General features: G+C 72.8%; 43 protein-coding genes. 26 read left to right on the top strand and 17 right to left on the bottom strand.

Going from position 1 to position 56,715, the window contains the following annotated elements:
• Window positions 1-63: 63 nt before the first annotated feature.
• From ACWGI6_RS33300 to ACWGI6_RS33285, 4 genes are all read right to left on the bottom strand, one after another.
• On the bottom strand, window positions 64-1,515 hold the full coding sequence (locus ACWGI6_RS33300; RefSeq protein ID WP_453270964.1) for an amino acid permease: 1,452 nt from the start codon (window positions 1,513-1,515) through the stop codon (window positions 64-66).
• Between the two features lie 125 nt (window positions 1,516-1,640).
• Window positions 1,641-1,856 (bottom strand): dodecin, encoded by a 216-nt coding sequence (locus ACWGI6_RS33295; RefSeq protein ID WP_393905408.1) that lies wholly within the window; start codon window positions 1,854-1,856, stop codon window positions 1,641-1,643.
• Window positions 1,857-1,950: 94 nt separating this feature from the next.
• On the bottom strand, window positions 1,951-2,412 hold the full coding sequence (locus ACWGI6_RS33290; protein ID WP_453270963.1) for a universal stress protein: 462 nt from the start codon (window positions 2,410-2,412) through the stop codon (window positions 1,951-1,953).
• Window positions 2,413-2,491: 79 nt separating this feature from the next.
• Window positions 2,492-3,199 carry a PAS domain-containing protein gene (locus ACWGI6_RS33285; protein WP_453270962.1) on the bottom strand — a complete coding sequence of 236 codons (708 nt, stop codon included), beginning with the start codon at window positions 3,197-3,199 and terminating at the stop codon, window positions 2,492-2,494.
• Window positions 3,200-3,304: 105 nt separating this feature from the next.
• Here ACWGI6_RS33285 and ACWGI6_RS33280 point away from each other — a divergent pair, with 105 nt between their 5' ends.
• Window positions 3,305-6,481, top strand: coding sequence for a bifunctional cytochrome P450/NADPH--P450 reductase (locus tag ACWGI6_RS33280; protein ID WP_453270961.1), 3,177 nt, complete (start codon window positions 3,305-3,307; stop codon window positions 6,479-6,481).
• A gap of 119 nt (window positions 6,482-6,600) precedes the next feature.
• On the opposite strand, the gene ACWGI6_RS33275 is transcribed toward ACWGI6_RS33280, so the two are convergent.
• The gene (locus ACWGI6_RS33275) at window positions 6,601-7,140 is read right to left on the bottom strand and encodes a DUF2165 domain-containing protein (protein WP_453270960.1); all 540 of its coding nucleotides are present in this window, start codon (window positions 7,138-7,140) and stop codon (window positions 6,601-6,603) included.
• Window positions 7,141-7,316: 176 nt separating this feature from the next.
• Between ACWGI6_RS33275 and ACWGI6_RS33270 the strand changes: the two genes are divergently transcribed.
• Window positions 7,317-8,351: a phosphatidylinositol-specific phospholipase C domain-containing protein gene (locus ACWGI6_RS33270; protein ID WP_453270959.1), complete on the top strand. Its 1,035-nt coding sequence runs from the start codon at window positions 7,317-7,319 to the stop codon at window positions 8,349-8,351.
• Here ACWGI6_RS33270 and ACWGI6_RS33265 read toward each other — a convergent pair.
• From ACWGI6_RS33265 to ACWGI6_RS33235, 7 genes are all read right to left on the bottom strand, one after another.
• A complete protein-coding gene (locus ACWGI6_RS33265) occupies window positions 8,323-9,447 on the bottom strand; it encodes a trypsin-like serine peptidase (protein WP_453270958.1) in 1,125 nt (374 codons plus the stop codon). The two genes, ACWGI6_RS33270 and ACWGI6_RS33265, sit on opposite strands and share 29 nt — an antisense overlap.
• A 340-nt stretch (window positions 9,448-9,787) precedes the next feature.
• Window positions 9,788-10,717, bottom strand: coding sequence for a phosphatidylinositol-specific phospholipase C (locus ACWGI6_RS33260; protein ID WP_453270957.1), 930 nt, complete (start codon window positions 10,715-10,717; stop codon window positions 9,788-9,790).
• Between the two features lie 147 nt (window positions 10,718-10,864).
• Window positions 10,865-11,827 carry an L-histidine N(alpha)-methyltransferase gene (gene egtD, locus ACWGI6_RS33255; RefSeq protein WP_453270956.1) on the bottom strand — a complete coding sequence of 321 codons (963 nt, stop codon included), beginning with the start codon at window positions 11,825-11,827 and terminating at the stop codon, window positions 10,865-10,867.
• Window positions 11,824-12,579 carry an ergothioneine biosynthesis protein EgtC gene (gene egtC, locus ACWGI6_RS33250; RefSeq protein ID WP_393905399.1) on the bottom strand — a complete coding sequence of 252 codons (756 nt, stop codon included), beginning with the start codon at window positions 12,577-12,579 and terminating at the stop codon, window positions 11,824-11,826. The genes egtD and egtC overlap by 4 nt, the downstream gene beginning before the upstream one ends.
• Before the next feature lie 37 nt (window positions 12,580-12,616).
• Window positions 12,617-13,936 carry an ergothioneine biosynthesis protein EgtB gene (gene egtB / locus ACWGI6_RS33245; protein WP_453270955.1) on the bottom strand — a complete coding sequence of 440 codons (1,320 nt, stop codon included), beginning with the start codon at window positions 13,934-13,936 and terminating at the stop codon, window positions 12,617-12,619.
• Window positions 13,933-15,210, bottom strand: a complete 1,278-nt coding sequence (egtA, locus tag ACWGI6_RS33240; protein WP_453270954.1) for an ergothioneine biosynthesis glutamate--cysteine ligase EgtA — start codon at window positions 15,208-15,210, stop codon at window positions 13,933-13,935. The genes egtB and egtA overlap by 4 nt, the downstream gene beginning before the upstream one ends.
• 322 nt (window positions 15,211-15,532) lie before the next feature.
• A complete protein-coding gene (locus tag ACWGI6_RS33235; RefSeq protein ID WP_453270953.1) occupies window positions 15,533-16,744 on the bottom strand; it encodes a pyridoxal phosphate-dependent aminotransferase in 1,212 nt (403 codons plus the stop codon).
• Between the two features lie 113 nt (window positions 16,745-16,857).
• Here ACWGI6_RS33235 and ACWGI6_RS33230 point away from each other — a divergent pair, with 113 nt between their 5' ends.
• Both ACWGI6_RS33230 and ACWGI6_RS33225 read left to right on the top strand, forming a co-directional pair.
• The gene (locus tag ACWGI6_RS33230) at window positions 16,858-17,547 is read left to right on the top strand and encodes a winged helix-turn-helix transcriptional regulator (RefSeq protein WP_453270952.1); all 690 of its coding nucleotides are present in this window, start codon (window positions 16,858-16,860) and stop codon (window positions 17,545-17,547) included.
• A gap of 189 nt (window positions 17,548-17,736) precedes the next feature.
• Window positions 17,737-18,807, top strand: coding sequence for a glycosyl hydrolase family 18 protein (locus tag ACWGI6_RS33225; protein ID WP_453270951.1), 1,071 nt, complete (start codon window positions 17,737-17,739; stop codon window positions 18,805-18,807).
• On the opposite strand, the gene ACWGI6_RS33220 is transcribed toward ACWGI6_RS33225, so the two are convergent.
• A complete protein-coding gene (locus ACWGI6_RS33220; RefSeq protein ID WP_453270950.1) occupies window positions 18,751-19,647 on the bottom strand; it encodes a helix-turn-helix transcriptional regulator in 897 nt (298 codons plus the stop codon). The two genes, ACWGI6_RS33225 and ACWGI6_RS33220, sit on opposite strands and share 57 nt — an antisense overlap.
• A gap of 208 nt (window positions 19,648-19,855) precedes the next feature.
• Between ACWGI6_RS33220 and ACWGI6_RS33215 the strand changes: the two genes are divergently transcribed.
• Genes ACWGI6_RS33215 through ACWGI6_RS33205 form a run of 3 tightly spaced genes read left to right on the top strand, consistent with a single transcriptional unit; the run spans window position 19,856 to window position 23,219 of the window.
• Window positions 19,856-20,854 carry an NADPH:quinone oxidoreductase family protein gene (locus ACWGI6_RS33215; RefSeq protein ID WP_453270949.1) on the top strand — a complete coding sequence of 333 codons (999 nt, stop codon included), beginning with the start codon at window positions 19,856-19,858 and terminating at the stop codon, window positions 20,852-20,854.
• Window positions 20,851-22,062, top strand: a complete 1,212-nt coding sequence (locus tag ACWGI6_RS33210; protein ID WP_453270948.1) for an acyl-CoA dehydrogenase family protein — start codon at window positions 20,851-20,853, stop codon at window positions 22,060-22,062. The genes ACWGI6_RS33215 and ACWGI6_RS33210 overlap by 4 nt, the downstream gene beginning before the upstream one ends.
• The gene (locus ACWGI6_RS33205; RefSeq protein WP_453270947.1) at window positions 22,059-23,219 is read left to right on the top strand and encodes an acyl-CoA dehydrogenase family protein; all 1,161 of its coding nucleotides are present in this window, start codon (window positions 22,059-22,061) and stop codon (window positions 23,217-23,219) included. Before ACWGI6_RS33210 ends, ACWGI6_RS33205 begins: the two co-directional genes overlap by 4 nt.
• Window positions 23,220-23,246: 27 nt before the next feature.
• On the opposite strand, the gene ACWGI6_RS33200 is transcribed toward ACWGI6_RS33205, so the two are convergent.
• Window positions 23,247-23,807: a hypothetical protein gene (locus tag ACWGI6_RS33200; RefSeq protein WP_453270946.1), complete on the bottom strand. Its 561-nt coding sequence runs from the start codon at window positions 23,805-23,807 to the stop codon at window positions 23,247-23,249.
• 203 nt (window positions 23,808-24,010) lie between these two features.
• Between ACWGI6_RS33200 and ACWGI6_RS33195 the strand changes: the two genes are divergently transcribed.
• Window positions 24,011-25,375, top strand: coding sequence for a hypothetical protein (locus ACWGI6_RS33195; protein WP_453270945.1), 1,365 nt, complete (start codon window positions 24,011-24,013; stop codon window positions 25,373-25,375).
• Window positions 25,376-25,476: 101 nt separating this feature from the next.
• On the opposite strand, the gene ACWGI6_RS33190 is transcribed toward ACWGI6_RS33195, so the two are convergent.
• On the bottom strand, window positions 25,477-26,019 hold the full coding sequence (locus tag ACWGI6_RS33190; RefSeq protein WP_453270944.1) for a cell wall hydrolase: 543 nt from the start codon (window positions 26,017-26,019) through the stop codon (window positions 25,477-25,479).
• 103 nt (window positions 26,020-26,122) lie between these two features.
• On the opposite strand from ACWGI6_RS33190, the gene ACWGI6_RS33185 reads away from it, so the two are divergent.
• From ACWGI6_RS33185 to ACWGI6_RS33135, 11 genes are all read left to right on the top strand, one after another.
• Entirely contained in the window at window positions 26,123-27,352 is a 1,230-nt protein-coding gene (locus tag ACWGI6_RS33185; protein WP_453270943.1) for a S1 family peptidase, read from the top strand.
• Window positions 27,353-27,463: 111 nt separating this feature from the next.
• Window positions 27,464-27,940, top strand: a complete 477-nt coding sequence (locus ACWGI6_RS33180) for an acyl-CoA thioesterase (RefSeq protein WP_453270942.1) — start codon at window positions 27,464-27,466, stop codon at window positions 27,938-27,940.
• 69 nt (window positions 27,941-28,009) lie between these two features.
• Window positions 28,010-28,915, top strand: coding sequence for a LysR family transcriptional regulator (locus tag ACWGI6_RS33175; protein WP_453270965.1), 906 nt, complete (start codon window positions 28,010-28,012; stop codon window positions 28,913-28,915).
• 145 nt (window positions 28,916-29,060) lie between these two features.
• Window positions 29,061-30,230, top strand: a complete 1,170-nt coding sequence (locus ACWGI6_RS33170) for a CaiB/BaiF CoA transferase family protein (protein WP_453270941.1) — start codon at window positions 29,061-29,063, stop codon at window positions 30,228-30,230.
• Between the two features lie 59 nt (window positions 30,231-30,289).
• A complete protein-coding gene (locus ACWGI6_RS33165) occupies window positions 30,290-31,102 on the top strand; it encodes a crotonase/enoyl-CoA hydratase family protein (RefSeq protein ID WP_453270940.1) in 813 nt (270 codons plus the stop codon).
• A 12-nt stretch (window positions 31,103-31,114) separates the two neighbouring features.
• Entirely contained in the window at window positions 31,115-31,852 is a 738-nt protein-coding gene (locus ACWGI6_RS33160) for an acetoacetate decarboxylase (protein WP_453270939.1), read from the top strand.
• Between the two features lie 26 nt (window positions 31,853-31,878).
• The gene (locus tag ACWGI6_RS33155; protein ID WP_453270938.1) at window positions 31,879-32,844 is read left to right on the top strand and encodes a 3-hydroxyacyl-CoA dehydrogenase NAD-binding domain-containing protein; all 966 of its coding nucleotides are present in this window, start codon (window positions 31,879-31,881) and stop codon (window positions 32,842-32,844) included.
• The gene (locus ACWGI6_RS33150; protein ID WP_393905380.1) at window positions 32,841-34,049 is read left to right on the top strand and encodes an acyl-CoA dehydrogenase family protein; all 1,209 of its coding nucleotides are present in this window, start codon (window positions 32,841-32,843) and stop codon (window positions 34,047-34,049) included. The genes ACWGI6_RS33155 and ACWGI6_RS33150 overlap by 4 nt, the downstream gene beginning before the upstream one ends.
• Before the next feature lie 284 nt (window positions 34,050-34,333).
• Window positions 34,334-36,355, top strand: coding sequence for a LodA/GoxA family CTQ-dependent oxidase (locus ACWGI6_RS33145; RefSeq protein ID WP_453270937.1), 2,022 nt, complete (start codon window positions 34,334-34,336; stop codon window positions 36,353-36,355).
• Entirely contained in the window at window positions 36,352-37,500 is a 1,149-nt protein-coding gene (locus tag ACWGI6_RS33140) for an NAD(P)/FAD-dependent oxidoreductase (protein WP_453270936.1), read from the top strand. Before ACWGI6_RS33145 ends, ACWGI6_RS33140 begins: the two co-directional genes overlap by 4 nt.
• Window positions 37,497-38,216 carry a hypothetical protein gene (locus ACWGI6_RS33135; RefSeq protein ID WP_453270935.1) on the top strand — a complete coding sequence of 240 codons (720 nt, stop codon included), beginning with the start codon at window positions 37,497-37,499 and terminating at the stop codon, window positions 38,214-38,216. The genes ACWGI6_RS33140 and ACWGI6_RS33135 overlap by 4 nt, the downstream gene beginning before the upstream one ends.
• A gap of 90 nt (window positions 38,217-38,306) precedes the next feature.
• On the opposite strand, the gene ACWGI6_RS33130 is transcribed toward ACWGI6_RS33135, so the two are convergent.
• Both ACWGI6_RS33130 and ACWGI6_RS33125 read right to left on the bottom strand, forming a co-directional pair.
• Window positions 38,307-39,071, bottom strand: a complete 765-nt coding sequence (locus tag ACWGI6_RS33130; RefSeq protein ID WP_453270934.1) for a YqjF family protein — start codon at window positions 39,069-39,071, stop codon at window positions 38,307-38,309.
• A 71-nt stretch (window positions 39,072-39,142) separates the two neighbouring features.
• Complete coding sequence (locus tag ACWGI6_RS33125) at window positions 39,143-39,925, bottom strand: DeoR/GlpR family DNA-binding transcription regulator (protein ID WP_393905370.1); 783 nt, start codon at window positions 39,923-39,925, stop codon at window positions 39,143-39,145.
• 274 nt (window positions 39,926-40,199) lie between these two features.
• Here ACWGI6_RS33125 and ACWGI6_RS33120 point away from each other — a divergent pair, with 274 nt between their 5' ends.
• The 7 genes from ACWGI6_RS33120 to ACWGI6_RS33090 form a co-directional block, all read left to right on the top strand.
• Entirely contained in the window at window positions 40,200-41,525 is a 1,326-nt protein-coding gene (locus tag ACWGI6_RS33120; RefSeq protein ID WP_453270933.1) for an MFS transporter, read from the top strand.
• Window positions 41,526-41,538: 13 nt separating this feature from the next.
• On the top strand, window positions 41,539-43,113 hold the full coding sequence (locus tag ACWGI6_RS33115; protein WP_453270932.1) for an FGGY family carbohydrate kinase: 1,575 nt from the start codon (window positions 41,539-41,541) through the stop codon (window positions 43,111-43,113).
• Complete coding sequence (locus tag ACWGI6_RS33110; RefSeq protein WP_453270931.1) at window positions 43,106-44,620, top strand: FGGY-family carbohydrate kinase; 1,515 nt, start codon at window positions 43,106-43,108, stop codon at window positions 44,618-44,620. The genes ACWGI6_RS33115 and ACWGI6_RS33110 overlap by 8 nt, the downstream gene beginning before the upstream one ends.
• Window positions 44,617-45,243 carry a histidine phosphatase family protein gene (locus ACWGI6_RS33105; protein ID WP_453270930.1) on the top strand — a complete coding sequence of 209 codons (627 nt, stop codon included), beginning with the start codon at window positions 44,617-44,619 and terminating at the stop codon, window positions 45,241-45,243. The genes ACWGI6_RS33110 and ACWGI6_RS33105 overlap by 4 nt, the downstream gene beginning before the upstream one ends.
• Window positions 45,244-45,320: 77 nt before the next feature.
• The gene (locus ACWGI6_RS33100) at window positions 45,321-46,364 is read left to right on the top strand and encodes a 2-hydroxyacid dehydrogenase (RefSeq protein WP_453270929.1); all 1,044 of its coding nucleotides are present in this window, start codon (window positions 45,321-45,323) and stop codon (window positions 46,362-46,364) included.
• A 226-nt stretch (window positions 46,365-46,590) separates the two neighbouring features.
• The gene (locus ACWGI6_RS33095) at window positions 46,591-53,832 is read left to right on the top strand and encodes an SDR family NAD(P)-dependent oxidoreductase (RefSeq protein ID WP_453270928.1); all 7,242 of its coding nucleotides are present in this window, start codon (window positions 46,591-46,593) and stop codon (window positions 53,830-53,832) included.
• On the top strand, window positions 53,825-56,715 hold a 2,891-nt coding region (locus tag ACWGI6_RS33090), incomplete at its 3' end, for a beta-ketoacyl synthase N-terminal-like domain-containing protein (RefSeq protein WP_453270927.1). The genes ACWGI6_RS33095 and ACWGI6_RS33090, both read left to right, overlap by 8 nt.

Raw genomic sequence — 56,715 nt, 5'->3', positions numbered from 1 at the left:
GGACCGGCGGGCCTTCGTCCGCCGGTCCCCGCCTGCCCCGCCGCGCGGTTCAGCGACCGCGGCTCACGGCCGCGTCCCGCCGCTCTCGCCACCGGCGTTCTCCCGTTCCGCCCGTGCCAGGTTCGAGCGGCGGTAGGAGTACGCGAAGTAGATGACCATGCCGACCAGGAACCACACCACGAACCGCACCCAGGTCTGCCAGGACAGGAACGTGATCAGCCAGATCGAGAAGCACACCCCGATCGCCGGGACCACCGGCATCCCCGGCGTGCGGAACGTCCGCGGCAGGTCGGGACGCTTGTAGCGGAGCACGATCACCGCGACGCAGACCACCACGAACGCCAGCAGGATGCCGATGTTGGTCAGTTCGGCGGCCTCACCGATCGGCAGGAAGCCCGCGATGACCGCGGAGGCGAAGCCGACGATCCAGGTCACCCGGGTCGGCACGTGGTGCTTGGGACTGGTCTTGGCGAACCACTTCGGCAGCAGCCCGTCCCGGCTCATCGAGAACCACACCCGGGTCACCCCGAGCATGAAGGTGAACATGACGGTCAGAATGCCGATGATCGCGCCGACCGCGATGACATCCGCCAGGCTGCTCAGGCCCACCGACTTGAACGCCGAGGAGAAACCGCTCTCCGGGTCGATGGACTTGTAGTTCTGCATACCCGTCAGCACCAGGCAGGCCAGGATGTACAGCACCATCGAGATCGCCAGCGAATACATGATCGCCTTCGGCATATGGCGCTGGGCGTCCTTGGACTCCTCGGCCGCCGTGCTCATCGCGTCATAGCCGAAGACCGCGAAGAAGACGGTGGCCGCCCCGGTGAAAGCGCCGCTCGCCCCGAACGGGAAGAACGGCGTGTAGTTCGAGGTCTTGATGTGGAAGAAGCCGACCGCGATCACCACGATCACCACGATCACCTTCAGGGCCACCACGACCGTCTCGAAACGCGCGGCGTTCTTGATGCCCAGCGTCAGCAGATAGGCGATCAGCAGGCACAGCACCGCGGCGAAGAGGTCCACCCGGTGTCCGGGACCGGTCCCCGGCGCGCCCATCATCCAGGCCGGCAGATCGACGCCGAGGTCAGTGAGCAGAAAACCCAGATAGCCGGAGATGCCGATCGCGACCACCGCCACGATCGCGGTGTACTCCAGCAGCAGATCCCAGCCGATGAACCAGCCCGCCACTTCACCGAGGACCGCATAGCCATAGGTGTAGGCCGATCCCGCCTTCGGGATCAGCCCGGCGAATTCGGCGTACGAGAAGGCGGCCGCGGCGCTCGCGATGCCCGCGATGAGGAAGGAGATCAGGACCGCCGGCCCGGCCTTCCCGTTGGCGACGGTGCCGGCCAGCGTGAAGATCCCCGCGCCGATGATGCCGCCGACGCCGATGGCCGTCAGCTGCCACAGGCCGAGTGCCCGGGTCAGCTGCTGGCTCGCGGTCCCTTCCGTCTCTTCGATGTGCTCGATCGGTTTACGGCGCAATACGCCCTGTCCAGCGCGCAGCCCCATGCGTCATCCCTCCGTACGCTCCATCGTGGTCCGACGGCGGATCATCATGGACCCTCAGGAGCGACTAAGGAAGGCGACTCCCTAATACTGCCGGGACTCGCCGGGAGACGTACACGGGAGAGGCGTCAATCGGCGTCCTCAAGCCGGAAACCGACTTTCAGGCCGACCTGGTAGTGGTCGATTTCGCCCTCGACGATATGCCCGCGGACCTGGGAGATCTCGAACCAGTCGAGATTGCGCAGGGTCCGCGAGGCGCGCTTGATGCCATTTCTGATCGCGTCGTCCACGCTCTGCTGGGACGTACCGACGATCTCGGTCACGCGATACGTGCGGTCGGTCACGGTGGTCTCCCTCGCCGGGGCGGCGCTCCGCCCGTCCACTGTCCACCGTGCCCCAGGGCGGCCCACCCCACCAGCGGGAGCGTCCGGACACGCGCTAGGGGACGACGGTGACCGGCCAGCGCCCGGCCTTGACCAGGCGCACCGCGACCGAGCCCATGATGCGGTGCCCGGCCGATTCCGAGGCACCGACCACCACCGCGTCGGCCTTGAGCTCGTCGGCCATCTGCACCATGCCGTTGTACGGGTCACCACGCAGGGTGTGGAACTCCCAGTGCAGGCTGTATATCCCCGCAAGCCGCTCGGTCGCCCGGCGGATCTCGGCCATCAGCTCCTCGGCGACCTCGTTGGTCGTATCCGCCACCGGGGCACCCATCGCCGCCCCGGCCGGCAGCACCGGCTGGACGTAGACCAGCACGAGCTTCGAGGACTGGCGCCTGGCCAGCCCCGCCGCATACGAGCCGGCACGCCACGACGAGTCGGAGCCGTCGATGCCGACGACGATGACCTTGGGGCCGTCCGTTCCGCGCTCGAACTGCGCGGCTGCGTTCTCCTCCACACCAGGGAGGTTATCCGCACAGGTGTGCTGCCGGCATGGCGGGCCGTACCGCCGGGCCCCGCGGAGGTGTCCGTCCTGCTCAGGCGGGGGCCGGCGGCCAGCTGTCCGGGGACAGCACGCCCAGTACGTACGCCCTGGCGACCAGCGCGGTACGGCCCTGCACCCGCCAGCGGCGGGCCAGTCGGGTGAGGTGGTAGTTCACCCCGTCGACCGTCAGCCCCAGCGCCGTACCGATCGACGCCGTGGTCGCGCCGCCCGCGGCCAGCGCCAGGATCCGGGCCTCCACCGGACTCGCCGACCCCCGCGGCGCCGGCAGCGGGTCACTCTCGCTCACCCGCAGCAGCGCCAGCAGGGCGGGCGGGTGCACCGAAGGGTCACCCACCGGATCGATCGTCAGCTCGCCTTCCCGCTCCGTCCCGTCCGACCCGGCGCGCCAGCGCACCTCGACCGGATAGCGCGAACGGCGCCCCAGGCGCAGGGCCTCGGTGAGCCGGTCGAGCTGGGCCTTCGCGCGGGGCTCGAAAAGGTCCAGCAGATTGCGGCCGCGCAGCGCTCCCGGGGCCGTGCCCCACTGCTCGGCCATCGCCGGATTGGCGATCAGCACCTCGCCGTGCGCCCGGCACACCGCGATCGGCGTGGGGATACGGTCCAGCAGAATCAGGAAGTAGTTGCGCCACGGGCCGCCCGCGTACGGCCCGGCCGGGTCGATATAGCCGCTCCCGCAGGCCGGCGCGCCCGTGCCGTCGGCGTCCGTGTCCGGCGTCCCGTCGCCAGTCCCGTTGTCCATTTCCCCTTCTCAGGTCCGCGCGCAAGAGCGAGCACCGAAAAACCACTGCACAATCATGCAGTTGTCCGGGCGTGACCTGCACGTGGGGGCCCTCACGCTGGAGGTATGACCGACACCATCGCGCTCCACAGCGACGAACGCGCCGCCGATGACGACATTCCGGTGGCCGACCTCACGGCGGCCGGGCTCACCCACACGCCCATCCAGCAGTCCATGGACCTCGCCCGGGTCCACGGCCCGGTCTTCAAGCGCAAGTTCGGCGACCGCGAGACGCTGTTTCTCTCCTCACTGGACCTGGTCACCGAGGTCGCCGACGAGTCCCGCTTCGCCAAGGGCGTGTCGGTCGTCCTGGAGAACGTCAGAGAGTTCGCCGGTGACGGTCTGTTCACGGCTTACAACGACGAGCCGAACTGGGCCAAGGCACATGAGGTCCTGATGCCGGCCTTCGCCCTCGGCTCGATGCGCACCTACCACCCGGCGATGCTCAAGGTCGCCCGCCGGGTCATGGCTTCCTGGGACCGGCGGGTGGCCGACGGCACGCCCGTCCAGGTCGCCGAGGACATGACCCGGATGACGCTGGACACCATCGGGCTCGCCGGCTTCGGCTTCGACTTCGAGTCGTTCTCCCGCGGCGACACCCCGCATCCGTTCGTCGAGGCGATGGTGCGCTGCCTCGAATGGAGCATGACGAAGTTCTCCCGCGACCCCGACGCGGACCACTCCGCTGCCGACGCGGCCTTCCAGCGTGACGCCGACTACCTCGCGTCGGTCGTCGACGAGGTCATCGCCGCCCGGACGCAGAGCGGGGAGAGCGGTGACGACGATCTGCTGGGCCTGATGCTCGGCGCCGGGGGCCAGGGGGACGGCGGACCGGCCCTCGACCTCGCCAACATCCGCAACCAGGTCATCACCTTCCTGATCGCCGGCCACGAGACCACTTCGGGCGCGCTCTCCTTCGCCCTCCACCACCTGCTCAAGGACCCGCTCGCGCTGCGCATGGTCCAGCGCGAGGCCGATGAGCTGTGGGGCGACCGGAGCGACCCCGACCCCTCGTTCGAGGACATCGGCCGACTGCCGTTCACCCGCCAGGTCCTCAACGAGGCGCTGCGGCTGTGGCCCACCGCCGCCGCCTTCACCCGGCAGGCCCGCGAGGACACGCTGCTCGGCGGCCGCTACCCGGTCAAGGCCGGCGAGCTGGTCACGGTGCTCACCCCGATGCTGCACCGCGACCCCGTCTGGGGCGACAACCCCGAGCTGTTCGACCCGTCCCGCTTCAGCCCGGAGGCCGAGGCAGCCCGCTCGCCGCATGCGTACAAGCCGTTCGGGACCGGTGAACGCGCCTGCATCGGGCGGCAGTTCGCGCTGCACGAGGCGACCATGCTGCTCGCCCTCCTCGTGCACCGCTACCGCCTGATCGACCACGGCGACTACCGGCTGCGCATCAAGGAGACGCTGACCCTCAAGCCCGACGGGTTCACCTTCACGCCGGCCGCCCGGACGCCCGCCGACCGGGCCGCGGTCCGCACCGCGCTGGCCGTGCTCCCCGGCGGCGGCGCCGGCACCGCGGACGACACCGCCACCGACGACGGGCTGCCGACCTGCGTCCCCCAGGGCACCGGCCTGCTGCTGTTGCACGGCAGCAACTACGGCACCTGCCGGGAGTTCGCCGAGCGGCTCGCCGACGAGGCCACCGGCCTGGGCTTCGCCACCGATGTGGCGCCGCTCGACGCGTATGCCGGTGCGCTGCCCGCCGACCGTCCCGTCGTCATCGTCGCCGCCTCCTACAACGGCCGGCCCACCGATGACGCCGCCGCCTTCGTCAACTGGCTCAACACCGCGCAGGACGGCGCCGCCACCGGCCTCCCGTTCGCCGTCCTCGGCGTCGGCGACCGCAACTGGGCCGCCACCTACCAGCACATACCGACCCTCATCGACGACCGGCTCGACGCACTCGGCGCCCACCGGCTGCTGCCGCGCGCCGAGGCCGACGCCTCCGGCGACCTGAGCGGCGCCGTCAAGGAGTTCACCGCGGCGCTGCGCACCCAGCTGCTGACGCGCTACGGCGACCCGGCGAGCATCGGCGCGAGCGCACCGGACGCCGAGGACACCGGGTACACCGTCACCGAGATCACCGGCGGCCCGCTGGACGCGCTCGCCGCACGCCATGACCTCGTCCCGATGACTGTCACCGAGTCCTACGACCTCACCGCACAGGACTGGCCGCGGCCCAAGCGCTTCCTGCGCATCGCCCTGCCGGACGGCGTCGGCTACCGCACCGCCGACCACCTCGCCGTGCTGCCGGCCAACGCCCCGGCCGCCGTCGAGCGGGCCGCCCACGCCCTCGGCGCCGGCCTGGACACCGTCCTCGCGCTGCACTCCGGCCGCCGCGCGAGCCGCGACACCCTGCCCGTCGACCGTCCCCTGACGGTCCGTGAACTGCTCACCCACCACCTGGAGTTGGGCATGCGCCCGACACCCGGGCAGGTGGCGCAGCTGGCCGCCCACAACCCCTGCCCGCCCGAGCGCCAGGCCCTGGAAAACCTCGCCGAGGACGACCCGCGCACCCTGATCGACCTGATCGAGGCCCACCCGGCGCTGCGCGGCGAGCTGCCCTGGCCGACGGTCCTGGAGCTGCTGCCGCCGCTGCGCATCCGGCACTACTCCCTGTCGTCCTCGCCGGCCGCCGACCCCCGGCACGCCGATCTGATGGTCTCGCTGCTGCCCGGCGGCACCGGCTCGACCCATCTGCACGCGCTGCGGCCCGGCGACACGGTCCTGGCCCGCGTCCAGCCCTGCCGTGAGGCCTTCCGCCTCGATGCGGCCGATGACACCCCCGTCATCCTGATCGCGGCGGGCACCGGTCTCGCGCCCTTCCGCGGGGCCGTCGCCGACCGTGTCGCCGCGGGCCGGCAGGCCCCCGCCCGGCTCTACTTCGGCTGCGACGACCCCACCGCCGACTTCCTGCACGCCGCGGAGTTCGCCGCGGCCGAAGCCGCCGGCGTCGTCTCCGTACGCCCCGTCTTCAGCGCACGCCCCGAGAACGGCCACCGCTTCGTCCAGCACCGGATCGCCGCCGAGGCGGCCGAGGTGTGGGAGCTGCTGCAGGCCGGTGCGCGGGTGTATGTCTGCGGCGACGGCAGCCGGATGGCCCCTGGTGTACGGGCCGCGTTCCGCGAGCTGCACGGAGCCCGCACCGGCGCCTCGCCCCAGGAGTCCGAGGCCTGGCTGCGCGAACTGACCGCCGCCGGCCGCTACATCGAGGATGTGTACGCGGCGGGCTGAGACCCGGCACCCCTCCCGGCGGGCCGGATCTTCCGGCCCGCCGGGGCCATGGTGGGGTGCGCTGACGGGCTACCGCACCGAGCGGTGAGTCCGCGGGGCGGGGAGCGGCGGTGCGTCCGCTACTCCCCGCTCCGGTCCTTCCCGGCCGCGCCCGGCAGATGGACGACCACCAGCGCGATCCCGGCGACCGTGAGATTGCGGGTCGCGGCCTCCAGCCCGTTCCACTCCTTGGACTGCCACATCGCGAACCACTCGCCGCCGATCGCGAGGAAGCCCGCCCCGAACAGCAGCACCACCATCAGCAGCCCGAGGGTGCTGATCTGCCGGGCCCGAGCGAAGCTGCCGCGCCGTGCGCCGACGGCCCACAGCGCGGTGGCCGCGAGCAGCACCACCGCGGCCACCGTCTCCCAGGCGATGACCGCCTGGTACGCGGCGTCCTGCAGCGCGTGCGAGGTGATGGCCCGCCACATCAGGTCCTGGTCCTTGAACGTGGTGTCCATGGCCAGCACATGGCGGACGAACTCCCGGTTGGTGTCGAAGTCGGTGATGTTGCCGAAGGCGACGAGCGAGACGCAGAGCGCGACCGTCCCGGTCAGAAGGGCCGCCGCGAGCGGCAGTCCGGTGCGTGGTGTGCTGTCGGTGCGTTGCTTGTCGGTCATGCGCTCTCCCCGGCCGGTTCCTGTCATCGGCTGTTTCCTTACCCGCCGTTCGCCCGCGTGGTCCCTCCGGTGCCGAACTCCCGTACGCTGCTGCCCGATCGACCGGGTGACCGACCGGTCGAAACGACGTTCGGGAACCTTACCGACGGCCGACGACCTAGGGGAAAGCGGGGCACATGAACGGGAAGCGGTGTGTGGGGACGGTAGCCGTCGCGGCGGCGGCAGTGATCGCGGTGAGCGGGCCGGCGGGCGCCGAGCCGGCCGCCACGACATACGGCACCAGCACGTCCGTGGGCGTCCACAACGCCTATGACAAGGAGAAGTACCACTACTTCGCGGACGCCCTGGACTCCGGCGCCGCACTGCTCGAACTCGACCTCTGGTCCAACGGACTGGGCCGGTCCTGGCGGGTCTCGCACAGCAACCCGCTCGGGAACAACAGCAACTGCGAGGGCGCCGCGAACGCCTCGGAACTGCGCACCAAGAGCCGGGACCAGGACTTCGCCGGCTGCCTGGCCGATATGAAGGCCTGGCACGACGCCCACCCCGGCCACCGTCCGGTGCTGCTCAAGGTCGAGATGAAGGACGGCTTCAACGCCAAGGGCGGCCGCGGCCCCGCAGAGTTCGATGCGCTGGTACGGCAGAAGCTGGGCGATGCGGTCTACGGCCCCGGGGACCTCACCGGCGGACATGCCACCGCCGACGAGGCGGTGCGGGCCGGCGGCTGGCCCTCGCGCGCCGACATGGCCGGCAAGTTCCTGTTCGAGCTGATACCCGGCACGGTCGAGGAGAAGAACCCGTTCGACAAGCTGTGGACGGACGTCGAGTACGCCGGCCACCTCAAGGACCTTGCGGCGCAAGGAAAGCTGGCGCAGTCGACGGCGTTCCCCGCGGTGCACGGTGCCGCGCCCGGCGACCCCCGGGAGCGCTACGCCGACCCGGCGCTGCGTCCCTGGTTCGTGGTCTTCGACGGCGACGCCGCGACCTATCTGAACGGCAGTATCGACACCTCCTGGTACGACACCCGCCACTACCTGCTCATCATGACCGACGCCCACAATGTGCCGCCGGTCATCGACGGCACCCACCCGACCGAGGCGGAGGCGCTGGCCCGGGTCGGGCAACTGGCCGCGGCGCATGCGAGCTTCGCTACCGCCGACTGGTATCCGCTGCCGTCCGTCCTCAAGACCGTGGTGCCGCGCGGGGCATGACGCCGGACGCGGCGGCCCGGACGCCGGGCTGTGCGGCCCGTGGGTCCGGTTCCGTGGTCGCCCGCCGGTAGAGCGCGGCCACGTCCTCGCCGAACCGGCTGCTGTACGAGACGAGGTCGTCACCGCCCTCGTCGAGACCGCCTATCACGCCGATCAGCGACCCGGTGCCGGTGGCCGGGTCGAGGTCGGTGAGCATCGGCCCGCCGCTGGTCCCGTTCGGGAACCCCGCGCAGACGAAGCGGAGTTGGGTCGCGCTCTGGGCGTCCACCGTGTGCCGGCAGCTGACCGGTGCGTCCTGGTCCTCGGGGTAACCGGTCAGCAGCGCCGGCCGTCCGGCCGGTGCGCCGAACCGGATCCGTTCGGCGCCCGTGACGTCCTCTATCCGGCCGCCGGCCCGCCCCGCTCGGCGCACCCTCAGGAACGCCACATCGTGGTCGGGGTCCCGGCTGCTGATCCAGCGCGGATCGACATGGATACGGGTCGGCACCCACAGGCCGTACGGCGCGATCCCGTTGTGCAGTCCGGGCGCGAACACCAGCCGGGTGCGGAAGCCGTCGTCGTGCACACAGTGCGCCGCGGTGACGACGAGGTCGCCCCCAGGGGCATGCACCACGCTGGCCGTGCAGTGGTGGACCGGGGCACCGTCATCGTCGGGGGAGAAGAGCGCGCCGATCGCCGGTGAGGCCGCCGCCGGGGCCGCCAGCAAAGGGTGCGACGCCGTCAGCGGGGCCGCCCTCCCGCCGCCGTACCGCGCCGTCACCGGTGGCCCCGGCCGCTCCCGGTAGGGGCCGGCGAGGACCGCGGCGGCGGCCTGGTCACCGTCGGCGCGGGTGGCGAGATAGGCGCCGGTGGCGGTGTCCCCGGCGGCCAGGTAGGGGTCGCGTGACGGGGACCCCAGGGCCAGCGCCGTGCTGCCCACGACCACGGTCAGCACCCCGAGCGCCAGGGTCGCCCGCAGCGGAGCGCCGACCCGGCCGCGGCCCGTGCAGGCCGGCCCGCCGGGACCGAGGCAGTCCTCTGCCGACGGTGTCCCGGCGTACCGGTCCGCCCCGCCGGCGTTGTCCGCCGGCTCGGTCCCGCGTTCGCTCGTCTCCACCAACAGCCGCCTCGCCGCATCAGCCGGCGGAACCCCGTCGGACGCTGGGGCCACACCGGAACCAGACATTTCACCCAGTCTGATGCAGGGATGCGTGCCGTGGTTCGGTCACTTGGCGCATCATTCCGCTCAGGCGTCGAAGATCACGGCGGAGATCCGCGCCGGAACGACCGGCACACCCGCCGTCCGAGCGGCCCGACGGGCCGGGGCGTGAGGAGCGCGGCGACCGTACTGCCGGAGCCCGCCCCGCTGAGCCGTTCGGGTGAACCGCGCCGCGCCCCCGCCCAGGCCGTGCGGACCTCTGCGGCCCGCCGTCCCGCGCGCGCCCGCCGGCCCCCGCTCACGCCGCGAGCCGCACTCCCCGCCCCGCGAGGTTGTGCCCGATCAGCGTCTCCGCCAGGCCGGCCTCGTTGGGGAAGTCCATCGGGACGATGCCGAGACCCGTCCAGCCGCTCCCCTCCGAGCCCGCCAGCAGATTCTTGACCTGCGGGTTGAGACGGTCCGCATTGGAGCGGGGCGGAAGCAGGGCGGCGGTGCTGACGTAATTGACGAAGAGCTTGCCGGGCTGGGTGACGGCCTTGCGGAACTGGGCCTCGATCTTCGGGTACTTGCCGAACGGCTCCGCCATGTAGTCGTCCTGGATGTCGAACAGCTGCGGATCGGCGTAACGGACGCCGCCCAGACCGTCGGAGTCCGCCAGCAGCACCACCCGGCCGCGGGCCTGACCCAGCGTCGGCAGACCGTCGTCCAGCCGGAACAGCGACCGGTAGCCCTTGTCGTCCAGGTAGATGCCGAAGATCCGGCGGAACTCCTCGGCGCTGACCTCCGAGTACTCCTGCTTGACCCGCATCAGCACCGTCTCGGAGGGATGGGCCTGCAGGAACGCCCGGCAGGCGTTGAGCACATCGCCGAACATCAACTCCTGGTAGAAGGCGCCGTGATGGATGGCGAAGGCGTTGTCGATGGCCCGGCAGCGGACGTCCAGGAAGCGGATACCGCTGTTGAGCTGGGCGTCGACGGGCGTGTTCTGGCAGGCGACCCAGGGGCCGCCTATCCGGGCACCCGAGTCATGGGTGCCGGGGATCGTCAGCCGCTGGACGGGAGTGGCGTCGCCGAGCGCCGACATCCAGTCCTGCACGGACAGTACGGACGCCCGGCGCTGGGCCGCGCCGGCCGTGAACTGCCCGCTGCCGACGCCCGCCAGCGCCCCGGCGGCCGACAGCCCGGCCGCGCCCCGGAGGAAACCCCGCCGATCCAGTCCCAGCCCCATGCCGCTTCCCCTGTCCGTCGAGTCTGCGTGGGTGCGCAGCGGCAGCCCCGGTGCGCACCTGCGGTCGGGGCATCGAACCACATGGAGCGTGCGTGCGGCACCCGGCCGGGGGACCGGAGGGTCACGCCGGCCGGGAAGGGGCGAATATCAGACGCGGAAGGCGAGCGACAGCGCGAAGCGGTCCGCGCTGTCCGTCCACCAGTTGGTCAACTCCAGTCCGGCGGCTGCGAGTTCGGCCCGCACGCCGTCCTGGCGGAACTTGGCCGAGACCTCGGTCCGCAGCTCCTCGCCCGCGGTGAAGCTCACCGCCAGGTCCACTCCGGGAAGCTTGACGCTCAGGTCCTTGCGGGCCCGCAGCCGCATCTCGATCCACTCGCGCTCGGTGTTCCACAGTGCGACATGGTCGAAGTCCGCCGGGTCGAAATCGCCGCCCAGCTCGCGGTTGATGACCTCCAGGACGTTCTTGTTGAACGCGGCCGTCACGCCCTGCGGATCGTCATAGGCGGCGACGAGCGTGGCCTCCTCCTTGACCAGGTCGGTGCCGAGCAGCAGCGCATCGCCCGGGGAGAGCATGTCGTGCACGGAGTGCAGGAACGCTGAGCGCTCCTCGGGGAGCAGATTGCCGATGGTGCCGCCGAGGAAGGCGAGCAGCCGCGGACCGGGGGTGTCGGGGAGTTCGATGCCCTGCTGGAAGTCGGCGACCAGCGCATGCACGGTGAGTCCGGGGTGCTCGGTGAGCAGCGTCTCGCCCGCCGCGGCCAGCGCGGATTCGCTGACGTCGATGGGCACATAGGCGTGCAGCTCGGTCAGCGCGCCGATGAGATGGCGGGTCTTGTCGGAGGAGCCCGACCCCAGCTCGATCAGGGTGCGGGCCTGGGTCGCCGCGGCGATGTGATCGGCGCGGGTGAGCAGGATCTCCCGCTCGGCGCGGGTCGGGTAGTAGTCGGGCAGCTTGGTGATGTCCTCGAACAGCTCGCTGCCTCGGGCGTCGTAGAACCACTTGGGCGGCAGCTGTTTGGGGGTACGGGTCAGGCCCTGGCTGACATCGGCGCGCAGTGCGGCCGCGGTGGCGTCGGCAGGGAGGGTGCGGGTGATGCTGAGCGGGCTCACGTAGCGGGCTCCTTGAGCGGGATGAGGTGGACATCGGTCCGGGTGGCGCGCAGCAGAGTGCGGTCCGGGACCTCGGTCCAGTGGGGGGAATCGTCGTACGGTTCGGAGGCCACTACCGTGCCGCCTCCGGGAACGGCCAGGTGGCACAGCGTGTCGCCCCAGGCGGTGGCGGCGATGGCGGTGCCGTCGGTCAGCAGCAGATTGAGCCGGGAGGCGGGCGCGGCCGCGACGACCGCCGCGACGGTGCCGGCCAGCGCCTCGCCGAGCTCGTCACCGCGCGCCAGCCGGTGCCGGACCAGCGCCCACAGGAACGCCGCGTCGCAGCGGGCCGGCAGCCGCAGCAGTTCCCCCGGCGGCAGCTCGGCAGCCAGCGGGGCGAGCGACTCCGGCCAGCCGGACACCGCGCCGTTGTGGCTGAACAGATAGCGCCCCTCGGCGAACGGCGCGGCCGCGGCCTCGGCGTCCGCACCGGCCACGGTGGCGTCCCGTACGGCGGCGAGCAGCGCGCCGGTGCGTACCACCCGCCCAAGGTCGGGCAGCAGATCGTCGCCCCAGATCGGCCCGGCCCTGCGGTAGCGGGCGGGCACCGGATCGCCCGGCGCATACCAGCCGACGCCGAATCCGTCCGCGTTGACCGTGCCGTGGCGCTGCCGGCGCGGTTCCCACGACTGCCGGTAGAGGCTGTACGGCGGGGCCAGTACCACCTGGCCGAAGGGTATCTCCGGCCCCAGATAGGCAAGATGACGGCACATCAGGCAACGGCCTCCCGGGCCGGCGGGGCCGCGGCCGTCACGCGTCCGCCGCCGGGTCGGCGTCCCGCGCGGTACGGAACCCGGAGAAGATCTGGCGCCGGACGGGCAGGTCCCAGTTGCGGAAGGTGCCCCGGCAGGCGACCGGACCGACCGCGAACGAACCGCCGCGCAGCACCTTGTACTCGTCGCCGAAGAACACCTCCGAGTACTCCCGGTAGGGGAAGGCGGCGAAGCCCGGATACGGCAGGAAGTCGCTCGCCGTCCACTCCCACACGTCGCCGATCAGCTGCCGTACGCCGAGCGGCGACCGGCCGTCGGGGTAGCTGCCGACGGGGGCGGGCCGCAGATGCCGCTGGCCGAGGTTGGCGTGCGCCGCCGTGGGGTCCTCGTCGCCCCAGGGATAGCGCCTGGCCCGCCCGGTCGCCGGGTCGTGCCGGGCGGCCTTCTCCCACTCGGCCTCGGTCGGCAGCCGCCGGCCGGCCCAGCGCGCATAGGCGTCGGCCTCGTACCAGCTCACATGCAGTACGGGCTCGTCCGGCGGCACCGGTTCGGTCACCCCGAACCGCCGGCGCAGCCACTGGCCCCCGTCGCGCTTCCAGAACAGCGGTGCGCGCAGCGTGTGCTCCTGCACCTGGGCCCAGCCCTGCGCGGACCACCAGCGCGGCTCCTCGTAGCCGCCGGCCTCGATGAACCGCTGGTAGGCGCCGTTGCTGACGGGTGTGGTGTCGATCAGGAAGGAGGGCACCAGCCGGCGGTGCGCGGGCCGCTCGTTGTCCAGCGCCCAGGGCTCGGTGGAGGTGCCCATGGTGAACGGCCCGCCGGGAACGAGGACTTCGGCGGGCAGGATGTCGTCGGAGGCGGGCGGCGGCTCGGGCGCGGTGAGTACGGCCGGGCCGTGGCGCAGCTGGTGGGTGATGAGCATGGTCTCGTCGTGCTGCTGCTCATGCTGCGCGATCATGCCGAAGGCGAAGCCGGAGTCGAGCAGCGGACCGCCGTGCAGCGGAGCGCGCTCCAGGATGTCCAGCACCCGGCCGCGGACCTCGGCGACATAGCCGTGCGCCTCGTCGGGCGCCAGCAGCGGCAGGGAAGGGCGCTTGGCGCGAGGGTGCTCGAAGGCGTCGTAGACGGAGTCGATGTCCGGGCGCAGTGCGTCACGGCCGCCCACGGTGCGCAGCAGCCACTGCTCCTCCTGGTTGCCTATGTGCGCCAGGTCCCACACCAGCGGGGACATCAGCGGGGAGTGCTGCGCCATGAGGTCGGGATCCTCGACGCAGGTGGTCAGCAGGCGGGTGCGGTCGCGGGCGGCGAGCAGTGCCGAGGCCGCGCGTTCACGAAGGAGCTCGGGGTCGAGGGTCACGGGCTGTCCTTCCCAACTATGAGATCGCCCTCCGCGGCGTACAGGGCGTCGAGATGATCGTCCGCGGGGCAGCGGCCGGGTGTCACATAGCGTTCGGTGAACTCCGCGACCGCCGCGAGCACGTCGGGGGAGGCGCCGAGCCGTGGCAGGGCCTCCTGTGCGGCGGCGAAGCAGGCCACCGCCGCCGCGTGCAGTTCCGGGTCGGTCAACGCCCCGCGGGCGGCCCGCCGCCACAGCGGATTGCGCGGTGCGGGGCGGGAACCCGCCGTCTCCGCCAGGGGTTTGACGATGCGGTACGCCCGCTCCGCGGCCTCCGGGTCGTCGAACAGCGCGGCCGTGACGGCCAGCGGTACGACCCACCCGGCGTCGCCCGACTGTGCGTCGATCATGCGCAGTTCCAGATGGCCGCGCGGCCGGACGGGCGGGAAGAGGGTGGTGACGTGGTAGTCCAGATCCTCCTGGGTGGGCGGTCTGGGCACGCCGGTACGGATCCACTCGCGGAAGGTGAGCCCCTCGGGCGCGTCCCAGGGGCCTTCCTCGGCACGCAGGCACATCACCGGAGCGTCCAGGACGTAGCTCACCCAGGCGGTGCGCGGATCGGGCCCGTCCGACGGGGCGAGCGTACGGGCGGGGTCGAGCTGCGACCAGACGACCTGGCGGGTGGTGCGGTAGCCGGTGGGGCAGCCCTCGCTGGTCGGCGAATTGGCGAAGGCCGCGGCCAGCACCGCGCCCAGCAGATGGGCCAGCAGCCAGCGCCGGCCGTAGCCGAGCGGGCCCGGCTCCTCGTAGCCGGCGTCCACACACACCTGCACGGACGCGGTGGCGCACATCATGGACCGCCCGGCGGAGCCCCAGCGGTCGAAGTACGCCTCCATGGCCTGGTAGCGCGGTTCGGTCAGCACCCGCTGCGGGCGGTGCCACGGATTGTGACCGTGGCCGGCCATGCCCAGGCCCATGGCCAGCATGGCGGGGCGGACCAGTGCGAGATCGGCGGTGACCGTCTCGATGCACTCGGTGAGGGAGCGGGCGGGGAGCGAGCTGAGCTCCAGCTGGCCGCCGGGCTCGAAGGTCAGCAGGGAATGGAGGGGAAGGGCGCGCAAGGTGGTGGCCGCGCTGTGCAGCCGGGCCGGTTCGATGGGACATCGGGGGTTGCGCGCGTCATGGACCAGCCATTCGATCTCGACCCCGATACGGCGCGGCGGACCCGTCTTGAAGCATATTCCGTGCAGATGAGCTTCCAGCTCCGCTTCTGTTTCTGCAGGCCGTACGGGCATGGAATCCCTCTCCCTGGTGGGGTGGCGGCAGGATTGCCGCCCTCCACCTAATCTCCTGCGGGCGATGCGCTCAAGGGCGCGTTCGCGCCGCGGCGGGCGGGACGGGCGTCCACGGGGCGAGGGGGCCGTCCGGGGCGGGAGACCACCGGACGGTGCCGCGGCGCCGTCCGGGCGCCAGGACGCCCTTCGCGCCCGCCGCCGGGGACTGGGGCCGGACCGGCGGGCGGCGGGCGGGGACGGGAGAGGGGTACGGCCGTTCGAGTGAGTGCCGGGTAGGGCGGATTTTGCCGCCACGGTGTCGCGGCACGTCCGCCGCCCGATGTCACTGACGGTAGCCCGCCAGGAAGCGTCCGATCCGGCTGATCGCCGCGTCGAGGTCATCGGCGTGGGGGAGGGTGAGGATGCGGAAGTGGTCCGGTTGCGGCCAGTTGAAACCGGTGCCCTGCACGACCTGGATCTTCTCGCGCAGGAGGAGATCCAGAACGAACTTCTCATCGTCGTGGATCTTGTGGACGGCGGGATCGAGGCGGGGGAAGGCGTAGAGCGCGCCCTTGGGCTTGACGCAGGAGACGCCCGGGATCTCGTTCAGCCGCTCCCAGGCCCGGTCGCGCTGCTCACGCAGCCGGCCGCCCGGCAGTACCAGGTCGTTGATGCTCTGCCGGCCGCCGAGCGCGGCCTGGATGGCGTACTGGGCGGGCGCGTTCGGGCACAGCCGCATGGACGCGAGGGTGCCCAGGCCCTCCAGATAGTCGGCGGCGTGCTGCTTGGGGCCGGAGACCACCAGCCAGCCGGAGCGGAATCCGGCCACCCGGTAGGACTTGGACAGCCCGCTGAAGGTGAGGCAGACCAGGTCGGGGGCGAGCACCGCGGCATGGTGGTGGACCTCGTCGTCGTACAGGATCCGGTCGTAGATCTCATCGGCGAAGACCATCAGCTGATGGCGCCGGGCGAGATCGAGCATGCCCTCCAGCAGCTCGCGCGGGTAGACCGCGCCGGTCGGGTTGTTGGGGTTGATGATGACCATCGCCCGGGTCCGGTCGGTGATCTTCGAGGCGAGGTCGTCCAGGTCCGGCAGCCAGTCCGCGGACTCGTCGCAGAGGTAGTGCACGGCCTTGCCGCCGGCGAGCGTGGTGACCGCCGTCCACAGGGGGAAGTCGGGGGCCGGGATGAGCACCTCGTCGCCGTCGTCGAGCAGCGCCTGCACCGACATCGAGACGAGTTCGGAGACGCCGTTGCCCAGGTAGATGTCGTCCACGCCGACATCCGGCAGTCCGCTCTGCTGGTAGTGCTGGGCCACCGCGCGGCGGGCCGAGAGGATGCCCTGGGACTCCGTGTAGCCGTGCGCGCGGGAGAGGTTGCGCATCACGTCCTGCAGGATCTCGTCGGGGCACTCGAAGCCGAACAGCGCCGGATTGCCGGTGTTCAGCCGCAGCACACTGTGGCCGGCCTCCTCCAGCGCGTCCGCGTGCTCGATCACCGGCCCGCGGATCTCGTAACAGACGTCGGCCATCTTGCTGGACTGCTTGAACTGCATGCGGTGGCCTCCAGGTCCCTCGCTCACCGCGCGGCGCGGCAGCACTCGTTACACCGTACTTGGTTTTACCAAGTGGAGACTTGGAAAGTCCAACCTCTGTCTATGCTGGTGTCATGCCGCGCCGAAGTTATGACCAGTACTGCGCCGTCGCCCGAGCCCTGGATGCCGTGGGCGACCGCTGGACGCTCCTGATCGTCCGGGAGCTGCTGGGCGGCTCCCGGCGCTACACCGATCTGCACGCCGACCTGCCGGGCGTCAGTACCGACATGCTCGCCTCGCGCCTCAAGGACATGGAGCGGGACGGCCTGGTCACCCGCCGCCGGCTCGCCCCGCCCGGGGCCGCCTTCGTCTATGAGCTCACCCCTCGCGGCCGTGCGCTGCTGCCCGCACTCACCGCCCTCGCCGACTGGGGCGCCCCCGCCCTCGACGAGAAGCGCCCGACGGACGCGGTGCGGGCCCACTGGTTCGCGGTGCCCCTCGTCGCACGGCTGGCCCGGCACTTCACCGACGGCATCGACGTGGTCGACATCGCCCTCGACGAGGGCGAGTTCCATGTCGTCCTCGGGGGCGACGGAGCGGGTGGCGACGGGGCGGACCCCGGCGGCCCGGACGGCGGGCCCGGCTATGCGGACGGCCCCGCCGAGCGCCCCGACGTCCGGCTGCGCATGGACACCGCGACCTGTGCCGAGATCGCGTACGATCGCCTCTCCCTCGCACAGGCAATCGCCTCCGGCCGGATCGTGGTCACGCCGCCCGAGGTGCCCGGCGAACGGCGGCGACGGAAGAGGACGACAACGGCCTGACGGTGCGCCCCGACAGCGACCGGCGCCCGGCGGGACGTCCAGCAGCGGGCCGGGCGAACCTGAGATCCGTCCAGAGCCGGGACCGGGCCGCGGAGCGCCCCGGGCCCGCCCCGCGCGCGGTCGTGCCCGGCGCACCCCGTTCGGTCGAACTGACGATGCGTCAGTAATGAAACCGGGCACGCTCCAGAAATGGATCATGCATCAAGAACCCGGACGCGCACCGGGCTTGCGCTCCTGCTGACCGTGGCGGTGCTCACCGGGCTCTGGACCCCGCCGGCCGCGGCGGCGACGGACCCGAGGGGCGGCGGGCGGACCGGCTCGGCCTGGCTGCCCTACTGGGGCGACATGGATGCCGCCTACCGCGACGCGCTGCGGCACGCCTCCCAGCTGCACTCCGTCAGCCCCTTCTGGTACGAGACCTCCTCCGACACCACCGTCACGGGACACCCGGGCGCGGGACGGCGCGACATCATCGACGGGTTGCACGACGCCGGGATCGACGTCGTGCCGACCGTGACCGAGACCCTCGGCGCCGAGGAGATGGCCGACCTGATGCACGATCCGCAGCGGCGGCGGGACCACATCGACACGCTGCTGGATCTGGTCGCGAGCCGTGCGTACGACGGGATCGACCTGGACTACGAGGCGATGGCGGTCACCGGCGACCGCGAGACCCGCGACGACGTGCGGACCGGATACAACCGGCTCGTCAAGGAGCTGTGCGCGCGGCTGCACGACCGTGACAAGCAGTGCGTGGTCACGGTGCTCGCCCGGGTCCGCGGCAGCGGCCAGGCCTTCGACTACGAGCGGCTCGGCAGCTACGTCGACCGGTTCCGCATCATGGGCTACGACCTGCACTGGTCGGGCGGCGAGGCGGGCCCGCTGTCCGCCAAGGACTGGTACGACGAATTTCTGCGCTACGCCACCGACACCGTCCCCCGGCACAAGATCGAGGTGGCCTTCCCGGGCTACGGCTGGGACTGGATCAGCGGGGTCACGGGCCATGCGGCCCATCTGACCTGGAAGGAGGCCGAGGCGCTGCGCGAACGGGAGGACGCGGACTACCTCTTCGACGAGCGGTCCGGCACCCCGCACTTCACCTACCGCAAGGACGGCGTGGACCACGAGGTCTGGTACCAGGACGCACGCGGTGTCAGCGAGCAGCTGCCGCTGCTGAGGAAGTACGGGGTGCGGGGCACCGGCCTATGGGCGCTCGGGTTCGAGGACCCGGAGTTCTGGGCCGCGCTCCGCGGCGAGTAGCCGCAGCGCCGCCTCGGACGGTGAGCCCTGCGCCGCGGTGTACATCATCACGCCCTGCCCGGAGCCGTCCGGCGTCTGCATCATCTCGAAGTCCAGCTCCAGATCGCCCACCAGGGGATGGTGGAACCGCTTGGTCCTGAAGGTGCAGTTATGGACGGCATGACGTGACCACAGACTGCTGAACTCGGTGCTCTTCATCGACAACTCGCCGATCAGTTCGGCCAGTTGCGGATCGTCGGAGCGCTGCCCCGCGGCCACCCGCAGGGAGGAGACGGCCCGTCGGACCTCCTCGTCGCGGTCCGGGTACAGCTCGCGGGTGTGCGGGTCGAGGAAGAGCAGCCGCTGGGCGTTGGGGCGGTCCTGCGGGCGGCCGGGGCTGTCGAAGTCGAGGTGTCCGGCGGTCAGGGCGTGCCCCAGGCGATTCCAGGCCAGGATCTCGAAGCGCGGCCCGAGGGCGAGGGCCGGTACGTCCGCCACGGCGGCGAGCAACTGCCGTACGCCGGGGCGGACCTTGTCGTGGCGCACCGCGGGGCGGCGGCGCGTCTTGGCCGGGCTTGCCAGCTCGCGCAGATGCGCCCCCTCGTCGTCGGTCAGCCGCAGCGCTCGGGCCAGCGCGTCCAGCACCCCTTCCGAGGCCTGGTGGCTCTGCCCTTGTTCGAGGCGGGTGTAGTACGCGACGCTGACGCCGGCCAGCTGGGCCAGCTCCTCGCGGCGCAGGCCGGGGACGCGGCGGCGCGCCCCGTAGGAGACCAGCCCGACGTCCTCCGGCTGCAGCCGGGCGCGGCGGGTGCGCAGAAAGTCTCCCAAGGCGGCGGGTGAGTCCATGGCGGGTGAGTCCATGCCCGCCAGTCTCCGGCGTCGGGCGGGCGCGAGCATGACCCTGTCAGTACCAGGCTCCCGGGCCTCGCACAGTGGGTTCTGCCGGGGCATCGCCGCGATGTGGCGGAGACTGTTCCCTGCGGGATACCGACCGCTTAGTATGTCGCTGGCGAGGGCGCCGGTGCGCCCTCCGCCCGACCCGCGTATCCAAGGTCTGTGGAGGCACCAGGTGAAGGCATGGCGCGTACACGCGAACGGCGAGCCGCGTGAAGTGATGCGGCTGGAGGAGGTGCCGGACCCGCAGCCCGGACCCGGGCAGCTGCTGCTGCGGGTGCGGGCCGCCAACGTCAACTTCCCCGACGCCCTGCTGTGCCGGGGCCAGTACCAGGTGCGGCCGCCGCTGCCGTTCACCCCCGGCGTGGAGATCTGTGGCGAGGTGCTCGCCGCGGGGGAGGGGGCGACCGGTGAGATCGGGGCCCGGGTGCTGGCCCAGCCGCCGCTGCCCGACGGCGGTTTCGCCGAACTCGCCGTCGTCGACGCGGCGACGGTACGCCCGGCACCCGAGGCTCTGGACGACGCCGAGGCCGCCGCGCTGCACATCGGCTACCAGACCGGCTGGTTCGGACTGCACCGCAGGGCCCGGCTCCAGGCCGGCGAGACCCTGCTCGTGCACGCCGCCGCAGGGGGCGTCGGCAGTGCCGCCGTACAGCTCGGCAAGGCAGCGGGCGCGCGGGTCATCGGCGTCGTGGGCGGCGAGGACAAGGCCAAGGCCGCCCGCGAACTGGGCTGCGACGTCGTCCTCGACCGCCGCAGTGACGACATCATCGCCGCCGTGAAGGAAGCCACCGGCGGCCGCGGCGCGGATGTGGTCTACGACCCGGTGGGCGGTGAGGCGTACGCCAAGTCCGTCAAGTGCATCGCCTTCGAGGGCCGGATCATCGTCGTCGGCTTCGCCGGCGGCGCCATCCCCACCCCGGCGCTCAACCACGCGCTGGTGAAGAACTACGCGATCCTGGGCCTGCACTGGGGCCTCTACAACACCAAGGACCCGGCCGCGGTCGACGCCTGCCACGAGGAGCTCGCCAAGCTCGCCGCACAGGGCGCCGTCAAGCCGCTCATCGGCGGCAGGTTCCCGCTGGAGGACGCCGCCGAAGCCGTCCAGCGGGTCGCCGACGGTACGTCCACCGGCCGGCTGGTCGTGCTGCCCGCGGCGGAGGAGACCCGATGACCGACCCCGAAGACCTGCGCCGGCGCATCGCCGAGCTGCTCGCCGCACACCCGCCCGCCACCACCGGCCGGCTGGATTTCCTGCGCGCCCGCTTCGACGCGGGGCTGGCCTGGGTCCACTTCCCCAAGGGCCTCGGCGGGCTGGACGCGCCACGCTCCCTGCAAGCGGTCGTGGACGCGGAGCTGGAGGCCGCCGACGCCCCCGGCAACGACCCCGGCCGCATCGGCATCGGCCTCGGCATGGCCGCGCCCACCATCCTGCGCTTCGGCACCGACGAGCAGAAGCAGCGTCTGCTGCGCCCGCTGTGGACCGGCGAGGAGGTGTGGTGCCAGCTGTTCAGCGAGCCCGGCGCCGGCTCCGACCTGGCGGCGCTGGCGACCCGCGCGGTACGTGACGAGGCGGGCGACTGGATCGTGGACGGCCAGAAGGTCTGGACGTCCAGCGCACATCTGGCCCGCTGGGCGATCCTGATTGCCCGTACCGATCCTGACCTGCCCAAACACCGCGGGATCAGCTACTTCGTGTGCGATATGACCGACCCCGGTGTCGAGGTGCGTCCGCTGCGGCAGATCACCGGCGAGGCCGAGTTCAACGAGGTCTTCCTCACCGGCGTCCGCATCCCCGACGCCCAGCGCCTCGGCGAGGTCGGCGAGGGCTGGAAGGTCGCCCAGACCACGCTGATGAACGAGCGGGTCGCCATCGGCGGCTCCCGCACCCCCCGCGAGGGTGCGGGCACCCCCGCCGACGGCAGGGGGAGCATGATCGGCGTGGCCGCCGCCGGCTGGCGCGCACGCCCCGAACTGCGCACCCACGATCTGCACCAGCGGCTGCTGAAGCTGTGGGTGGAGGCCGAGGTCGCCCGGCTGACCGGCGAGCGGCTGCGCCAGCAGCTCACCAAGGGCCAGCCCGGCCCCGAGGGCAGCGGGATGAAGCTGGCCTTCGCCCGGCTCGCCCAGGAGATCAGCGGCTGGGAGGTGGAGTTCCTCGCCGAGGACGGGCTGACCTACGACGACTGGACGATGCGCCGCCCCGACGGCGTCGACTTCACCGGCCGCGAGGGCGGCTACCGCTATCTGCGCGCCAAGGGGAACTCCATCGAAGGAGGCACCTCGGAAGTGCTGCTCAACATCGTCGCCGAACGTGTGCTGGGGCTGCCGCCCGAGCCGCGCACCGACAAGGACGTCGCGTGGAAGGACCTCCCCCGATGAACGACGGGACATCCCTGGCCGGCACCCCGGCAGCCGACCCCGACCTGCTGTACTCCGAGGACGAGGACGCGCTGCGCGACGCCGTACGGTCGCTGCTCGCCGACCGCAGCGACCCGGCCACCGTGCTCGCCGGGCTGGAGTCGGAGGTCGCCTACGACACCCGCCTCTGGCAGGCGCTCGCCACGGAGATCGGCGCCGCGGGGCTGCTGGTGCCCGAAAAGCTCGGGGGAGCGGGCGCGAGCGCCCGCGAGGCCGCCGTCGTGCTGGAGGAGGTGGGCCGCTCCGTCGCGCCCGTCCCCTATCTGACCAGCGCGGTCATCGCGGTGACCGCGCTGCTCGGCTGCGACCACGGCCAGGAGGACGTCGCCGCGCCGCTCGCCGCGCTGGCCGGGGGCCGCACCGTCGGTGTGCTCGCGGTCCCGCTGCCCGCCGCTCCGGGCGGGCTGCCGGAACCGGCCGTACGCGCCACGGCGGACGGCGCCCTGACCGGCCGGGTGACCTCGGTCGCCGACGCCGCGGGCGCCGAACTCCTGCTGGTCCCGGCCCAGGGACCCGACGGCCCGGCCCTCTACGCGGTCGAGGCCTCGGCGGACGGCGTCCGTACCGACCCCGTGACCGCGCTCGACCTCACCCGCCCCCTGGGCCACCTCACCTTGGACGGTGCCCATGGACGGCTCCTGGCCGGGGGGGACCGGGCCCGCACCGCCGTCGAACGCGCCCTGCTCACCGGGGCCGGGCTGCTCGCCTCGGAACAGCTGGGCGTCGCCGAATGGTGCCTGACCGAAACCGTGCGCTACACGGCACAGCGCACCCAGTTCGGCCGCCCCATCGGATCGTTCCAGGCGCTCAAGCACCGGTTGGCCGCGCTCTGGCTGGAGGTGGCCTCGGCCCGCGCTGCCGCCCGGAACGCCGCGGACGCGCTGGCCACCGACAGCCCGGACGCCCCGGTGGCGGTGGCCGTCGCCCAGGCGTACTGCGCGCCGGTGGCGGTGCGCGCCGCCGAGGAGTGCATCCAGCTGCACGGCGGCATCGGCATGACCTGGGAACACCCGGCCCATCTGTTCCTCAAGCGGGCCAAGAGCGATGAGCTCGCCCTGGGGACGCCGGGGCGGCACCGGGAGGCCCTGGCGGGACTGGTCGCGCTCGGCGCCCCGTAGGCCACCTCCCCGGGCCGGTGGTGTGCGTCATTCGGTGATGGCGAAGGTCCGGCTGACATCGCCGACCGCGGCGTCACCGGCGGTGGCCACCTCCAGGAAGTAGCGGGGGCCCGGCGGCACCTTGGGCAGCGTCACGATCGCCTCACCGGTCGGTCCGGCGTCCGCCCGGGGCACCACCAGGGCCACCCGCTGCGACCGGCCGTGACCCGTCGCCGTCCGCAGCCATACGTCCACCTTCTCGCCCGTGCTGTTCTTCCAGGCCACCGTGAAGCTGCCGTTCGCCTTGTAGTCGACACCCGGCTCCGGCGCGGTCACCTCGATCCGCCCGGTCGGCGGCGAGGCGAACTCCTCGGGTTCCTGGGGCTCCTCGGGGCCGGCACTGGCGGTGGTCGCGTTGAGGGCGGAGGTGGCGGCCCGCGCGGCCGAGCCCGCATGGCCGGACATGGCGGCCGTCGGACTGCCCGCCGAGGGCCAGCTCTTGCCGGCGTCCGGGCGGGACGGCGTCAGCGAGATCACCAGCATGCATCCGACGGCGGTGGCGGCGACGGCGACGGCCAGATTGGTGGCCATCGAGGTGGCCCTGCACATCGTCTCCTCGTTTCCTCGGGGGAGTGGCGAGCCGGAACATCCCCGGCGCTTTGACCGCCAAAAACGACGCGCGGAGCGATCACCTGGATGGACATCTCCGGCGCGACAGCCCTCCGTGAGCGAGGGAAAATACCCCGATGCGGACCGGATCGACCTCTGCATCGGTGATGTCCTGAAAGTGCGGTTCAGGTAGCGTCGAACACATGAAGACCGCAACGCGTCGTGCGCTGATCGGACCGGTTCTGCTGCTGGTGGCCGCACTGCTGGCGGTGGTCGCCGCGATGGCACCGGGAGCCCGTGCGGCCGGCGGGCTCGACGAGGCCGCGGCAGCCCTCAAGAAGGGCCCGGTCTATGTGGATCCCCGCGCTTCGAGCCAGTTCTCCCCGGCCCAAGCGGATGCGCTGGCCAAGAAAATCAAGGACGCGAACAAGCCGGTCTTCGTCGCCGTGCTGCCCCGGGCCGCCGAGTACCAGCCCAGCACACTGCTGCGGGATCTGCGCACCAAGACCGGGATCAGCGGTGTCTACGCCGTCGAGCTCGGCAACGGCTTCAATGCCGGCGCCGACCCGCGGGTGATGTCGCGCAGCGCGGTGCAGAACCTCGTCGGATCGGTCCAGCGCTCCCACTACCCGAACGTCAGCGGCCGTCTGAACAGCTTCGTCGACACCGCGCTCAAGTCGGCGCACGGCCAGGCCCCCTCCTCCTGGGGCGGCTCCGGCGGCAGCGGCTTCGACACCGGCACCGCGATCGGTCTCGGTGTGCTGGTGGTCGTCGGCGGTGGCGGCGCGTACGCCATCGCCCGCCGCAACCGCAGAAGGCGGGCCGAGGAGGAGCGGGCGGCGCTGGAGGACCTGCGGGTCGTCGTCGACGAGGACATCACCGCCTTCGGTGAGGAACTGGACCGGCTCGACTTCCACCCCGGTGAGCGCGGCGCCGACGACGCGATGCGGGCGGACTACAGCCATGCGCTGGACGCGTACGAGAGCGCCAAGTCGTCGATGGCGGCGGCCGGGCACCCCGGCGATGTGCAGGCCGTGACCAAGGCCCTGGAGGACGGCCGGTTCTCGCTGGCCACCCTTGCCGCGCGACGCGAGGGCAGGCCGCTGCCCGAGCGCCGGCTGCCCTGCTTCTTCGATCCGCGGCACGGTCCGTCCGTCGTCGATGCCGCCTGGGCACCCGCGGGCGGAGCCGAGCGCACCGTGCCGGTCTGCGCCGCGGACAAGAGCCGCCTGGACGACGGACGGGAGCCGCTGGCCCGTACGGTCCGGACCCCGAACGGCGACCGCCCCTACTGGGATGCGGGCCCGGCCTACGGCCCCTGGGCCGGCGGCTACTTCGGCGGCGGCCTGCTGCCCGGCCTGCTGGTGGGCACGCTGCTCGGCAACATGATGTGGTCGACCGACGCCTACGGCGCCGGCTTCGGCGGCCCCACGGGCGCCGAGGGCGGCGACTCCTCCGGAGCCGACTTCAACTCCGACGACTTCGGCGGCGGCTTCGGTGATGGCGGAGGCTTCGGAGACGGCGGCGGCTTCGGCGGCGGTGACGGGGGCTTCGGCGGCGGTTTCTGAGCGTCGGGCGCCCTGCGTGGTGAGTGCTCCATGCCCCTGAGCGGGTGAGCCGCCACGCCCCTCCGCGGTGAGCGCTCTCGCCCCGCCGCCCCCCGGGGCGCTCAGCGATCCGCCGCGCGCACCGCCCGCTTGGCGCCGAGGAAGCGCCCGTAGCGCGGGCGCGCCGCGAAGTCCGCATAGCGCCACACGGCGGGCCGGCCGACCTCCCGGCACAGATGCAGCACCTGGTCGGGCCCCAGGTGCACGCCCACATGCGCGCCGTACCCCGGTGGCCGGCCGGCGGCCGGCCCGGAGTCGAACAGCACCAGATCCAGCGGTTGCGGCCGGCCGGCCCGCCGTGTTGCCCGTTCGTCCGCCCAGAGTTCCGCCGAGCGCAACGGCGGTATCAGCAGGCCGAAGTGGCGCAGCACCGCATAGGCGTAGCGCTGGCAGTTCGCGCCCCCGGCCAGGTCGGCGAAGGCGTTCGGGGCGGTGCCGCCCGGCGCATCGTCCGCCCCGTCCGGACCGTATGACGGGCATTCAGGTGTCTGCGCTCCCGGATGGCGGGCGCCCGAGTAGGTCACCTTGCGCAGTGCCTCGGGCAGCCGACGGAACGCTACCGCGCCATGGGGGGCGGGGACTTGACGGCCGGGGTCGTGGATCACCCGGTCATGATGCAGGGGATCTCCCTCATGCCGCATGCCCTGGTGTCGAGCAGGCTCGACGAATCGGATCCGACGTGCTCTCGACACCGCGAGGAGATCCCCGATGGAACGCCGCTTTCGCAAGGCAGCTCTCTGGGGCGCGACCGTCGCCGCCGTCATGGCGGCTGCCGGCCCGCTCAGCCCGGCGCGTGCCGTGTCGCGGCCCGACCCGTCGCCCCAGCCCTCGCCGCGCGCCATGCTGGACGCGATGCGCCGGGACCTCGGGCTGACGGCGGAACAGGTGCGCACCCGGCTCGCGCAGGAGGCCGCCGCCCACCGCGCCGCGGCCGTCGTGCGCCGGGCGCTCGGCGCACCGCCCGCCGGAATGTGGTTCGACAAGTCGGCCGGCAAGCTCGTCGTCGCGGTCACCGGCGCGGCCGATGCACAGCGGGTACGGTCCGCCGGGGCGGTGCCCAAGACGGTGCCGCACGGCCACGCCGCGCTCACCGGGCTGGTGCGGCAGATCACCGGCCGGGCCGGCAAGGGCGTACCGGGCGTCACCGGGTGGGGCGTGGACGAGCGAGCCAACGGCGTCGTGGTCCGTATCGACCACACCAAACGCACCGCTCGGACCGACACCTTCGAGAAGGCCGTCCGCGCTCTCGCGACGCACGTGAAGATCCCCGTCACCATCGATCGCGGCGACCGGACGCCGCGCCAGCAAGGCGGCTCGGTGGTGGGCGGCGAGCGGTGGATGCCCGGCAGCGAGGGCATCTGCTCCATCGGTTTCTCGGTGACCGGGCCGGACGGCTTCCAGGGATTCCTGACGGCCGGTCACTGCACCCTGACCGCCGACCAGGCCGCGTACGGCAAGGACGGCAGCCGCCTGGGGACCTCCAACCAGGGCGGCGGACACAGCATCAACGACCGAGAGGGCGACTTCGGGCTGGTGGAGGTCGACCAGCCGGGCTGGACCGTCAGCTCGTACGTGGCGGGCCAGGGCGGTACGCCGGTCACCGTCACCGGCTCCCAGGAGGGCATGGTGGGCATGTCGATCTGCCGTTCCGGGCAGAGCAGCGGCTGGCACTGCGGGGAGATCACCCGGGTCGACCAGACCGTGGACTACGGCAACACGGTCATCGAGGGCCTCTCGTTCACCAACGCCTGCTCGGCGCCCGGCGATTCGGGCGGCTCCTATGTCACCCAGCCCAACGCCCCGATGGCCATCGGCGTGCACTCCGGTGGCGGCGCCGCCACCTGCGGCAACTTCGGCGGTGCCACCGTCACCATCTTCCAGCCGGTCGGTGAGGCCCTGGCCAAATGGAACCTGAGGCTGAAGACCGGCAGCCCCTGACCGGGCCGGCCGCCGCCCGCCGGTCCCCGACGTCTACGATGACAAGCCGGTGGCCATGGGGCCGGGGTGCGTCCGAGTGGCGCACGGCACGTACGGGGAACGGGAGCGATCGTGGCGGAAGCGGCGCAGTCGGCGGACACGGAACGTGGCACGGACGCGGCGGAGCCGTTCGCGGTCCCGATCACCGTGCGCGGATACGAGACGGACACCCAGGGCCATCTGAACCAGAGCGTCTATCTGCAGTACGCCGAGCACGCCCGCTGGTCGCTGCTGCAGGCGAGCGGCATCCGCCAGAGCGCGATGGTGGACCGGCGCATCGGCCCCGTGACCATCGAGACCACCATCCGCTACCGGCGGGAGCTGCGGGCCGGTGACGAGGTCGAGGTGAGCTGCGCCTTCCTCTGGGGCGAGGGCAGGACCTTCCGGATCGAGCAGACCGTCCGCAGGGCGGACGGGACGGTGGCCGCCGAGGTGAGCGCCGTCGGCGGGATGCTCGACCTCACCGAGCGCAAGCTGCTCCAGGACCCGCGAGCGGCCTTCCGCGACCTGGCCGACGACCCCTCGCTGCTCGGTCTGGCCGACGACTGACGAGCGTCCCCGGGGCCGCCGCGGTCCGCGAACGGCGGTACCTGCCCCGGGTAGTGTGGGCGTGTGGACATGCTGCACCTGCGCTACTTCGTGGCGGTCGCCGAAGAGTTGAATTTCTCCCAGGCGGCACGCAAGTTGCACATGGCGGCCTCTCCTCTGAGCCAGCGGATCAAGGACCTTGAGCGTGAGCTGAACCAGCCGCTCTTCGACCGCACCACGCATCACGTCGAGCTGACGCCCGCCGGTGCCGCGTTGCTGCCGATGGCGCGCGATGTTCTCGAACGCGTCAACTCCATTCCCTGGCGGCTGCGTGACGCCGTCCGTCCGCAGCGCACCACCCTGCTCATCGGGATGCCCTCCGGGGTGCATCCCGCTCTCCGCGCCCGGGTCCGGGAGCTGGAGGACGCCTGTGGGGAGACCTACGAGCTCAAGCGCTGGCCCGGCCGCTCCACCAGCCTCGCCGAGGCGGTCCGCGACGGCCGGCTGGCCCTCGCGCTGGCCCGGCTGCCGGTCGCTGACCCCGCGCTCGGCCTCATCGAGGTCATGCGGGAACGGCTCGGGGCGGCGGTCCCCGCCGACCGGTTCGAAGGCCGGGAGTCGGTCACCCTGGACGAGCTGAAGCAATTCCCCTATGTGGCCACCGCCCCCGAGGCCATGCCCGCGTATTTCGATGAAATCGATGCACGACTGAATTCCGCGGGGCTGAAGAAGAGAATTCGCATCAATAGCTCCGACTATGCGGGGACCTCGGAACTGGTATCCGGCGGGCTCGCCTTTTCGATGACGATGCTCTCTCCGGAAAGTCCGATGCATCTTTACCGGCTGGACAATGTGCGGGTGCTGCCGGTGCTGGATTTCCAGCCCGAACTGGCCACCGGTCTGCTCTTCCGCAAGGACCGGGCGGAGCCCGGCGGCGACCTCGACGCCCTCGTCACCGCGGCACGGCGCATCTTCGCCGAGGAACTCTTCGCCTGATTCACGCGCACCATAATCCGGGAAAAATGGCATGACCGCTGTGGTCATGCCATTCTTCGTTTCTTGATCGTTCTCATTCTGCGGCATCTCGCCTACCGTCGAAGACGGAAACATTCGCAGTACAGCTACTTCCGCAGGAGCGACAATGGACGCCACGACCGAAAGCGCCAACGGCCCGCTGGACGGCGTACGGGTGATCGATCTGTCCACGGTGGTGATGGGCCCCTACGCCGCCCAGATCCTCGGGGACCTCGGCGCCGACGTCATCAAGATCGAGTCGCCGTCGGACACCGTACGGTCGGGCCGGTACCGGACCACGCCCGGGATGACACCGCTCAACCTGAACGTCAACCGCAACAAGCGCAGCGTCTCCCTGAACCTCAAGGACGAGGACGACCATGAGCGCGCACTGGCGCTCATCGGCACGGCCGACGTGCTGATCACCAATATGCGCCCCGGCGCCCTGGCCCGGCTCGGCCTGACCCACGCCGACCTCGCCGAGCGCCACCCCGGTCTGGTCTACGCCCACGCCCAGGGCTTCCGCAGCGACTCCGACCGCGCGGGGCACGCCGCCTACGACGAAACGGTGCAGGCGTCCTCCGGTCTGGTGGACGTGGCCAACCGTGCGCTGGGCCGGCCCGTCTACCTGCCGACGATCATCGGTGACAAGGTCGCCGCGCTGACCATCGTCTACGCGGTGCTCGCCGCGCTGGTCCACCGCGACCGTACGGGACGCGGCCAGCACATCGAAGTCCCCATGACGGACACCCTCATCGCCTTCAACCTCGTCGAGCATCTGTCGGGCCACGTCTACGAGCCGGCGGAGGGCTCCACCGGATTCCCCCTGTCGATGAAGCGCGGCCACCGGGCCGTGCCCACGGCCGACGGGCTCGCCTGCGTCGTGCCGTACACCCCGCAGAACTTCCGCGACTTCTTCGCCGCCGCCGGCCGCCCCGACCTCGCCGAGGACCCCCGGGTGGCGGGCCCGGTCATCGAGGACGCCGACGTCGACCCGCTCCTGGAACTGGTGGCCGGAAGCGCGCCGAGCCTGACCACGCAGGAGTGGGAGGACGTCTGCGCCAAGCACAGCATCCCCATGGCGCCCGTGCTGGAACTGGACCGGGCGGCCGACGACCCCTACGTCCGCGACGGCCACCTCCTCGACCTGGTCGAGCACCCGAGCGAGGGGCCGATCCGTTCGGTCGGCATCCCCGTGCGCTACTCCGCCACCCCGGGCTCGGTCCGGCGGCTCGCCCCGCTGCCCGGCCAGCACACCGAAGAGGTCTTCGACGAGCTCGACGCGGCCCGGCGCTGACGGCCCGTCACGCCGTCACCGCTCCCGCACCACACTCCGACCATCAAAGGACCCGGGCCATGCCCAGCACACCGGACACCACCCCACCCCCCACCCGTCCCGCGGACCCCGCCCCCGAAGTCCGCACCGAGAGGATCGGTACCGCCCTCCTCATCACCCTCGACCGGCCCCGCGCCCGTAACGCGGTCAATGCCGCCGTGGCGGCCGGACTCGCCCGCGCCCTCGACGAGTTGGCGGCCGACCCCGCGCTCCGGGTCGGCGTCCTGACCGGCGCGGACGGCACCTTCAGCGCCGGTATGGACCTCAAGGCCGCGCTGGCCGGTGAATCGCCCGAGATCCCGGGCCGCGGCTTCGGCGGGCTGACCGAGACCGTGACGGCCAAGCCGCTGATCGCCGCCGTCGAGGGCTGGGCCATGGGCGGCGGCTTCGAACTCGCCCTGGCCTGCGACCTCATCGTCGCGGCCGACGACGCCCGGTTCGGCCTTCCGGAGGTCAAGCGCGGCCTCATCGCGGCCGGCGGCGGGGCGATCCGGCTGCCCAAGCGGATTCCCCACCACCTGGCCATGGAGCTGCTGCTGACCGGGGAGCCGGTCTCCGGCGAGCGGGCCGGTCTGCTCGGCATCGCCAACCGCGTCGTACCGGCCGGCGAAACCGTCGCCACAGCACTGGAGTTGGCCGCACAGCTCGCGGCGAACGCCCCGCTCGCCCTCGCCGCGGTGAAGAAGATCGCGCACGCCGCCGACGGCACGCCCGAGCCGGCCGCCTTCGCCGCCCAGCGCAGGGAGATGGCCGTCCTCGCCGCATCGGCCGACGTACGGGAAGGCATGACGGCCTTCGCCGAGCGCCGCGCCCCCGTCTGGCAGGGCAAGTAGGAGGAGCACACCATGAAGCAGCACGACGTCACCCGGCATCATGCCACCCCCCTGATCAACCCGGCGTACCCACCCGTCATCCCGCGCTTCACCCACCGCGAGTACCTCAACATCGTCTACCGCACCGACTACGACGCGCTGCGCGCGGTGGTACCCGAGCCGTTGGAGATCGACGAGCCGCTGGTCCGCTTCGAGGTGATGCGGATGGGCGATGTCAGCGGGTACGGGCCGTACACCGAATCCGGCCAGGCGATCCCGGTCCGCCACGAAGGCGAGCGGGGCGAGTACCTGCACGCCATGTACCTCGACAACTTCCCGGCCACGGTCTCCGGGCGCGAGGCCAGTGCCTACCCGAAGACCGTCGGATCGCCGGCCCTGTACGTGGACCACGGCGCGCTCGTCGGCGTCCTCGACTACGGCACGGTCCGGGTGGCGACCGCCACGATGGGCTACAAGCACCATGAGCTGGACCCCGAAGAGGCGGCCGCGCAGATCACGGTGCCGACCTTCATGCTCAAGCTGGTGCCCGGGTACGACGGAGCGCCGCAGGTGGCCCAGTTGGTCCGCACCCAGATCAGCGACGTGGTCGTCAAGGGCGCCTGGACCGGCCCCGCCCGGCTGCAACTGGGTGCGCATGTGCTGGCCCCGCTGGCCGATCTGCCGGTCCGCGAGATCGTCTCGGCGAGCCACCTCCTCACCGACCTCACCCTGGCGCCGGTCAAGCCGGTGCACGACTACCTCGCGCGCTGACGCCGCGTACGAAAGAAGCATCTGCCATGAGTCACCCCCACCCCACCGTGGCCGTGATCGGTGCCGGGACCATCGGCCTCTCGTGGGCCGCCCTGTTCGCCGGGCACGGACTGAACGTGCGGGTCACCGATCCGCGTCCCGACCTCGCCGAAGCCGTCGATGCGGCGCTGGCCGAGGCCGCCCCGCAGCTGGCCCGGCAGGGCCTCGACACCGCCGGCCTCGCCGGCCGGGTCCAGCTGGCCGGCGAAGTCACCGAGGCCGTCCGCCACGCCGATGTGGTCCAGGAGAACGGCCCGGAGAACACCGCCTTCAAGCGTGAGCTCTTCGCCACCCTGGTGCGCGAAGCCCCGTCCCACGCACTCCTGTTGAGCTCCTCCTCCGCCATCCCGTCCACCGCGTTCACCGACCGGCTCGACGACGCCGGGCGCATCCTGATCGGCCATCCGTTCAACCCGCCGCACCTCGTGCCGCTGGTGGAGGTGGTGCCCGGCCGGCGCACCAGCGAGGACTCCGTCACCCGGGCGGTGGCGTTCTACCGCTCGGTCGGCCGGGTCCCCGTGGTGGAGCGCAAGGAGCTCCCCGGCTTTGTCGGCAACCGCCTGCAGAACGCGCTCAGCCGTGAGGCGATCCACCTGGTGGAGCAGGGCGTGGTCAGCCCGTCCGAGCTCGACGCGATCATGGTGAACTCGCTCGGTCTGCGCTGGTCGACGGTGGGTCCCTTCCTCGGCGCCCACCTGGGCGGCGGCCCCGGCGGCTACCGGCACATGGCCGAGCACATCGGCCCGTCGATGCAGCAGATGTGGGACTCCCTCGGCCGCCCCGAGCAGAACCCCGAACAGACCGAACGGCTCATCAGGGCCGTGGAGGACGCGTACGGCTCGCGCTCGTACCACGACCTCACCCAGGACCGCGACCGCAAGCAGCTCGCCGTCCTCGGCGCCCTGAAGAACGCCGGCACCACCAGCGAGCAGAACGAGGAGACCCGGTCATGACCGCCACCCACCCCGAGACCGCCCTGTCCGACGGCCTCACCGCCGACTTCTACGGCTATGAGAACCTGCTGCCCGACGAGGAGCGCAAACTGCTCCTGCAGGCCCGTGACTTTATGCGTACCGAGGTGAAGCCGCTGGTCAACGACGCCTGGGCCAAGGGGGAGTTCCCCCGCGAACTGATCGGCAAGTTCCGCGGGCTGGGCCTTTCCGGCGTCCCGTACGAGGGGTACGGCGACCCGCTGCCCGCCGGGAGCCATCTGCTGGTCGGCATGCTCGCGATGGAGTACACCCGCACCGACGCCTCGTCCGCGACCTTCTTCGGCGTCCACAACGGCCTGGCCATGTACAGCATCTACCGCGGCGGCGACCAGGAGCAGCGCGACCGCTGGCTGCCGGCGATGGCCGCCCTCGACAAGATCGGCGCCTTTGCCATGACCGAGCCCCTCGGCGGCTCCGACGTGGCGGGCGGCATGCGCACCACCGCCCGGAGGGCCGGCGACCACTGGATCCTCAACGGCGCCAAGCGGTGGATCGGCAACGGCACCTTTGCCGATCTGGTCATCGTCTGGGCCCGCGACGAGGCCGACAACAAGGTCAAGGGCTTCGTGGTGGAGCGGGGCACCCCCGGCTTCTCGGCTGCCAAGATCGAGAACAAGACCGCCTTCCGGATCGTCGAGAACGCCGATCTCACCCTGACCGAGGTCCGTGTCCCGGAAGCCAACCGCCTCCAGCGGGTGGACTCCTTCCGCGATGTCGCGGAGATCCTGCGCGCCACCCGCAGCGGCGTCGCCTGGCAGGCCCTCGGCGTGATGATCGGCGCCTATGAACTCGCGCTCGCCTACGCCAAGGAGCGCCGGCAGTTCGGCCGCCCGATCGCCCGCTTCCAGCTGGTGCAGGACCTCCTCGTCAAGAGCCTCGGAAACATCACCGCCTCCTGGGGGATGCTCGTCCAGCTGGCCCGCTTGCAGGACGCCGGCATCTTCCGCGACGAGCACTCCTCCCTGGCCAAGGCCTTCGTCACGGCCCGGATGCGCGAGGTCGTGGCCTGGAGCCGGGAGATATTCGGCGGCAACGGCATCGTCCTCGACTATGACGTCGCGCGCTTCTTCGCCGACGCCGAGGCCATCTACTCCTTCGAGGGCACCCGCGAGATGAACACCCTCATCGTGGGCAAGGCCATCACCGGCGAGAGCGCCTTCGTCTGACCTGCCCGGCCCTCCCGCGGAACGCGGGGCGGACGGCGATCCCCTGCCGCGTCCGGTGCCCAGGCACCACCGGGCGCGGCCTTCCGCTGGGTGCAGCACCCCGCCGGTCCGGCGGGCGCCGTCACGGTCCGTGAGCGGGCCCGGCGCGGCTCCGCGTGTCGGCCCTCTCGAAAGGGTGAATCCGTGCACCCATTGTGACGCCTCGATGTCACCTTGCGAACGACGTCGATCCTACGTTTGAGGCCTTCGGGGGCATCCACACCCGTCCAGTGAAAGGCTCCTCGATGGACACACGGATCGCACAGGTGAAGATCCACCCCGCCATAGGCATCGCCCGGATCGGCAACAGCGACAAACAGCCCTTCATAGGCCCGGAGTCACCGGACCAGCCGCCGCTGCCGGCCGGTTCCTACAAGGACAGCTCGGGGAAGATCATCCGGCAGGCCGCCCGTTTCCGGATCTACGGCTACAACCAGGCGGGCGAGATCGTCCGCGAACTGACGCTGGACGACGAGGACGTCACCGAGATCAAGTGGTCGGTGCACCTGGCCAACAAGAAGGCCGCCTGGTACCAGTTCCACATCCCGCTCGACATCCCCGAGGCCACCGGACTGCCGGACACCCAGCGGCGCCGGCGCAACGCCGACGTCACGGGAGCGGAGCGCAAGAAGCTCGTCATCGACCCCGGCCGCCAGACCATCCGCGCCTCCCAGCACGAGACCGCCACCTTCGCCGGAAAGATCATGACGCGGGCGGTCGCCCTGGGCTCGATCTCCACCCAGGCCGACGGACGCCTGCTGGTCGTCGGCGGTGCCGGCAAGTCGGCCTCCTACGCCACACCCGAGAAGCCGATCTCGGGCGTCGCCAACAACGACACCTGGTACGACGACGTCTCCGACGGCCCGGTCACGGCGGAGGTCACCATCGGGGGCGCCACGAAGACCGCGACCCCGGCCTGGGCCGTGGTCGCCCCGCCGCACTACGCGCCCGGTGTGAAGACCGTCCGCACCCTCTACGACCTGCTCCACGACGTGTTCGTCACCGAGCACACCCTGCCCGTCGAGCCGCAGGTGTCCTACCCCGACCACATCGAACCGATCCTGCGGCGGTTCTGCGACCTGCAGTGGGTCAACCACGGCTTCGCCACCCAGTTCGGCTGGGACGGCCCGTACCACTTCCTCGACCCGGCCATGCGCAAGCGGCTCGCCGACCCGGGCCAGGCCAGCCAGGAACTCCGCCGCCAGGTCTACGTCCACATGCGCGACTACGACCGCGACGGCACGTCCCCGCTGCCCTGGCCGTGGCTCTACGGCGATGCCATGTCCGGCGGCAAGCCCACCTCCGTCCGGCAGCACATCACGCTCTCCTCCGCCCAGGACCGGATGCTGGCCCTGTGGGCCGACGGCCACTTCACCTCCGGCCCGCCCCGCACCGGCTTCCCGGACGTGGACGAGGCGCCGGCCGCCGACCAGCCGCATCTGCTGGACCGGGCCGCGCTGGAGAACTGCGCAGCCGACGCGTTCCACCCCGGCTGCGAGGTCACCTGGCCGATGCGGCACAAGACCATGTACTCCGAGCCGTTCCGCATCCTGCACCGCAGCCCGGAGAACCCGGAACGCGACTACGGCGAGGTGCTCACCCTCCAGGACGCCCTGGGCAAGAACGGCCCGCTGTTCGCGCAGGGGCCGGGCGACCTCACCCGCTGGATGGCCGCCCCCTGGCAGTGCGACACGGCGAGCTGCCGCTCCGGCTACCAGGTGCAGTCGGGTCTCGGCCCCCGCTACAGCCCCTATCTGCCCACCTTCTGGCCCGCCCAGATGCCCAACCATGTGCTCAAGCAGGCGGACTTCGCCACCGTCAACACCCCGCCGACCGGCTCCGACGACAGCGCCAGGGAGAAGGCCTTCGAGAACCGCGCGGTGTGGCTGCGCGGCCTGAAGGGCACCAATTTCAACGTTCAGCGCCGGCAGATGATCGACGACTGGTTCAAGTTCGGCATCGTCGAGACACACGAATACACCGTGGGCGACGCGAAGTTCCCCCGGTACCTCCAGGTGGAGTCCGAGCCCGGCTATCCGCCGGCCGCCGACCACGCCAACCTCATCAACATTCAGGTACCCGAGGCGGGTGTGCCCCAACGGGCCGGCGCGGCCGGTGCCTGGACCGGGGAGGTCCCGGCCGAGACCGTCGAGTCCATGCTCGTCCAGCAGGCGGTCCAGGAGGTCAAGGAGGCGACCGGCCAGGACGAGACGGCGATCGCCGCCGGTTACCTGGAGAAGCTCGACCCCTTCCACGGCGCCCAGTGAGCCCCGTCCCGGGCTATGACGTCGTGGTCGCGGGCGGTGGCCCGGCCGGCTGCGCCGCCGCGCTCGCCCTCGTACGGGCCGGGCGCACCGTCCTGCTGGCCGACGCGGGCACCGGCCCGCCCAAGGCCGGCGAGGCACTGGTGTCCATGGGGCGGCTGCTCCTGGCCGACCTCGGCGTCGAGGAGCCCGTCCTCGGCAGCGGCCATCTGCCCTGCCACGGCAACCTGTCCGCCTGGGGCTCGGCCGAACTGCACGCCGTGGACTTCATCAACGACCCGTACGGACACGGCTGGCACCTCGACCGTCCGCTCTTCGACCGGCGGTTGCGCGATGCCGCCCGTGCGGCGGGCGCCGAGGTCGCCGAGCGCACCCGCGTACGGTGCCCCTCCCGGCAGCCGGACGGCACCTGGCGGCTCGCCCTGCGCGACCGCTCCGGCGGCGGGGAGCGGACGGTCCGCTGCCGCTGGGTGGTGGACGCCACCGGACGGGGCGCCGCGATCGCCGTCCGCTCCGGTGCGCGGCGGCGCACCGGGGACCGGCTCACCGCCTTCCACCTCACCCTCGGCCCGGCACCGCAGGCCACCACCGACGGCCGTTCGCTGGTCGAGTCCGACCAGGACGGCTGGTGGTACACCGCCCTGCTGCCCTCCCGGCACCGGCTGGTCGCCTACTTCACCGACCCCGACCTGCCCGTCGCCGCCGCGCGCGGCGCCGAGCGGTTCCGCGACCGTCTGCTGGCCACCCGGCACATCTCCCGCCGGGCCCGCCCGCACGGCCTCACCGCCCTGCGGCCACCCCGCCGCGCCCCCGCGCACAGCGCACATCTGGACCGGGTGCACGGCGACGGCTGGACGGCCGCCGGAGACGCGGCGGCCGCCTTCGACCCGCTCAGCTCGCAGGGCATCCTGACCGCCCTCTACACCGGGCTGAGCGCGGGCCGGGCGGTCGACGCCCGGCTGCACGGCGACCGGGCGGCGCTGGCCGACTACGCGGCGAAGGTCGCCACGGCCCGAGCCGCCTACCAGCACGGCCACCGTGCCGTGCACGCACAGGAAACCCGCTGGGCCGACCGCCCCTTCTGGGCCCGGCGCCGGCGGAACACCCGACCGAACCCCCACCCGACGAAAGGCGAGACCTTCTCATGAACACCACACCCGGGCCCGACCACGACGGACACGAGCACATCCACCGCTTCCTGCTGCTGGGCAAGAAGAAGCTGTTCTTCTACCACCTCGCGCTCTACAACCCCCAGTCCGGCCACAACTACCAGGCGGTGTTCACCTTCACCATCAAGGACAGCGGCGAGCTGCGGGAGAGGTACCTGCAGGACCTGGCGCAGCACGAGAACGAGCGGGTCTTCTACGCCCTGCGCTGTCCGCACCACTTCGAGCTCCCGGAGCTGCAGCAGGGCAAGGAGTTCAGCGTCCACCTGGAGCGGGTCGTCGTGAAGCCGGACGGCAGCCGCGACTTCCAGCAGATGACGACGACCGAGACCCCGGTGGAGTGCAAGAGGGAAGACGTCCGCTCCTTCCGCAAGCTCGGAGACCTGCCCTACCCCGAGTACCTCACCTATCTGATGTTCGGCGAGGGCGACGAGATCCACCTCGCCCACCAGCTCGCGGACCGCCCGAACTGGGACGAGGCCGTCACCGTCGCCACCACGAGGCCCATCGACCCGGCGACGCTCAAGAAGGTCCCCACCCTCGTCATCGACTCGATCCAGGACGCCCACGACAAGCTGATCGAGAGCCCGCTGAAGAACGGCCAGCAGTACCAGGGCAAGATCGACGGGACCGGCCAGACGGTCGACCTCACCGTCGGCCGCCAGGGCTGGTGGAACCACACCAGCCTCAACAACTGACCTGCCGCGCCCTTTCACTCCGCCCCATCGGACATCCGATGGGGCGGAGCCACAGCACTACCGCCGCCCTCAGGGCGATCTCCAGTCCACTCAGGGGGTGGGCAGGCCGCCCGGGCGGGCAGGGCGGCCGAAGCGGACCGGCACACCGGGGGAGTACAGCACGCTCACCGGCGGCCCGACCGGCGACGGCAGCCCGGCGGCGGTCACCAACTCATCCTCGCAGTGCAGGAGTTCGGCCCGGTGCAGTGGCCAGCGCGGGTGGATGTTGGGCAGATACACCGACCGGCCGAAGAAGGCGTTGTGCATGCCCCAGCGGGCGGTCAGGAAGTGTTCGAGTGCGGTCGGCTCCTCGATCCGCTCGCCGACCCGCACCCCGATCCGACAGCGCGCCCCGCGCGGCCCCGGCCAGCGTCGGCTGCTGGTGTAGCTGATGGTGTCCCCGTCGCGGTGGATCGCCATCTTGGCCCACATGTAGGGCAGCCGGAAGGCGCTGCGGGCGAAGGCCACCGGTAGCAGCCGCGATGCCTCCAGAGAGCGGAACACCACGCCGCGTCGGCCGTGCCGGTCCACCGAGTAGAGCCGCACGTTGGTCTCTGGAAAGGTGCCGAGGTACGGGATACCCGGCACCCTGAACCAGCCCACCCGGTACATCCTGAAGGCCACCAGGCCGACGTAGGTGAACCCGTCGTGCGTGTCCGGCACGGTCCCGGCCGGCAGCAGCGGCGCCACGTCCGCAGGGTCGGCGGCCCAGTGCAGGAACGACAGGTCGAGCCAGGACTGGGTGAGCAGCGTGCCCGGCACCTCGCGCACCGGATCGGGCGCTATCGGCTCTGCAGGGTCAGGGGCGAGCGACATCGCATCAGCGTCGCACACCCTTACGGCCATCGACCCGGGCACCCCCGGCCGGTCCGTCGTAGCGGGACGAGCTAGCCCCGGGCCGGTACCACCAACACCTCGGTGCCGCCCGCCCGTACGTCCCGTACCTGCTCCGCGGGCAGTCCGTCGTCGACGATCAGCAGGTCGAAGTCGGTCAGCGGGGCCAGCGCATAGAGGCCGCCCTTGGCGAACTTGGTGTGGTCGGCGACCAGGACGCGGCGGCCGGCGCTTTCCATCATGGCCCGCTTGACCTGCACGGTCTCCGGTGAGGTGTGGTAGCAGCGGCCGTTGGTGACGGCCGTGGTGGACATGAACAGCACATCGGCGCGAAAGGCCCGTACGGCATCGGCGGTGTGCGGGCCCATGAAGGCGTCATACGCCGGGAAGTAGGCACCGCCCAGCGTGATCAGCGAGATGCCGGGCTCCTTGGCGAGGGTGGTGATGGCCGGCAGCGAGTTGGTGATCACCGTCAGCGGGGTGTGCTCGGCGACCTGGTGGGCCAGCAGCAGACAGGTCGTGCTGTCGTCGAGCAGCACCGTCTGGCCGGGGACCAGCAGCGTCGCGGCGGCCCGTGCCAGCTGCTGCTTGGTCTGCGCCATGGTGGCCATCCGCTCCGCCACGCTGCCGTGGAACTGCGCCGACGGCAGCCCGGTCGCCCCGCCGCGCACCTTGCGCAGCCAGCCCTGCGCCTGAAGGGCGTCCAGATCGCGGTGCGCGGTCATCAGACTGACGCCGCACTCCTCGGCGAGGTCCGCGGTGCGCACGAAGCCGCGGGCGATGACCGTGTCGCGCATGCGGCGCCGCCGCTCCTCCTGGGCCTCGACCCGGTCCATGGCTTCGCTCCCTCCGGTCCCCGCGCGGCCGCCCGGTGTGGTGATGCGGCCCGTCGTACGGATCCGCCGCGTGAATTCGCCGCGTTATGTTCGCACGGATTTCACATGGCGCGCGCGGTGCCCACGGCGTCCACATGCGGTTCCGGTACGACACAACATGGCAGGTCGCGGCCCCGATGCGAAGATTCCGGCGGCCATTGACGCCCGTTTCTGCCCGGCGGTTCCATCGCAGCGTTCACCCCTCCTGCCCCGCCGCCGCAGAAAGGGAGATTCGATGACGAACTCTCCTCCGCGTTCGCTGATCACACGCCTGGGTATCCCGCCGACGCTCGCCTGGGGATACCTCGGACTCCTCCTCTTCATGATCGGGGACGGGGTCGAGTCCGGCTATCTCTCGCCGTACCTCATCGACCAGGGCATCTCGGAGTCCCGGGTCGCGCTGCTGTTCACCGTCTACGGGATCGCGGCGGGCATCGCCGCCTGGCTCTCCGGCGTGCTGTCCGACCTGTGGGGACCGCGCCGCGTCATGTGGACCGGACTGGGCATCTGGGGCGCCTTCCAGCTGCTCTTCCTGCTCGTCGCCATCCCGCTGACCAGCTATCCGCTGCTGATGCTCGCCTACGGGCTGCGCGGCCTGGGCTATCCGCTGTTCGCCTACGGGTTCCTCGTCTGGATCGCCAACGTGACGCCGCGCGTCCGGCTCGGTACGGCGATGGGGTGGTTCTGGTTCGCCTTCACCGGCGGTCTGCCCACTCTCGGCTCGCTGGTCGCGGGCGGCCTCATCCCGCACATCGGCGCCTACGCCACGCTGTGGGCCGCGCTGGTGCTGGTGGTCGCGGGCGGCCTGATCGCCCTGCTGCTGGTCCGTGACGACCACGGCGCGCGGCGGCCCCGCGGCGCGGGGGAGGGGCCGGTGGCCACCCTGCTCGGCAGCGTCACGATCCTGTGGCGCAACCCGAGGGTCGGGGCCGGGTCGGTGGTCCGGGTGATCAACACTGCCTCGCAGTTCGGCTTCTTCGTGATCATGCCGATCCACTTCACCAGGACGGTCGGCTTCAGCCTCACCCAGTGGCTGCATCTGCTCAGCGCGATGTTCGCCACCAATATCTTCGCCAACCTGCTGTTCGGCGTGGTCGGCGACCGGTTCGGCTGGCGCCGCACCATCGCCTGGTTCGGCGGCGCCGGCTGCACGCTCAGCACCCTGCTGCTCTTCTACGTGCCGGATGCGGCGGGCGCGAACTTCCCGCTCGCCCTCCTGGTCGCCGCGTTCTACGGCGCTACGCTGGCAGGTTATGTACCGCTGTCGGCGCTGGTGCCCACCCTGGAGCCGAAGCACCAGGGGCAGGCGCTGGCCGCCCTCAACCTGGGCGCGGGAGCCAGCACCTTCGTCGGCCCGGCCGTCGTCGCCGCCTTCGTCGGGCCGCTCGGCGTCGAAGGGGTTGTCTGGATCTTTGCGGGGATGTACGCGGTGAGCTGTGTGCTCGCCCATTTCCTGAAGCTGCCGGACGAGCCGGGTACGGCGGATGCGCGGGGTGTTGCCGTACAGCGCGGCGACGCCCCGGAGGGCACCGCGGCCGGCGCCGCCTCGGCCCCGGCGTGAGAGGACCCCACTGATGTCCGTACTGACCATCGACGTCGGCACCACGGTGATCAAGTCCGTCGTCTTCGATGACGAGGGCACCGAGATCGCCGTTGCCCGCCGGGCCACCGAGGTCCTGCGCCCGCACCCCGGCTGGGCGGAACAGGACATGGACGCCGTCTGGGACGCCGTCGTCCACACCGTCCGCACGGTCCTCGACGGGCTGGCCGACCCGGTCTGGCTGGTGTCCTTCACCGCCCAGGGCGACGGCGCCTGGCTCGTCGACGACCGCGGCCGGCCCACCGGACCCGCCATCCTGTGGTCCGACGGCCGCGCCGGGGAGCTGCTCACCGGCTGGCAGCAAGACGGCGTCCTGGAGGCGGCCTTCCGCCGCAACGGCTCGCTGACCTGCGCCGGGATGCCCAACGCCCTCTTCAGCTGGCTCGCGGCCCACGACCCGGACCGGCTGGCCCGCTCCGCCACCTCGCTCACCGCCGCCGGCTGGCTCTTCCTGCGCTTCACCGGTGTGCGCGCCAGCGATGAATCCGATGCCTCCGCCCCGTTCCTCGACCATGCCACCGGTGACTACGACCCGTACATCCTCGATCTGTTCGGCCTCGGCGGGTACGAGCGGCTGCTGCCCACCGTCCTCGGGGAGTCGCAGCGGATCGCCGAGATCACCGGCGAGGCGGCGGGTGAACTGGGGCTGCCGGCCGGGCTCCCGGTCGTGATGTCCCCCTACGACATCGCCGCGACCGCCCGCGGCGTCGGCGTCGTCAACCCCGGCCAGGCCTGCAGCATCCTCGGGACCACGCTGTGCACCGAGATCGTCCGTACCGACATCGACACCAGCGGCGAACCGTCCGGTATCCACATCGCCTACCGGGGCCGCGAGCGGGTGCTGCGGGCCTTCCCCACGCTCAACGGCGCCGAGGTGCTCGGCTGGGCGGCCCGGCTGCTCCATCTGCCCGGTCCCCCGGAGCTGGCGCAACTGGCCTTCGAGTCGGAGCCGGGCGCCCGCGGGCTGATGTTCCTGCCGTACCTCTCCCCGGCCGGTGAGCGGGCCCCCTTCCTCGACCCGGGCGCCCGCGGCTCCTTCTGGGGCCTGTCGCTGGAGCACACCCCCGCCGATCTGGCACGCGCCGTCTTCGACGGACTCTCGCTGGTCCTGCGGGACTCGCTGGCCGCCGCCCGTACGGACGTCAGCGAGCTGCGGCTGTGCGGCGGCGGTGCCAACAGCGACGCCTGGTGTGCGCTGATCGCCGATGCCACGGGTGTGCCCACCGCCCGCTCCGGCGACACCGAACTCGGCGCCAAGGGCGCCTTCCTCACCGGCCTGGTCCGCACCGGCGCCGAGACCAGCATGCACAGCGCCGCCGCCAAGTACGTCCGGATGCAGCGCAGTTGGGAGCCCGTGCCGGAACGCGCGGAGTTCTATGCCGCGCTGTACGAGGACTTCCTCGGGTGGCGGGCGCGCGCCCGGGAGGCCGGCTGGCGGGGCGGCGCCGTGTGGCGGGGGAGCGCCCGCCGCCGGGCCGAGGCTCCCGGCCGCCCGACCGAAACCCCCGGCCGCCCCGCCGGCACCACCCCCGGAGGCCCCCGTGACTGACCCGCGCCGCAACGGCGGTACCCCCGCCCCGAGCCTCGACGGCATCTGGCTCGGCCTCGACCTGGGCACCCAGAGCGCGCGCTGCATCGCCGTCGACGGCACCGGGCAGGTCCTCGCCACCGCCGCCCGCCCGCTCACCGGCCGCCGCGACGGCAACCGGCACGAGCAGGACCCCGAGGAGTGGTGGAGCGCGCTGGCCGCCGCCTGCCGGGAGGCCCTGGGGGGTATCGACACCCGGCGGATCCGCGGTCTGGCGATCGACGGGACCTCCGGAACGATCCTGCTCGCCGACGCCCACGGCACCCCGCTCACCCCCGGGCTGATGTACGACGACGGGCGCGCCGCCGCGCCGGCCGTGGCCGTCAACGCCGCCGGGGAGACGGTCTGGCAGGAGCTGGGCTACCGCAGCATGCAGCCGTCCTGGGCGCTGCCCAAACTCGTCTCCCTGCTGGAGGACACCCCCGCCCTCCGGTCCCGCGTCCGGCTGCTGCACCAGGTCGACCTGGTGACCTGGCGGCTGGCGGGCCATCAGGTCGCCAGCGACGCCAGCCACGCCCTAAAGACCGGCTACCACCTCGTCGAGGAGCGCTGGCCGCACGAGGTGATGGCGGAACTCGGCGTACCCGAGGGCGTGTTGCCCGACGTGGTACGCCCCGGCAGCCCGCTCGGCATCGTGTGCGCCGCCGCGGCCGAGGCCACCGGCATCCCCGAAGGGACCACGATCGTCGCCGGGATGACCGACGGCTGTGCCGCGCAGATCGGCGCCGGGGCGCTCGCGCCGGGCGCCTGGAACTCGGTGCTCGGCACCACCCTCGTCCTCAAGGGAAGCAGCCCGCATCTGGTCCACGACCCGGCGGGCGTCGTCTACTGCCACCGCGGACCGGACGACAACTGGCTGCCGGGCGGCGCCTCCAGCAGCGGCGCCGGGGTCCTTTCCCGGCACTTCCGCGGCGAGGACCTGGACGCGCTCACCGCACAGGCCGCGGCCCTGGACGCGGACGCGGTCGCCTACCCCCTGGTCTCCAGCGGCGGCGAACGCTTCCCCTTCCGCGCCCCCGACGCCGAACCCTTCGTCCTGGGCCAGGTCCCCACCCGGGCCGCCGAGTTCCACGCCTGTCTTCTCGGTGTCGCCTGCCTCGAACGGCTCTGCTTCGACTATCTCGACCACCTCGGCGCCCCCGTCGACGGGCCGCTCACCCTCACCGGCGGCGGCGCCCGCAACGCCTACTGGTGCCAGCTGCGCGCCGATGTCCTGGGCCGCCCCGTACGGCTGCCGCACCAGGCCGAGGGCGCGCTCGGCATGGCCGTTCTCGCCGCCACCTCCTCCGGCGCCGGCCTCCAGGAAGCGGCCGCCGCCATGGTCCGCATCGACCGGGAGCTGGCGCCCGCACCCGACCGCACCGCCCGCTACGCCCCCGTCCATCTCCGCTTCATCGACGCACTCACCCGCCGTGGCTGGCTCGACCAGGCCGTGGCCGACCACGCCCGCAGGAGGGCAGCACCGTGACCGACTTCATCCTCGTACGCCATGGCGAGACCGTCTGGCATGCGGAGAACCGCTACGCCGGCCGCACCGATGTGCCCCTCACCGCCCACGGCCGCGAGCAGGCCGCCGCCCTCGCCACCTGGGCCGCCACCGCCGGTCTCACCGCCGTCGCAAGCTCCCCGCTCTCGCGCGCCCGCCTCACCGCCGCCCCGGCGGCCGACGCCTGCGGCCTCACCGCGCACACCGACGAGCGGCTCTACGAGCTCGACTTCGGCCAGGGCGAGGGCCTGACCAGGGACGAGATGCGCCGGCGCTTCCCGGAGCGGCTCGCCGCCTTCCTCGCCGACCCGGTCGAGAACCATCTGCCCGACGGGGAACACCCGCGCCACGCCGCCGAGCGCGCCGCCGACTGCCTCGCCGACCTCGCCCGCGAGGAGCCGCACGGCCGGATCCTGGTCGTCGCGCACTCCACCCTCGTCCGGGTCCTGCTCTGCCATCTGCTGGGCATCCCGCTCGCCGACTACCGCCGGGTGTTCCCCCGGCTGCACAACGGCGCCCTCACCGAGATCCGCATCGAGAACGGGCGCACCGCACTGCTCAGCTTCAACACCCCGGCCCTGGCCCAGGCTCCCGCCCTCCACTGACCGACCGACCCCGGCCCCCGCCTTCCACCGACCGTCCGGCCACCCGCACCGCACCCGCCCCTCAGGAGAAGCCCCTCATGAGCACCACCGTCCTCGCCGCCGGCAACCACTTCATCCGCCCGAGTCTGTTCACCCGGTCGGTGCACGAGGCCGCCGGGGACACACCACTGGACGTGCGCGAGATCCAATTCGACTGGCCGCACACCCCCTTCGGGCCGGTCGCCGAGGTCATCGAGGCCTCCGGCAGTGAGGACGAGATGATCGAGGCCCTCCAGGGCGTCGAGATCTGTGTCACCGAGCACGGCCCGCTCACCGAGCGGATCCTCGCCAACTGCCCCGATCTGAAGCTGTTCTGCACCAGCCGCGGCGGCCCGGTCAACGCCAATGTCGAAGCCGCCACCCGGCACGGCGTCGCGGTCTGCTACGCCCCCGGCCGCAACGCCACCGCCACCGCGGAGCACACCCTCACCCTGCTGCTGGCCGCCGCCCGCGGCGTCGGCGACACCCACACCGATCTGCGCAGCGGCGTCTGGCGCGGCGACTACTACGACTACGACAACTGCGGCATCGAGATCGACGGCACCACCGTCGGACTGATCGGCTTCGGCGCCATCGGCAGCCGGGTCGCCAAGGTCCTCACCGCCATGGGCGCCCAGGTGCTCGTCCACGACCCCTACGTCCGCCCCGAGGCGCTGACCGGCCTCGCCGAGCAGGTCTCCCTGGACGCACTGCTGACGCGCTCCCGCATCGTCTCCCTGCACGCCCGGGTCACCGAGGAGACCACGGGCATGATCGGACGCAAGGAGATCGCCGCGATGCCCCGTGGCGCGATCCTGGTCAACTGTGCCCGCGGTGCGCTCCTCGACTACGACGCGGTCTGCGACGCCCTGGACTCCGGACAGCTCTCCGGCGCCGGCTTCGACGTCTTCCCCGAAGAACCGCTGCCCGCCGGCTCCCGCCTGCTGACCGCCCCCGGCGTCGTGCTCACCCCGCATATCGCGGGCGGCAGCCAGGAAGTCGCGCACAAGGCGGCACGGATCGTCGCCGCCGAGGTCGGCCGCTATCTGCGGGGCGAGCCGCTGGTGCACTGCGCCAACCCTGGTGTATTTCAGGCCAGTTGAGGCATCGGGAATCGGTCGTCCGGGGCGCGTCCGCCCAGGTGCCGGGGAGGTGGCGGAGGTGGAACAGCACTTTTGTGACCTTGGCGGAATCAACTACTGCCTGATGCACGTGCGTTGACAGTGCATGGGGGTGGCTCCACCATGCAACGCGGCATCAGCGGGCTGACCGCTGGTTACCGCAGGTGGCAGTGGTAAAGCGTGTCCGCCCCCAGCAGAAGGAGCGCCCGTGGCCCCCTGGCCCCCTCTCCCCGGCACCCCCTTTTCCGGTTCTGGTGACCCCGGTTCCCGGCCCGCCGGCTCCGCCCCCGACGCCGCTCGGCCCGGTCCCGCTCCTGCCGGGCAGACCGCCGGGTCCGCCGCTCCCGGCCCCGCCACCGCCACGCCCCCTCGCCCGGAAACCCCCGGCCGGGACCTCGTCGTCGCGCTCTCGCCCTTCGAGGAGCCGGGCGAGCGGATCGTCGTGGCGGCCGAACGCGCGGGCGCGCTCGGCCTGCTGGACCTGGGCCGGGACGCCGATGCCGCCCGCGACGCGCTCGCCCGGACAGGGCGATTACGCCACGGAGTGCGGGTACCGGTGGGGTGTCCGCTCACGCCCGCCGACCTGCCCGACGAGGTCGACACCGTGCTGCTCGCCGACCCGCGGGCGTACGCCGCCACCGGGCCGAGGGCGGTCCCCGGGCCGGACGACTGGGCGGGCAGCGGGCGGCGCCGGGTATGGGCCGAGATCACCACCCCCGAGGAGGCCGCGGCGGCGTGTGCCGCCGGCGCCACCGCGCTCGTCGCCCGGGGCCATGAGTCGGGCGGCCGGGTGGGCGAACTCACCACCTGTGTCCTGCTGCAACGCGTACTGGCCGACCCGTCCGTGACGGTGCCCGTGCTCGCCGCCGGGGGGATCGGCCCGCACACCGCCGCCGCGGCCGTCGCCGGCGGAGCGGCCGGGGTGCTGCTCGACTCCCAGCTCGCGCTGACCACCGAGGGGGCGGCCCGGCTGCCCCGCGCGGTCGCCGACGCGATCCGGGCCATGGACGGCAGCGAGACCACGCTCATCGCGGGTCACCGGGTCCTCACCCGCCCGGACCTCGGCATTCCCGCGGCGGCAGGGGACACCGCAGGCGGCCGTGCCGGGACCGCCGCGGCGGACGCCGGCCCCGTCCGCGTCGCCGCTCTCCTCGGCGCCCGGGACCTGCACACTCAGCTGCTCCCCATCGGGCAGGACGGGGCGTTCGCCGCCCGGCTCGCCGCGCGGCACCGCACCACCGGCGGTCTCGTGCAGGCGGTACGGTCCGCCCTCACGGAGCACCTCGCCGCCGCGGCGCGCACCCGGCCGCTCGCGCCGCGCCCCGGAGCCCGTCATCTCCCCGTGGCCCAGGGGCCGATGACCCGGGTCAGCGATGTGTCCGCCTTCGCCGCCGCCGTCGCCACCGAGGGCGGACTGCCCTTCCTCGCCCTCGCCGTCATGGACGGCGACCAGGTGCGCCGGCTGCTGGCCGAGACCGCCGAGCGGCTGGGCGAGCGGCCCTGGGGCGTCGGCCTGCTGGGCTTCGCACCGCCGGAGCTGCGGAGTCAACAGCTCGCCGCCGTGGCCGAGTTCGCCCCCGAGTACGCACTGATCGCCGGTGGCCGGCCCGCCCAGGCCGCGCCTCTCGAAGCGGCCGGGACACGGACGTACCTCCATGTCCCGGCGCCCGGCCTGCTGGAGCGCTACCTCGCCGAAGGCGCCCGGAGATTCGTCTTCGAAGGGCAGGAGTGCGGTGGTCACATCGGCCCCCGGGCCAGCTTCCCGCTGTGGGAGGAGCAGATCGAGCGGCTGACCGCCCACACCCGGACGCACGGCGGGACGGCCGAGGACCTGGACCTGCTCTTCGCGGGCGGCATCCACGACGCCACCTCCGCCGCCATGGCCGCCGCCGCCGCGGCCCCGCTCGCCGAACTCGGCGCCCGCATCGGCGTCCTGATGGGCACCGCCTACCTCTTCACCCAGGAGGCCGTGGCCACCGGCGCCGTACTCCCGGGCTTCCACGACACCGCGCTGGCCTGCGACCGGACCGTACTGCTGCGGACCGCACCGGGCCACGCCACACGGTGCGCCGAGACCGCCTACGCCGAGGAGTTCGCGGCCGCCGAACGACGCCTCGCCGAGCAGGGCACGGACCCGCGAGCACGGTGGGAGGAGCTGGAGCGGCGCAACCTCGGACGGCTGCGCCTGGCGAGCAAGGGGCTGCGCCACACGGACGGCGGGCGGCCCGCGCCTGCGGGGGAGCGGGAACAGCGCCGGGAGGGCCTCTACATGCTGGGCCAGGTCGCCACCGCCCGCAGCGCCGCCACCACTGTCGCCGCGCTGCACACGGCCGTGACCGAGGGGGCCACCGCGCAGCTCACGGCACGGGCCGAGCGGTTCAGGACCCCCGACGGGCCTCAGGACCCCTACCAGGGACGGGAGGCGGAGCCGCTGGACATCGCCATCGTCGGGATGGCGTGCTGCTACCCCGGAGCGGCCGACACCGCCCGATTCTGGTCCAATGTCGTCGCCGGCGTCGACTCCGTCACCGAGGTCCCCGCCGAGCGCTGGGACACCGGTACGTACCACGACCCGGACCCCGCGCGGGCGGGCGAACGCACCCCGTCGCGCTGGGGCGGCTTTCTGCCCGCCATCCCCTTCGACGCCCTCGCCCACGGCATCCCCCCGGCCTCCCTCACCGGCATCGATCCGGTGCAGCTGCTCGCCCTCGAAGCGTCCGCCAAGGCCCTGGCGGACGCCGGATACGCCGAGCGCGACTTCGACCGCGCCCGCACCAGCGTCGTCTTCGGCGCCGAGGCGGGCACCGAACTGGCGGGCGCCTACGGCCTGCGCGCGCTGCACCCTGCCTACCTGGGAGACCTGCCGCCCGAGCTCGACGCCGAACTGCCCCGCCTTACGGAGGACTCCTTCCCCGGCGTGCTCGCCAATGTCATCGCCGGACGCATCGCGAGCCGGCTCGACCTGGGCGGCGCCAACTGCACCGTGGACGCCGCCTGTGCCTCCTCGCTCGCCGCACTCGACCTGGCCTGCCGTCAACTGCGCGACCACGACAGCGATATGGCGCTGTGCGGCGGCGCCGATGTGCACAACGGCATCAACGACTACCTGATGTTCGCGTCCGTGCGCGCCCTGTCGCCCACCGGCCGCTGCCGCCCCTTCGACGCCGCGGCCGACGGCATCGCGCTCGGCGAGGGCGTCGGCGTTCTGGTCCTCAAGCGGCTCGTGGACGCCGAGCGCGACGGCGACCGGATCTACGCGGTCGTCAAGGCGGTCGGCACCTCCAGCGACGGGCGCTCCCTCGGGCTGACCGCACCCCGGCCCGAGGGCCAGCGGCGGGCCCTCGAACGCGCCTACCGACGCGCCGGGATCAGCCCCGCACAGGTCGGTCTCATCGAAGCCCACGGCACCGGAACGGTCGTCGGCGACACCACCGAACTCGGCGTCCTCACCGCCGTGTTCGAGGCCGCGGGCGCCGCCCCCGGCAGCTGCACACTGGGCTCGGTCAAGTCGCAGATCGGACACACCAAGTGCGCGGCCGGCCTGGCCGGTCTCATCAAGGCCGCGCGCGCCGTACACACGGGCGTACGGCCGCCGACCCTGCATCTGACCCGGCCGGCCACGGACACCGGCCCGTTCCGCTTCGACGCCGCAAGCGCCCGGCCCTGGCCGGTCCCCGTGGGGCGGCGCACCGCGGGGGTGAGCGCCTTCGGCTTCGGCGGCACCAACTACCATGCCGTGCTGGCCGGTTACGAGGGTGCTCCCGAGCCCGCCCACGCCCTGACGCACTGGCCCGCCGAGCTCTTCTGCTTCCGGGGGGCCGACCGTCCCGCCGCCGTCCGGGCCATGGAGCGCCTCGCCGCGCGACTGGCGGACAACGACGCCGCCGGGCGGCCCTGGCCGCTGCGCGACCTGGCCGCCGAGACCGCCTCGGCCACCGGCCCGGTCCAGGTCTGTGTGGTGGCCGACGACCTCGACGATCTCGCCGCCAAGCTGGCCGCCGCCCGCCGGTCCGACGCCGCCGAGGGCGTGTATCCGCGCCGTCAGGACGCCGACCCCGGGCTGGTCTCCTTCCTCTTCCCCGGACAGGGGAGTCAACGGCCCGGGATGCTCGGCGAGTTGTTCCTCGCCTTCCCCGCGCTGCGCGGCCTCCTCGATGACGCCGATCCGGAGTGGGTCGCGGCCATGTTCCCGCCCACCGCCTTCACCGCCGAGCGGCGGGCCGCCCAGCAGGCCGCCCTCACCGACACCCGCGTCGCCCAGCCGGCGCTCGGCCTCGCCTCCGCCGCCGCGCACCGGCTGCTCAGCACCCTCGGCGTGCGCCCCGACTGCACGGCGGGGCACTCCTACGGCGAGCTGACCGCACTGTGGGCCGCGGGCGCCTACGACACCGGGACGCTGCTGCGGCTCAGCGCCCGCCGCGGCGAGGCGATCCTCGGAGCTGCCGGGGACGACCCCGGGGCGATGGCCGCCGTCGTGGCCACTCCGGCGCGGGTAAGGGACCTGACCCACGCTGCCGGGGTCGTCGTCGCCAATCACAATGCGCCCGAACAGTGCGTGATCTCGGGGCCCACGGACGCCGTGGAAGCGGCCGTGGCGGCACTGCACACGGCCGGTGTGCAGGCGCGACGCCTGCCGGTGGCTTGTGCCTTCCACAGCCCGCAACTCGCCGCCGCCCGCGACACGCTCGCCGCCGAACTGTCCGCGGCACAGGTGTCCGCGCCCGCCTTCCCCGTCTGGTCCGGCGCCACCGCACGCCCCTACGACCGCGAGGCGTCCGCGGTACGCGCCACACTGGCCGGCCAGGTCGCCGCGCCCGTGCGCTTCGTGGACCAGATCGAGAACATGTACGCCGCCGGGGTGCGCACCTTTGTGGAGGCCGGGCCCGGCCGGGTGCTCACCGGCCTCGTCGGGCACATCCTGGACGGGCGGCCGCACACGGCCGTGGCGCTGGATGTCCCGGGCGAGCCGGGACTGGCCCGGCTGCCGCACGTCCTGGCCCAGCTCGCCGCGGCCGGGGTCCCGATCGACCCGGAGGCCCTGTTCCACGGGCGCACGGAGATGCTGCCCCCGGCCGCACCCCGCCGCCCGGGATGGCTGGTCGACGGGCATCTGGTGCGCACCGCCGACGGCGCCTGTCTGCCGGGCGGGCTGCGCCCGGCGCGACGGGTGGACACCCGGCGGGGCGGCGAGGGAGCGACGCCCGAGGGCGCTGCCGCACCCGGTGACGTCGCCCGGCAGGATGCGGTGCTGGAGTATCTGCGGGCCTCGCGCGAGCTCGTCGCCGCCCAACGGGACGTCGTACTCCGGTATTTGGGGGAAACAGGGGAGGCAGGGGAGGCGACCGCGGTCGCACCGCCGATGCCCGTCCGGGAGCGGGCGGTCGCCCCGTCGTACACCGCAGCCGTCGGGTCCGGAGCGGGGGCGGTGACCGGTGCCGCCGTCGGGCAGGAGCCCGTCACCGCGGCACGGCGTCTGCGCCCCGAGGAACTCCTCGATGCCGTACGGGAGATCATTCACACCCGGACCGGTTATCCGCACGAGATGCTCGACGCCGGGCTCGACCTGGAGGCCGACCTTTCGGTGGACTCCATCAAGCGGGTGGAGATCATCGGTGCGCTGGCCGACCGAGTCGGACTGCCGCAGGACGCCGACGGGGCCACGGAGTCGGCGGTGGAGCAGCTCGCCCGGGTGAAGACCATCCGCGGCATCGTCGACTGGATCGCCGCCGCCCACACCGAGCCGGCACCGGCGGCCCCGTCCTCATCCGAGTCCGTACCGGCCCCCGCCCCGCCCGAGCCCGCACCGGCCCACTCGCTGTCCGAGCCCGCACCGGCTCCGGCCTCCTCCGTGCCCGGAACGGCCCCCGCCGCCCCCTGGCCCGCACCTGCCGCGCCGTTGCGGCCCGCGGTATCCGCTCCCGCGCCGCGCGGCATCGCGAACCCGCCGGCCGAGGGCGAGGCCGACGGCGTGCCCGTGCCGCAGCGCCCCACCCGTTACCTGGTCCAGATCGCGCCGCTCGGCCCGCCCGCGGGCCGGCCGCCCGCCGAGGTGGTGGCGGGCAGCGACTTCGCCGTGGTGGAGGACGGGCAGGGCGTGGCGCTCGCCCTCACCGCCCTCCTGGAGAGCCATGGAGCCCGGGTACGCACCGTTCCCGCCGAGCGGCTGGCCGAGGTCAGCGCGGACGGGGTGGGCGGACTGGTGGACCTCAGCGCCCTGCGGGCGGGCCGCGGTGCCGTACTGCCCGGCCAGTACGCGGGGCTGCGCACCGCCCTGACCGGCGGGGCCCGGTGGCTGCTGCTGGCCACCGCGGCCGGCGGCAGCTTCGGCCAGGACACCACCGAGGACGCTCCCGACCCCCTGCCCGGCGCCGGGCTGCGCGGCTTCGCCCGTACGGCAGCCCTCGAATTCCCCGACGTCCTGATCCGCGCCGTGGACATCGACCCCAAGGACCGCCCCGAACGCATCGCGGCCCACCTCCTCGCCGAACTCTGCGCCCCCGGCGAACCGGTCGTCGTCGGCCGTACCAACGGCACCCGCACCACCCTGCGCACCGTTCCCACGCCGCTGCCCCACGACCGGCCCGCCACCGGCCGGCCACCGCTCGGCGCCGGCTCCGTGGTGCTGCTGACCGGCGGCGCGCGCGGCATCACCGCCCGTACCGCCCACGCCCTGGCCCGCGCCCACGGCTGCCACATCGAACTCCTCGGGCGCACGCCCCTGGAGGAGACTCCCGAGGACCCGGCGCTCGTGCATGCCCACGACCGCATCGCGCTGCGCGCCGCGCTCATCGCCCAAGGGCTGCGCAGACCGGCGGAGATCGAGGAGGCGGCCACCCGTGTCCTGGCCCGCCGGGAGATCGCCGGCACCCTCGCCGCCCTGGAACCGCTCGCCGCTTCTGTGCGCTACCACGCGGCCGATGTCACCGACGCGGACGCCGTGCGCGCCGTGGCGCGGGACATCCGGGACCGGCACGGACGCCTCGACGGGATCGTGCACGGCGCGGGCACCCTGGAGGACAGACTGCTGCGGGACAAGGACCCGGCCTCCTTCGCCCGGGTCTTCGCCACCAAGGTCGACGGCGCCCGCCATCTCCTGTCGGCCGCCGGTGACGACACGGGCCTCCTCGTCCTCTTCAGCAGCGTCGCCGGGGTCTTCGGCAACCGCGGCCAGGCCGACTACGCCGCCGCCAACGACGCCCTGGACACCCTCGCCAGGCACTGGTCGGCCCGTACGGCGGGCCGCGTCCTCGCCGTCGACTGGGGGCCGTGGGCGGCCGACGGCGGCGGCATGGTCACCCCGGAGCTGGCGCGCGCCTACGCCCGCCGCGGCATCCCGCTCCTGGACCCCGATGCCGCGGTCGCCGCCTTGCTGGACGAACTGGCCCACGGCTCCTCGGCCCAGGTCGTCCTGGCGGCGCGGGCGGGCGGGGAGGTGGCGGGCGATGAGTGAGACCGGTGCCCGGCGGACCGGCCCCCGCCCCACGGACGCCGCGATCGTCGGCATGGGGGCGCTCTTCCCCGGCGCCGCTGATCTCGCCGCGTACCGGCGCAACCTGCTGGCCGGTACGGACTGCATCACCGATGTGCCGCCCGGCCGCTGGGACCCGGAGATCTACTACGACCCGCACGGCGCCGAGGGCCCCGCCCGCAGCGACCGCTTCTACTGCCGGCGGGGCGGCTTCCTGGACGAGCCGGCCGCCTTCGACCCCACCCGCTTCGGCATCATGCCCGCCACCGTCCCGGGTGCCGAGCCCGACCAACTGCTCGCGCTGCGCGTCATCGCCGACGCCATCGCCGACGCGGGCGGCCAGGAGCGGCTGCCCGCCGACCGCTCCCGCATCGGCGTCATCCTCGGCCGCGGCGGCTTCATGGGCGTGGCCACCGCCCGCCTCGACCAACGGGTCCGCACGGCCCACCAGCTCGCCGTCACCCTGCGCGAAATCGCCCCGGAACTGGGGGAGTCGAAGATCTCCGCCGTACGGAAGGCCTTCCAGGAGAGCCTCGGCCCGGAACGTCCGGAGGCGTCCATCGGCCTGGTGCCCAGCTTCACCGCCGCCCGGACCGCCAACCGGCTGGACTTCCGCGGGCCCGCCTACACCCTCGACGCGGCCTGCGCCTCCTCGCTGCTGGCCGTGGCACAGGCCGTCGATCTGCTGGCCGCCGGGCGCTGCGACATCGTGGTCGCCGGAGCCGTGCACCACTGCCATATCGCCACCCTCTGGAGCGTCTTCACCCAGCTGCGCGCCCTCAGCCCCACCCAGTGCATCCGCCCCTTCGACCGCCGGGCCGACGGCACGCTGCTGTCCGAGGGCACCGGCGTCGTCCTCCTCAAACGCCTGGCCGACGCGGAACGCGACGGGGACCGGGTGTACGCGGTCCTCCGCGGGGCGGGGGTGGCGGGGGACGGGCGGGCATCGAGCCTGATGAACCCCCGGACAGAGGGACAGATACGGGCGCTGGAGCAGGCCTGGGGCAGCGCCGGCCTCGACCCGGAACACCCCACCGCGCTCGGCCTGCTGGAGGCGCACGGCACCGGGACCCCGGTCGGTGACGGCGCCGAACTCAACACCCTGGCCCGGGTGTTCGGGCCGCCCGGAGCGGGCCGGGCGCCGGTCGGGCTGGGCTCGGTGAAGTCGATGCTCGGCCACACCATGCAGGCCGCCGGGATCGCCGGACTGATCAAGGCCGCCCTCGCCGTCCACCACCGGACCCTGCCGCCGACCCTGCACCTGGACGAGCCGCACGAGGGCCTGGCCCGGACCCGGATGCGTCCGGTCACCGAGGCCGAGCCCTGGGACGCCGGACGCGCACCCTTACGGGCCGGCGTCAACGCCTTCGGCTTCGGCGGGATCAACGCCCACGTCATCCTGGAAGAAGCCCCGGGACGCCGGAGCGCCGCCGCGCCGCCCGTGCCCCGTCACTCCCCGCCGCGGACGGCGGAGCCGGAGCGCACCGTCCTCCTCACCGCGGACTCTCCCGGCGAACTGGCGGAGAAATTACGGAACATGGAAGGCGGAGACGCAGACGGGGGCGGGGGCACGGGCGTCCCCGCGGACGACGGGCCCTGCCGCCTGGCCCTCCTCGACCCCACCCCGCAGCGCCGCGCCCTGGCCGCCAAGATCCTTGCGCGCGCAGTGCCCTGGCGCGGACGCGGCGAGGTGTGGTTCTCCCCGCGCCCCTTCTTCGGGCCGTACGCCCGGGAGGCGGGGGCGCGGCTGGCTTTCGTCTTCCCTGGACTGGAGGCCGAACCGCCGCCGCGGGTGGACGACCTCGCCGACCTGATGTCCCTGCCGCGCCCCGCGGTCTCCGGCGGCAGCGGCCTGGTCGAACGGGCCGTCGACTCCCTTGCCGTCGGCCGGCTGCTCGCACGCGCCCTGGCCGAACTGGGCATCGTCCCCGATCTGCTGACCGGCCACAGCCTGGGCGAGTGGACGGCCATGGTGGTCGCCGGAATGTATCCGCCGCAGGCCGTGGACACCTTCCTCGACTCGCTGCGGCCCGGCTCCCTCGCCGTACCCGATCTGGTCTACGCGGCCCTGGGCTGCGGTGTCGTACAAGCGCAGGCGGCCCTGGAAGGCCTGGAGCAGGTCGCGGTCAGCCACGACAACTGCCCGCACCAGTCGGTGATCTGCGGAGCTCCGCGGCAGCTGGCCGAGGCCGTCCGCAGACTCGCCGGTCAGGGTGTACGGGCCCAGGAGATGCCGTTCCGCTCCGGCTTCCACACGCCGATGTGGGCGCCCTACCTCGACCAGGCCGGCGCCGCATTCGACGCCCTGCCGCTGCGGGACCCGCACCTCCCCGTCTGGTCGGCCACGACCGTCGCACCCTTCCCCGAAGACGCCTCGGCGGTACGTGCGTTGGTGCTGCGGCACCTCCTGGAACCGGTCCGCTTCCGGCAACTGACCCGACGGCTGTACGAGACGGGGGTACGCGCCTTCGTCCAGATCGGCGCCGGCAGCCTGACCGGCTTCGTCGGCGACACCCTCCACGGTGCGGACCATCTCGCCGTGGCGGCGGCCGACGCCCGCGGCGACGGAAGGACGCAACTGCTCCGGCTGGCCGCCGCGTTGTGGGCCGAGGGGCTGAACCCGCGCTGGGAGCGGCTGGCGCCTCCCGTCGGCGCCGCTCCGGCCGCGCACCGGGCCACGGTCCCGGAGGGAGCCGCCGCCCCGGTCCGGCTCGACCTCGGCTCGCCGCTGGTCCGCCTCGGCGGCGCGGCGCCGGGCGGTCGGCTTTTCGCGCCCGCGGACCCACCCCCACCCCCGGACCCACCCCCCGCCCCCTCCCCCGGAGGGGGAGGGGGGGGCGGGGCCGGGGGCGGGCTGCGGCACCC

It is taken from the genome of Streptomyces sp. NPDC054786 (genome assembly GCF_053611685.1).
Note: the sequence above shows the minus strand (reverse complement) of the source record. Positions and strands in the feature narration are given on the sequence as shown.

Bases quoted from the DNA above. Each gene is read 5' to 3' on its own strand.
- ACWGI6_RS33195 (WP_453270945.1), top strand. From the start codon at position 24,011: ATGAAGACCGCAACGCGTCGTGCGCTGATCGGACCGGTTCTGCTGCTG.
- ACWGI6_RS33230 (WP_453270952.1), top strand. From the start codon at position 16,858: ATGCCGCGCCGAAGTTATGACCAGTACTGCGCCGTCGCCCGAGCCCTG.
- ACWGI6_RS33200 (WP_453270946.1), bottom strand. From the start codon at position 23,807: ATGTGCAGGGCCACCTCGATGGCCACCAATCTGGCCGTCGCCGTCGCC.
- ACWGI6_RS33145 (WP_453270937.1), top strand. From the start codon at position 34,334: ATGGACACACGGATCGCACAGGTGAAGATCCACCCCGCCATAGGCATC.
- ACWGI6_RS33120 (WP_453270933.1), top strand. From the start codon at position 40,200: ATGACGAACTCTCCTCCGCGTTCGCTGATCACACGCCTGGGTATCCCG.
- ACWGI6_RS33270 (WP_453270959.1), top strand. From the start codon at position 7,317: ATGAACGGGAAGCGGTGTGTGGGGACGGTAGCCGTCGCGGCGGCGGCA.
- ACWGI6_RS33125 (WP_393905370.1), bottom strand. From the start codon at position 39,925: ATGGACCGGGTCGAGGCCCAGGAGGAGCGGCGGCGCCGCATGCGCGAC.
- ACWGI6_RS33130 (WP_453270934.1), bottom strand. From the start codon at position 39,071: ATGTCGCTCGCCCCTGACCCTGCAGAGCCGATAGCGCCCGATCCGGTG.
- ACWGI6_RS33170 (WP_453270941.1), top strand. From the start codon at position 29,061: ATGGACGCCACGACCGAAAGCGCCAACGGCCCGCTGGACGGCGTACGG.
- ACWGI6_RS33175 (WP_453270965.1), top strand. From the start codon at position 28,010: ATGCTGCACCTGCGCTACTTCGTGGCGGTCGCCGAAGAGTTGAATTTC.
- ACWGI6_RS33185 (WP_453270943.1), top strand. From the start codon at position 26,123: ATGGAACGCCGCTTTCGCAAGGCAGCTCTCTGGGGCGCGACCGTCGCC.
- ACWGI6_RS33115 (WP_453270932.1), top strand. From the start codon at position 41,539: ATGTCCGTACTGACCATCGACGTCGGCACCACGGTGATCAAGTCCGTC.
- ACWGI6_RS33285 (WP_453270962.1), bottom strand. From the start codon at position 3,199: ATGGACAACGGGACTGGCGACGGGACGCCGGACACGGACGCCGACGGC.
- ACWGI6_RS33220 (WP_453270950.1), bottom strand. From the start codon at position 19,647: ATGGACTCACCCGCCATGGACTCACCCGCCGCCTTGGGAGACTTTCTG.
- ACWGI6_RS33280 (WP_453270961.1), top strand. From the start codon at position 3,305: ATGACCGACACCATCGCGCTCCACAGCGACGAACGCGCCGCCGATGAC.
- ACWGI6_RS33300 (WP_453270964.1), bottom strand. From the start codon at position 1,515: ATGGGGCTGCGCGCTGGACAGGGCGTATTGCGCCGTAAACCGATCGAG.
- ACWGI6_RS33205 (WP_453270947.1), top strand. From the start codon at position 22,059: ATGAACGACGGGACATCCCTGGCCGGCACCCCGGCAGCCGACCCCGAC.
- ACWGI6_RS33275 (WP_453270960.1), bottom strand. From the start codon at position 7,140: ATGACCGACAAGCAACGCACCGACAGCACACCACGCACCGGACTGCCG.
- egtC (WP_393905399.1), bottom strand. From the start codon at position 12,579: ATGTGCCGTCATCTTGCCTATCTGGGGCCGGAGATACCCTTCGGCCAG.
- ACWGI6_RS33260 (WP_453270957.1), bottom strand. From the start codon at position 10,717: ATGGGGCTGGGACTGGATCGGCGGGGTTTCCTCCGGGGCGCGGCCGGG.
- ACWGI6_RS33100 (WP_453270929.1), top strand. From the start codon at position 45,321: ATGAGCACCACCGTCCTCGCCGCCGGCAACCACTTCATCCGCCCGAGT.
- ACWGI6_RS33235 (WP_453270953.1), bottom strand. From the start codon at position 16,744: ATGCAGTTCAAGCAGTCCAGCAAGATGGCCGACGTCTGTTACGAGATC.
- ACWGI6_RS33150 (WP_393905380.1), top strand. From the start codon at position 32,841: ATGACCGCCACCCACCCCGAGACCGCCCTGTCCGACGGCCTCACCGCC.
- ACWGI6_RS33225 (WP_453270951.1), top strand. From the start codon at position 17,737: ATGGATCATGCATCAAGAACCCGGACGCGCACCGGGCTTGCGCTCCTG.
- ACWGI6_RS33210 (WP_453270948.1), top strand. From the start codon at position 20,851: ATGACCGACCCCGAAGACCTGCGCCGGCGCATCGCCGAGCTGCTCGCC.
- ACWGI6_RS33165 (WP_453270940.1), top strand. From the start codon at position 30,290: ATGCCCAGCACACCGGACACCACCCCACCCCCCACCCGTCCCGCGGAC.
- ACWGI6_RS33135 (WP_453270935.1), top strand. From the start codon at position 37,497: ATGAACACCACACCCGGGCCCGACCACGACGGACACGAGCACATCCAC.
- egtA (WP_453270954.1), bottom strand. From the start codon at position 15,210: ATGCCCGTACGGCCTGCAGAAACAGAAGCGGAGCTGGAAGCTCATCTG.
- ACWGI6_RS33155 (WP_453270938.1), top strand. From the start codon at position 31,879: ATGAGTCACCCCCACCCCACCGTGGCCGTGATCGGTGCCGGGACCATC.
- ACWGI6_RS33160 (WP_453270939.1), top strand. From the start codon at position 31,115: ATGAAGCAGCACGACGTCACCCGGCATCATGCCACCCCCCTGATCAAC.